Source organism: Mesorhizobium sp. WSM4850, from assembly GCF_055811735.1.
The window spans coordinates 118941-175238 of record NZ_JBVVPV010000007.1; the positions used below are offsets into that span (position 1 = coordinate 118941).

The 56298-nt window shown below is 62.8% G+C and carries 50 protein-coding genes and 1 pseudogene (1 of these 51 cut by a window edge); 24 read left to right on the forward strand and 27 right to left on the reverse strand.

What is annotated here, in order from left to right; all coding sequences use genetic code 11:
• Window positions 1-267: pseudogene (locus tag AC0L2Z_RS10515) on the reverse strand (hypothetical protein); the annotation flags it as partial.
• 1 nt (window position 268) lies between these two features.
• Complete coding sequence (locus AC0L2Z_RS10520; protein WP_027155114.1) at window positions 269-1456, reverse strand: ABC transporter permease; 1188 nt, start codon at window positions 1454-1456, stop codon at window positions 269-271.
• A gap of 100 nt (window positions 1457-1556) precedes the next feature.
• Between AC0L2Z_RS10520 and dgcA the strand changes: the two genes are divergently transcribed.
• Complete coding sequence (gene dgcA / locus AC0L2Z_RS10525; RefSeq protein WP_473627815.1) at window positions 1557-2540, forward strand: N-acetyl-D-Glu racemase DgcA; 984 nt, start codon at window positions 1557-1559, stop codon at window positions 2538-2540.
• Here the strand turns inward: dgcA and AC0L2Z_RS10530 are convergent.
• Window positions 2511-3728, reverse strand: a complete 1218-nt coding sequence (locus AC0L2Z_RS10530; protein WP_473627817.1) for an MFS transporter — start codon at window positions 3726-3728, stop codon at window positions 2511-2513. The genes dgcA and AC0L2Z_RS10530 overlap by 30 nt on opposite strands.
• 237 nt (window positions 3729-3965) lie before the next feature.
• A complete protein-coding gene (locus AC0L2Z_RS10535; protein ID WP_287175231.1) occupies window positions 3966-4796 on the reverse strand; it encodes a UDP-2,3-diacylglucosamine diphosphatase in 831 nt (276 codons plus the stop codon).
• A 119-nt stretch (window positions 4797-4915) separates the two neighbouring features.
• Between AC0L2Z_RS10535 and AC0L2Z_RS10540 the strand changes: the two genes are divergently transcribed.
• Window positions 4916-5695 carry an SDR family oxidoreductase gene (locus tag AC0L2Z_RS10540; RefSeq protein ID WP_473627819.1) on the forward strand — a complete coding sequence of 260 codons (780 nt, stop codon included), beginning with the start codon at window positions 4916-4918 and terminating at the stop codon, window positions 5693-5695.
• Window positions 5696-5850: 155 nt separating this feature from the next.
• Window positions 5851-6756, forward strand: a complete 906-nt coding sequence (locus AC0L2Z_RS10545; RefSeq protein WP_473627821.1) for an alpha/beta hydrolase — start codon at window positions 5851-5853, stop codon at window positions 6754-6756.
• A gap of 354 nt (window positions 6757-7110) precedes the next feature.
• On the opposite strand, the gene AC0L2Z_RS10550 is transcribed toward AC0L2Z_RS10545, so the two are convergent.
• Window positions 7111-8076, reverse strand: coding sequence for an MBL fold metallo-hydrolase (locus tag AC0L2Z_RS10550; protein ID WP_473627823.1), 966 nt, complete (start codon window positions 8074-8076; stop codon window positions 7111-7113).
• Between the two features lie 139 nt (window positions 8077-8215).
• On the opposite strand from AC0L2Z_RS10550, the gene AC0L2Z_RS10555 reads away from it, so the two are divergent.
• Window positions 8216-9163, forward strand: coding sequence for a LysR family transcriptional regulator (locus tag AC0L2Z_RS10555; protein WP_128169017.1), 948 nt, complete (start codon window positions 8216-8218; stop codon window positions 9161-9163).
• Window positions 9164-9356: 193 nt separating this feature from the next.
• Here the strand turns inward: AC0L2Z_RS10555 and AC0L2Z_RS10560 are convergent, their stop codons facing one another.
• Both AC0L2Z_RS10560 and AC0L2Z_RS10565 read right to left on the reverse strand, forming a co-directional pair.
• On the reverse strand, window positions 9357-9617 hold the full coding sequence (locus AC0L2Z_RS10560; RefSeq protein ID WP_473627825.1) for an alpha/beta fold hydrolase: 261 nt from the start codon (window positions 9615-9617) through the stop codon (window positions 9357-9359).
• A gap of 167 nt (window positions 9618-9784) precedes the next feature.
• A complete protein-coding gene (locus tag AC0L2Z_RS10565; RefSeq protein ID WP_473627827.1) occupies window positions 9785-10144 on the reverse strand; it encodes a hypothetical protein in 360 nt (119 codons plus the stop codon).
• Window positions 10145-10269: 125 nt separating this feature from the next.
• Here AC0L2Z_RS10565 and AC0L2Z_RS10570 point away from each other — a divergent pair, with 125 nt between their 5' ends.
• The 5 genes from AC0L2Z_RS10570 to AC0L2Z_RS10590 all read left to right on the forward strand — a co-directional run bounded on the left by AC0L2Z_RS10570 (window position 10270) and on the right by AC0L2Z_RS10590 (window position 15282).
• The gene (locus AC0L2Z_RS10570) at window positions 10270-10425 is read left to right on the forward strand and encodes a hypothetical protein (protein ID WP_473627862.1); all 156 of its coding nucleotides are present in this window, start codon (window positions 10270-10272) and stop codon (window positions 10423-10425) included.
• 70 nt (window positions 10426-10495) lie between these two features.
• Window positions 10496-10714 carry an AbrB/MazE/SpoVT family DNA-binding domain-containing protein gene (locus AC0L2Z_RS10575; protein WP_287138542.1) on the forward strand — a complete coding sequence of 73 codons (219 nt, stop codon included), beginning with the start codon at window positions 10496-10498 and terminating at the stop codon, window positions 10712-10714.
• The gene (locus AC0L2Z_RS10580; RefSeq protein WP_473627829.1) at window positions 10714-11088 is read left to right on the forward strand and encodes a PIN domain-containing protein; all 375 of its coding nucleotides are present in this window, start codon (window positions 10714-10716) and stop codon (window positions 11086-11088) included. The genes AC0L2Z_RS10575 and AC0L2Z_RS10580 overlap by 1 nt, the downstream gene beginning before the upstream one ends.
• A 364-nt stretch (window positions 11089-11452) precedes the next feature.
• A complete protein-coding gene (locus tag AC0L2Z_RS10585; RefSeq protein ID WP_473627831.1) occupies window positions 11453-13795 on the forward strand; it encodes an NADP-dependent malic enzyme in 2343 nt (780 codons plus the stop codon).
• A gap of 326 nt (window positions 13796-14121) precedes the next feature.
• The gene (locus AC0L2Z_RS10590; RefSeq protein WP_473627833.1) at window positions 14122-15282 is read left to right on the forward strand and encodes a DUF2865 domain-containing protein; all 1161 of its coding nucleotides are present in this window, start codon (window positions 14122-14124) and stop codon (window positions 15280-15282) included.
• On the opposite strand, the gene gltX is transcribed toward AC0L2Z_RS10590, so the two are convergent.
• The 4 genes from gltX to AC0L2Z_RS10610 form a co-directional block, all read right to left on the reverse strand.
• A complete protein-coding gene (gene gltX, locus AC0L2Z_RS10595; protein ID WP_473627835.1) occupies window positions 15200-16573 on the reverse strand; it encodes a glutamate--tRNA ligase in 1374 nt (457 codons plus the stop codon). The two genes, AC0L2Z_RS10590 and gltX, sit on opposite strands and share 83 nt — an antisense overlap.
• Before the next feature lie 197 nt (window positions 16574-16770).
• Window positions 16771-18576, reverse strand: coding sequence for an ABC transporter ATP-binding protein (locus AC0L2Z_RS10600; protein ID WP_473627837.1), 1806 nt, complete (start codon window positions 18574-18576; stop codon window positions 16771-16773).
• A 521-nt stretch (window positions 18577-19097) separates the two neighbouring features.
• Window positions 19098-20843: an NAD+ synthase gene (locus tag AC0L2Z_RS10605; protein ID WP_473627838.1), complete on the reverse strand. Its 1746-nt coding sequence runs from the start codon at window positions 20841-20843 to the stop codon at window positions 19098-19100.
• A 146-nt stretch (window positions 20844-20989) separates the two neighbouring features.
• Window positions 20990-21703 carry a DNA-3-methyladenine glycosylase I gene (locus AC0L2Z_RS10610; RefSeq protein ID WP_473627840.1) on the reverse strand — a complete coding sequence of 238 codons (714 nt, stop codon included), beginning with the start codon at window positions 21701-21703 and terminating at the stop codon, window positions 20990-20992.
• Window positions 21704-21792: 89 nt separating this feature from the next.
• Between AC0L2Z_RS10610 and AC0L2Z_RS10615 the strand changes: the two genes are divergently transcribed.
• Window positions 21793-22356 carry a DUF1003 domain-containing protein gene (locus tag AC0L2Z_RS10615; protein ID WP_287228568.1) on the forward strand — a complete coding sequence of 188 codons (564 nt, stop codon included), beginning with the start codon at window positions 21793-21795 and terminating at the stop codon, window positions 22354-22356.
• Window positions 22353-22940 (forward strand): DedA family protein, encoded by a 588-nt coding sequence (locus AC0L2Z_RS10620; RefSeq protein ID WP_287228566.1) that lies wholly within the window; start codon window positions 22353-22355, stop codon window positions 22938-22940. Before AC0L2Z_RS10615 ends, AC0L2Z_RS10620 begins: the two co-directional genes overlap by 4 nt.
• Window positions 22941-22943: 3 nt before the next feature.
• On the opposite strand, the gene AC0L2Z_RS10625 is transcribed toward AC0L2Z_RS10620, so the two are convergent.
• From AC0L2Z_RS10625 to AC0L2Z_RS10635, 3 genes are all read right to left on the reverse strand, one after another.
• A complete protein-coding gene (locus tag AC0L2Z_RS10625) occupies window positions 22944-23525 on the reverse strand; it encodes a hemerythrin domain-containing protein (RefSeq protein WP_287228564.1) in 582 nt (193 codons plus the stop codon).
• A 98-nt stretch (window positions 23526-23623) separates the two neighbouring features.
• Window positions 23624-23983: a diacylglycerol kinase gene (locus AC0L2Z_RS10630; RefSeq protein WP_091593617.1), complete on the reverse strand. Its 360-nt coding sequence runs from the start codon at window positions 23981-23983 to the stop codon at window positions 23624-23626.
• Window positions 23984-24077: 94 nt separating this feature from the next.
• Window positions 24078-24497, reverse strand: a complete 420-nt coding sequence (locus AC0L2Z_RS10635; RefSeq protein ID WP_128183154.1) for a GFA family protein — start codon at window positions 24495-24497, stop codon at window positions 24078-24080.
• A gap of 235 nt (window positions 24498-24732) precedes the next feature.
• On the opposite strand from AC0L2Z_RS10635, the gene AC0L2Z_RS10640 reads away from it, so the two are divergent.
• Together AC0L2Z_RS10640 and AC0L2Z_RS10645 are read left to right on the forward strand one after the other, a co-directional pair.
• On the forward strand, window positions 24733-25107 hold the full coding sequence (locus tag AC0L2Z_RS10640; RefSeq protein WP_091593990.1) for an MbcA/ParS/Xre antitoxin family protein: 375 nt from the start codon (window positions 24733-24735) through the stop codon (window positions 25105-25107).
• Window positions 25067-25873 carry an RES family NAD+ phosphorylase gene (locus tag AC0L2Z_RS10645; RefSeq protein WP_287258006.1) on the forward strand — a complete coding sequence of 269 codons (807 nt, stop codon included), beginning with the start codon at window positions 25067-25069 and terminating at the stop codon, window positions 25871-25873. The genes AC0L2Z_RS10640 and AC0L2Z_RS10645 overlap by 41 nt, the downstream gene beginning before the upstream one ends.
• A gap of 11 nt (window positions 25874-25884) precedes the next feature.
• Here the strand turns inward: AC0L2Z_RS10645 and AC0L2Z_RS10650 are convergent, their stop codons facing one another.
• The 5 genes from AC0L2Z_RS10650 to AC0L2Z_RS10670 form a co-directional block, all read right to left on the reverse strand.
• Window positions 25885-26190 (reverse strand): dihydrofolate reductase family protein, encoded by a 306-nt coding sequence (locus tag AC0L2Z_RS10650; RefSeq protein WP_473627842.1) that lies wholly within the window; start codon window positions 26188-26190, stop codon window positions 25885-25887.
• Window positions 26142-26441, reverse strand: a complete 300-nt coding sequence (locus tag AC0L2Z_RS10655) for a dihydrofolate reductase family protein (protein ID WP_473627843.1) — start codon at window positions 26439-26441, stop codon at window positions 26142-26144. Before AC0L2Z_RS10655 ends, AC0L2Z_RS10650 begins: the two co-directional genes overlap by 49 nt.
• 153 nt (window positions 26442-26594) lie before the next feature.
• Window positions 26595-27968 (reverse strand): class II 3-deoxy-7-phosphoheptulonate synthase, encoded by a 1374-nt coding sequence (locus tag AC0L2Z_RS10660; RefSeq protein WP_287228559.1) that lies wholly within the window; start codon window positions 27966-27968, stop codon window positions 26595-26597.
• Between the two features lie 189 nt (window positions 27969-28157).
• Entirely contained in the window at window positions 28158-31655 is a 3498-nt protein-coding gene (mfd, locus tag AC0L2Z_RS10665) for a transcription-repair coupling factor (protein ID WP_287228556.1), read from the reverse strand.
• A gap of 4 nt (window positions 31656-31659) precedes the next feature.
• Window positions 31660-31956 (reverse strand): FAD assembly factor SdhE, encoded by a 297-nt coding sequence (locus tag AC0L2Z_RS10670; protein WP_287258004.1) that lies wholly within the window; start codon window positions 31954-31956, stop codon window positions 31660-31662.
• A gap of 310 nt (window positions 31957-32266) precedes the next feature.
• Here AC0L2Z_RS10670 and recG point away from each other — a divergent pair, with 310 nt between their 5' ends.
• Window positions 32267-34378 carry an ATP-dependent DNA helicase RecG gene (gene recG, locus AC0L2Z_RS10675; RefSeq protein ID WP_287258003.1) on the forward strand — a complete coding sequence of 704 codons (2112 nt, stop codon included), beginning with the start codon at window positions 32267-32269 and terminating at the stop codon, window positions 34376-34378.
• On the opposite strand, the gene AC0L2Z_RS10680 is transcribed toward recG, so the two are convergent.
• The 3 genes from AC0L2Z_RS10680 to glmU all read right to left on the reverse strand — a co-directional run bounded on the left by AC0L2Z_RS10680 (window position 34330) and on the right by glmU (window position 38510).
• A complete protein-coding gene (locus tag AC0L2Z_RS10680; RefSeq protein ID WP_031255660.1) occupies window positions 34330-35088 on the reverse strand; it encodes a DUF502 domain-containing protein in 759 nt (252 codons plus the stop codon). The genes recG and AC0L2Z_RS10680 overlap by 49 nt on opposite strands.
• A gap of 79 nt (window positions 35089-35167) precedes the next feature.
• Window positions 35168-36991 carry a glutamine--fructose-6-phosphate transaminase (isomerizing) gene (glmS, locus tag AC0L2Z_RS10685; protein WP_027155143.1) on the reverse strand — a complete coding sequence of 608 codons (1824 nt, stop codon included), beginning with the start codon at window positions 36989-36991 and terminating at the stop codon, window positions 35168-35170.
• Window positions 36992-37148: 157 nt separating this feature from the next.
• Complete coding sequence (glmU, locus tag AC0L2Z_RS10690) at window positions 37149-38510, reverse strand: bifunctional UDP-N-acetylglucosamine diphosphorylase/glucosamine-1-phosphate N-acetyltransferase GlmU (protein WP_473476868.1); 1362 nt, start codon at window positions 38508-38510, stop codon at window positions 37149-37151.
• A gap of 383 nt (window positions 38511-38893) precedes the next feature.
• Here glmU and AC0L2Z_RS10695 point away from each other — a divergent pair, with 383 nt between their 5' ends.
• The gene (locus AC0L2Z_RS10695; protein ID WP_473627846.1) at window positions 38894-40576 is read left to right on the forward strand and encodes a caspase family protein; all 1683 of its coding nucleotides are present in this window, start codon (window positions 38894-38896) and stop codon (window positions 40574-40576) included.
• Between the two features lie 68 nt (window positions 40577-40644).
• Here the strand turns inward: AC0L2Z_RS10695 and AC0L2Z_RS10700 are convergent, their stop codons facing one another.
• A complete protein-coding gene (locus AC0L2Z_RS10700) occupies window positions 40645-41391 on the reverse strand; it encodes a cytochrome c biogenesis CcdA family protein (RefSeq protein ID WP_023801091.1) in 747 nt (248 codons plus the stop codon).
• Window positions 41392-41820: 429 nt separating this feature from the next.
• Here AC0L2Z_RS10700 and topA point away from each other — a divergent pair, with 429 nt between their 5' ends.
• The 7 genes from topA to rpmG all read left to right on the forward strand — a co-directional run bounded on the left by topA (window position 41821) and on the right by rpmG (window position 50201).
• Window positions 41821-44460: a type I DNA topoisomerase gene (gene topA, locus AC0L2Z_RS10705; protein WP_128168997.1), complete on the forward strand. Its 2640-nt coding sequence runs from the start codon at window positions 41821-41823 to the stop codon at window positions 44458-44460.
• A gap of 6 nt (window positions 44461-44466) precedes the next feature.
• Entirely contained in the window at window positions 44467-46773 is a 2307-nt protein-coding gene (gene rnr / locus AC0L2Z_RS10710) for a ribonuclease R (RefSeq protein ID WP_473627847.1), read from the forward strand.
• Entirely contained in the window at window positions 46773-47225 is a 453-nt protein-coding gene (locus tag AC0L2Z_RS10715; protein WP_023801088.1) for a DUF983 domain-containing protein, read from the forward strand. Before rnr ends, AC0L2Z_RS10715 begins: the two co-directional genes overlap by 1 nt.
• A gap of 73 nt (window positions 47226-47298) precedes the next feature.
• Complete coding sequence (locus tag AC0L2Z_RS10720) at window positions 47299-48033, forward strand: NUDIX hydrolase (RefSeq protein ID WP_287213208.1); 735 nt, start codon at window positions 47299-47301, stop codon at window positions 48031-48033.
• A gap of 21 nt (window positions 48034-48054) precedes the next feature.
• Window positions 48055-49230, forward strand: coding sequence for an MFS transporter (locus AC0L2Z_RS10725; RefSeq protein ID WP_023801086.1), 1176 nt, complete (start codon window positions 48055-48057; stop codon window positions 49228-49230).
• Window positions 49231-49335: 105 nt separating this feature from the next.
• Complete coding sequence (locus AC0L2Z_RS10730; protein ID WP_287228542.1) at window positions 49336-49791, forward strand: hypothetical protein; 456 nt, start codon at window positions 49336-49338, stop codon at window positions 49789-49791.
• Window positions 49792-50033: 242 nt separating this feature from the next.
• Window positions 50034-50201, forward strand: coding sequence for a 50S ribosomal protein L33 (rpmG, locus tag AC0L2Z_RS10735; protein WP_006201775.1), 168 nt, complete (start codon window positions 50034-50036; stop codon window positions 50199-50201).
• A 389-nt stretch (window positions 50202-50590) separates the two neighbouring features.
• On the opposite strand, the gene AC0L2Z_RS10740 is transcribed toward rpmG, so the two are convergent.
• Both AC0L2Z_RS10740 and AC0L2Z_RS10745 read right to left on the reverse strand, forming a co-directional pair.
• A complete protein-coding gene (locus AC0L2Z_RS10740) occupies window positions 50591-51964 on the reverse strand; it encodes a PleD family two-component system response regulator (RefSeq protein ID WP_023801084.1) in 1374 nt (457 codons plus the stop codon).
• 33 nt (window positions 51965-51997) lie between these two features.
• On the reverse strand, window positions 51998-52354 hold the full coding sequence (locus AC0L2Z_RS10745; RefSeq protein WP_287247952.1) for a response regulator: 357 nt from the start codon (window positions 52352-52354) through the stop codon (window positions 51998-52000).
• A gap of 249 nt (window positions 52355-52603) precedes the next feature.
• On the opposite strand from AC0L2Z_RS10745, the gene AC0L2Z_RS10750 reads away from it, so the two are divergent.
• A complete protein-coding gene (locus tag AC0L2Z_RS10750; protein ID WP_128168995.1) occupies window positions 52604-52903 on the forward strand; it encodes a DUF3572 domain-containing protein in 300 nt (99 codons plus the stop codon).
• Window positions 52904-52927: 24 nt separating this feature from the next.
• Here AC0L2Z_RS10750 and AC0L2Z_RS10755 read toward each other — a convergent pair whose 3' ends face one another.
• A complete protein-coding gene (locus AC0L2Z_RS10755; RefSeq protein ID WP_473627849.1) occupies window positions 52928-54421 on the reverse strand; it encodes a hypothetical protein in 1494 nt (497 codons plus the stop codon).
• 150 nt (window positions 54422-54571) lie between these two features.
• Entirely contained in the window at window positions 54572-55996 is a 1425-nt protein-coding gene (locus AC0L2Z_RS10760) for a S8 family serine peptidase (protein ID WP_473627850.1), read from the reverse strand.
• A gap of 125 nt (window positions 55997-56121) precedes the next feature.
• Between AC0L2Z_RS10760 and AC0L2Z_RS10765 the strand changes: the two genes are divergently transcribed.
• Window positions 56122-56298 carry the beginning of an RNA polymerase sigma factor gene (locus AC0L2Z_RS10765; RefSeq protein ID WP_473627852.1) on the forward strand. Its footprint extends 366 nt past the window's final position, so the window shows 177 of its 543 coding nt (coding positions 1-177); its start codon is at window positions 56122-56124; the stop codon falls past the right edge of the window.

Here is a 56298-nt window from a genome sequence, read left to right on the forward strand (position 1 = left end):
TTTATTTATTACCTTCTTCTTTTTTTTTTTTTCTTCTTCCTTTTTTTTCTTTCTCCCTCTTTTTTTTCTTTTCCCCCCCCCCCCCCCCCCCCGCGCCCCCCCCCCCCCCACGAAGCCGAGAATTTCGCCACGCCGGATATGGAGCGACAATTTATCGAGAATGACGTTGTCGCCGAAGGAGACGGTGACGTCGTGCGCAGAAAGCACGATCTCCTCCTCGTCGGCCCTTTGCGTAGTCGTGGTCGGCTTTGTGCCAAGCAGCGCCATGTCAGAACTCGATCGCTGCGTAGAACATGGCGAAAAGCCCGTCGAGGATGATCACCACGAAGATCGACTTCACCACCGAAGCAGTCACGTGCTGCCCGAGCGATTCGGCGCTGCCGCCGACCTTCATGCCTTCGACCGAGGCGATCGTGCCGATGATCATGGCCATGAACGGCGCCTTGATCAGCCCGGCAAAGATGGTGCTGAGATCGATGGCAACGCGCAGCCGGTCGATGAAGGCGGCCGGTGCGATGTCGGAGTAGAGCCATGCCGCCAGTATGCCGCCGCCGAGTGCGGCGAAATTGGCAATGATCGTCAGGCAAGGCAGTGCGATCACCAGCGCGACCAGCCGCGGAAACACCAGAACGCCGATCGGATTGAGCCCGATGACCTTCAGCGCGTCGACCTCCTCGCGCATTTTCATCGAGCCGATTTCAGCCGTGATGGCGCTGCCCGAACGGCCGGCGATCATGATCGCAGTCATCAGCACGCCGAGCTCGCGCAGGATCAGCACGCCGACAAGGTCGACGACGAAGATATCGGCGCCGAAATAGCTGAGCTGATAGGCGCCTTGCTGGGCGACGATCGCCCCGACGATGGCCGACATCAGCACAACCACCGGGATGGCGCCGACGCCCATGCGGTCCATCTGGTTGAAGATCGCCGCCGGATTGACCGCATGGCCGCGGCCAAGCTTCATCTGCGCGCCGCGTATCGTGGCGCCCAGTATGTTCATCGCGGCCAGGAAATCGTCACGCATCTCATAGACGCGGCGGCCAACCGCCTCGAGCGCGCGAATGACGATGTTCGGCGGCCCAACGATGCCGGAATCAGGTTCGCGTCGAACAGCGTCGCCGACGGCGCCGAGCAGGATCGAGGCAACCTCGCTTTGCCCCTGCATCGTGATTTTCACACCCTGCTTTTCGAAGGCGCTAACCAGACGGTCGATCACCCAGGCCCCGGCGGTGTCCATCTTCTCGATATGCGAGAGGTCGAGCGCCAATGTCTGAAAGCCGCTGCGTTGCTCGATCTTGCGCATCTCGGCATCGACGAGCGCCACGGTGCGTGTCGTCCAGGTGCCGGAGAAAGCGCAGCCGAGGACGCCGCCGTCCTCGCCGACCACAACGCGCGGCTGGTGGTCGGCCTCCTTGGCGGTCGTGCCGCTTGCGTCGCGTTTGCGGATCGTCAACATGGCGTCCTGTTTAGCCTGACGGGCCGATCTGTTTAACCTGACAGAACCCACCTGTCGATTTGCCGACAAGCTTGTTGTCGCACAGCCGGAGCAGAAAAATATGGCGCGTGTCATTTCGGTCGAGTCCGAGCGCTTTGCCATCGCCGGGACCTTCACCATCTCGCGCGGTTCGAAAACCGAAGCCGAGGTCGTCACAGTGACGATCAGCGAGGACGGCCAGAGCGGGCGCGGCGAATGCGTCCCCTACAAACGCTATGGCGAAACCATCGAGGGTGTGCGCGATGCGATCGAGGCGATGCGGGAGCAGGTTCAAGACGGCATCAGCCGGGCCGCGCTCCTCGACGCCATGCCGGCGGGCGCGGCGCGCAACGCCGTCGACTGCGCGCTATGGGACCTGGAGGCGAAGATCGCAGGCAAGCCGGTGGCTTCCAGCATCTGCACGGCGCCGCCGAGGGCGCTCGAAACGGCTTACACGCTGTCGCTCGGCGAGCCCGAAGCCATGGCAGCCCAGGCCCGCGCCAATGCCCTGCGCCCGCTTCTCAAGGTCAAGATCGGCGGCGACAACGACATGGCCCGCATCCGCGCGGTCAGGGAGGCGGCACCGGCGAGCCGCATCATCCTGGACGCCAATGAGGGCTGGAGCGACGACAACATCGTTGCAAACCTGGCCTTTGCCGCCGAGCACGGCATCGCGCTGATCGAACAGCCGCTGCCGGCGGGCCGTGATGGCATCCTTCGCAACATCGCCCATCCGGTGCCGATCTGCGCCGATGAAAGCCTGCATGAGGCTAAAGACCTTGCCTCGCTTGTCGGCCTTTACGATGGCGTCAACATCAAGCTCGACAAGTCAGGCGGCTTGACCGCTGCCCTCGTCCTTCGCGATCGCGCCCGCGAACTGGGTTTTGGCGTCATGGTCGGCTGCATGGTCGGCACGTCATTGGCCATGGCGCCGGCGGTGCTGTTGGCCCAGGATGCCGATTTCGTCGATCTCGACGGTCCACTGCTGCTGGCCCGCGACCGTGCGCCTGGCCTTGTCTACCAAGGTTCGCTGGTGTCACCGCCCGATCCGGTGCTGTGGGGCTGAACGCGCCGCAAGCCCGATCAGCACAAGGCCGACCAGGGCGATCGGGATCATGGCAAAAAAGCCGTTGACGCCGAAGCGGTCGTAAAGCGGGCCGCACAGGAGCGTCACCACAGCGGTGAAAAAGCCGTTGGAGAAATAGGCGATGCCTTGCGCGGCCCCGGTGCGTTCCTCCGCGACGGTCTCACCGATCATTTTCTGCAGGCCGATCAGCACCAGCGCCACCGAGACCGCGTGCAGCGTCTGGACTGCGAAAAACCCACCTACGCCAAGGCCAAGCGGCCAGATCAAGGGAAAGGCAATCCAGCGCACGATCGCGCCTATTCCCGCCATCACCATGATCGATACGACCGAGAAGGAACCGAAAACCCGAGTAAAGATCATAAACATGCCGATCTCGGCCAGGACACCCCAACCCCAAAGCAGCCCGACCACAGAGTCGCCGATGCCGATCGATTTCCAGTAGATCGAGACGAAGCCGTAGAAAAACGCGTGGCTGGCGGTGATGACGCCGACGCCGACGGAGAAATACAGGAAATAGCCGTTGAGGAGTTTTGGCGCCGACTGCTGGATGTCGGCCGCCGAAAGCGGCGAGGCACGGCGGGGACGGCCGAGCCGCGGCGCGATCAGTGCGACGACAAGTGCGGCGCCAAACGCCACGAAGATGATCACCGGAACTGCCGGGGCGCCGGTCGCCGACAGGATAAAACCGCCGGCAAGATTTGCGCACAGATAGGAGATCGATCCCCATTTGCGCATGTTGGCATAATTCGAGCCGAAGCGGCGCACCCCCGACAGCGCCAGCGAATCGGCGATCGGCGAATGCGGCGTCCAGGCGACGGTGAGCGCCAGCGAAACGGCCAGCACCAGGGCATAGGTCGGCGTCAGGAAATAACCGGCGGACAGCGCCAGCGATGCGGCCGTCAGCGCGACATAGACATGGGCGCGGTCGCTCGCCCTGTCGGCCAGTGCCGTAAGCCATGGCGTCGTCACCACGCGCAGGAACATCGGTGCCGCGAGAATGATCGCTATCTGCTCGGCATCAAAACCGTTTGCCTGCAGCCACAGCGGAAAGTACGGCAAATGTATCCCGAGCGGCACGAAAAGCGTGAAGAAGATCAGGCCCATGCGCAGCTCGAACTGACGCGGCTTGACGAGTTGTTCGAGTAAAGGCGGCGGCAGGGAGGACATCAGCAGGCAATCCGTCGGCGCAGCATTCGACCGGCCGGCCAGCCAACGCACGCCGATCCCATAACATGGCAAAAAAAGCGATGAAACCGCTGCGCTAAAGCGCGTCGCGTTTGACCGCCTCATGCGACGCGCTTTAGGTTCTTGTTTTATGTATGTCGTTATCGCAAAACCGCTGCACACCCTCGTGTCAGGCCCGAGGGCATGCTTTTGCGCGACATGCATGAACACATCATCGCGTCAGGCAGCCTGGACTGCCCTGCCCTTGATGGCGACGATGTCGATCGGCACCAGCACTTCGCTGCCGACCGGAGCCTCCGGCAGGACGTGCGCCCAGTGCAGGATCTCCATCTGGCCGTCGAAATGCTCGACCACTGCGGTGCAGCTCTCCACCCAGTCACCGGTGTTGATGTATTGCACGTCCTCATAATTTTCGATCGCGGCATGGTGGATGTGGCCGCAGATCACGCCGTCGACATGCGAGCGGCGCGCTTCCTCGGTCAGCATGGTCTGGAACGAGCCGATGAAATTCACCGCCTTCTTGACGTTGACCTTGGCCCAGGACGAAAACGACCAGTAAGGCAGGCCAAGCAGCTGGCGAAGCCGCGTCACCACGCGGTTGACCAGCATCGCCGCATCATAGGCGTAGTCGCCGAGATAGGCCAGCCAGCGCGCATTATGGACCACGGTGTCGAACTGGTCGCCATGGATGACGAGAAAGCGTTTGCCGTTGGCAGTCTCGTGGACGACGCGGTCGGCGACGACGATGCCGCCGAAATGCACGCCCTGGAACTGGCGCGCGAATTCGTCGTGATTGCCGGCGATGTAGGTGATGCTGGCGCCCTTGCGCGCCTTGCGCAGCAATTTCTGGACGACGTCGTTGTGGCTTTGCGGCCAGTGCCAGTTCCGTCTCAGCCGCCAGCCGTCGACGATGTCGCCGACGAGATAGATGATATCGGCGTCGTGATGGCGCAGGAAATCGATCAGGAACTCGGCCTTCGCCGCCTTCGATCCGAGATGGACGTCGGAGATGAACATGCTGCGGAAAGTGCGGGGCTCTGCGCCAGGCATTGGATTCTCACCGTTGCTTCCGAACAGGCTATGCCCCGATTCATGCAACAACCGTATGACGGTTGCGATTGGTCCAGCCCCAAGAGTAGGTTGCGACCCAAATCAGAGGAGAAATCGCCATGGATCTCGGTATTCGCGGAAAAAAGGCCATCGTCTGTGCTTCGAGCAAGGGCCTTGGGCGCGGTTGCGCCATGGCGCTCGCCGAAGCCGGCTGTGACCTGGTCGTCAACGGGCGCAACGCCGACCAACTGGCCAAGACCGCCGCCGAACTGCGCGAAAGATTTGGCATTGAGGTGACCGAGATCGTCGGCGACGTATCGAAGCCCGAGGTGCAGAAGGCGCTGCTTGCCGCCTGTCCCGATCCCGATATCCTCGTCAACAACAATGGCGGACCGCCGCTTCGCGATTTCCGCGAACTCGACCGCGAAAAGATCCTCGAAGGCGTCACCCAGAACATGGTGACCCCGGTCGAACTGGTTCAGGCTGTCATCGACGGCATGGCCGAGCGCGGCTTCGGCCGCATCGTCAACATCACCTCGCTGTCGGTCTATGTTCCCATTCCAGGCCTCGATCTGTCGTCCGGCGCGCGCGCCGGCCTGACTTCGTTCCTTGCCGGCGTCGCGCGGACGGTGATCGACCGCAATGTGACGATCAACAACATGCTGCCGGGCAAGCTCGACACCGACCGGCTGCGTCCCCCGCATGAAGCCGGCACACCGGAAGATCCGGCTGCCGCCGCCGCACGCAAGACCCAGGCAGCAGTCAACGTTCCGGCCAAGCGGCTCGGCACGCCGGAGGAATTCGGCCAGATTTGCGCCTTCCTGTGCTCGGTTCACGCCGGCTACCTGACCGGGCAGAACATCCCGGTCGATGGCGGCCTCTACGTCAGCGCGTTTTAGCGCCTAACGCTTGGTCCCGCTGGCAACTGCGAGAAAAAGGGTGTTTTTCTGATTCTACGAAAAATTCCAAGCGCTGGCATTGGCACTTTATGGATGACGTGTGGCTGTTGCTGTCCGCCGGTTTTCTAGGCTTGATGAGAGGCTAGGTAAGCAAAATGAGCGATGTGGACGAACACCTCGATCTGACGGAGATCAACGCCGTCCGCAGGTTGTTGACGTCAAAGCCACGACCGGTGGGCTGGGGCGAACGCCGGGCGCGGCTCGACGAGGTTGGTTCGGTGTGGCCGATTGCGGACGACATCCGATGCGAGGATGCGGTTCTCGACGGCCTTGGGGGAGAGTGGTCGCTAGCGCCTGAGAGTGACAGGGATAAGGTTCTGCTCTTCTTCCACGGTGGTGGCTACTGCTCCGGCTCTCTCCAAAGTCATCGTCGAATGGTGACCGAGGCAGGTCGAGCCATGGGAATGCGCACCCTCGCGATCGACTATCGACGCGCACCGGAACATCCTTTCCCTGCGCAACATGAAGATGCACTCACCGCATGGCGCTTTCTGAGCCGGCAAGGGATCACGCCGGACCGCATCGTGGTTGGCGGAGACAGTGCGGGCGGCAACCTCACCCTGTGCTTGGTCAATATATTGTGCGCGGCAGGGGAGCGGTTGCCGCGATGTCTTTGGCTGGTCTCGCCCTGGACGGACCTTTCGATGGCCGGCGCGACACTATCAACTAAGGACGCAATCGACCCTATCATCCACCGGGCGTATTTGGAGGAACTGGCCACCGCCTATGTTCCCCATGGCGTTGGTCGGCGCGATCCCCTGATCTCGCCGTTGTTCGCCGATCTGAGCGGATTTCCCCCAATGCTGATACAAGTCGGTTCGGCCGAGGCGCTGTTGTCGGACGCAACTCGGCTCGCGGAAGCCGCTGGCGCGGCTGACGTCAAAGTACGTCTCGAAATTTGGCCGTATATGATTCACGCTTGGCCGGTTTGGAATGCAGGATTGAGTGCCGGTCGCCGCACTCTTCACAGCGCGGGTGTGTTTGTCCGCGAATATTTATAACCCTGGGTGAGGCATCTGCTGGCGCCACTTTCTCGTTCCCAATCGACGAGACGAATGACAGCATTCCGCAGGCTGCACCCGTTGTAGACATCACACTGGGCGGTGGCGGCCTCTACGTCAGCGCGTTTTGGTACCTAACGCTTGGTACCCGCTGGGAACGCCGGGAGGCGATCCATCTCGGCCGTTCTTGTCAGGAAGTGACGGCTCTGAACGCAGGCGTTGCAGGTGCCGTGCCAGACCATAAGGAGCCGATTTATCGTCCGAAGTCTCAAAGACATCGGCTGCGCTGGCGAGGGGGGCGGGTGTGGTGTTGAGTAGCGGGGCTATGATGGCCCCTTCCCGCGCCGGCCGCCGCTACAGTGCATAGGGCCATTCGTCCGGCACGAAGCGATAGGCGTCGCCATCGCGCGCCACATGGCCGATGCCGGGGAACGGCAAATGCATGCCGGCGATCAGCATCCGGTCGGCAGCGACCCGGTCGAGGGTCCGCTTGCGCGTTTCGGCAGCCAGCTTGGAATCGACATCGAAGGCGATGCTCCAATCCGGGCGCGCGAACTGGTAGGTCGCCATGTGCACGACATCGCCCCAGATGAACAGCGCCTCACCGTCCGATTCCACGATGAAGCCGGCATGGCCCGGAGTGTGGCCGGGCAGCGGCACGGTGCGGATCGAGCCGAGCGCCTCGCGCTCGCCGTCCACTTGCCGCAGGCGATCCGCATAAGCGGCGGCAGCCTTGCGTGCCCCGATGAAGAACGGCTTCGCTTCGTCCGGCGCCTGGTTCATGTTCGCATCGTCGTGCCAGAAGGCGTAGTCGGTGGCGGTGACGACGAGTTCGGCATTGGGAAACAGCGCCTGGCCGGCGGGAGTCAGCACGCCGTTGATATGGTCGGGATGCATGTGGGTAATCAGCAATGTATCGATCTGGTCCGGAGAGACGCCGGCTGCCTCGATAGCGGCCGGGAGTCGGCCGAGTGACGGGCCCATGCTGTCCGACGTACCGGCGTCGACGAGCACCAGACGGTCGCCCAGATTGATGAGATAGGCATTGACCGGTGCGCGGCGCGGTCCGGGCTTCTGGAAGCTGGCCTCAGCCAGCCGCTCCGCGGCCTCAGCGAGCCCGATGACCAGCTCGGAACCAATGTCGATATAGCCATCTAGTAGCGCCGTAACCTGGACCGATCCCACGTTGCGGCGCAGCGCGCCAAGCGTTGCGGCGTCGACCAGCGGCGCTCGGGCCACCGCCGGAACGGATACATTGGCTAGGAGAGTGCCGCCGGTTAGGCCGGCACCGGCGAGAAAATGACGGCGGGAAAGCGGCATTGCATCGTCTCCAGTTTGGGGATCTAGAGCTCCAGGCGGAGCAAGGCGGGTCTATGTCATAGGCTCAGCTTTTTGAACTTGCCGATTCCTTATATGTCTTATTACTCTTGTTTATTAATCACGACGGAGAGTTGCCATCATGGACCGCTTGACCGAGCTGACCAGCTTCGTACGCGCCTGCGATACCGCCAGCTTCTCGGCGGCAGCGCGCGAGTTGGGCTTGAGCCAGCCGGCCGTCAGCCAGCAGATCCGCGCACTGGAAAAGCGTCTAGGGGTCCGGCTCTTTGACCGTACGACTCGCCATGTTTCGCCGACGGAAGCCGGCCGGCGTTATCTGGAGCGCGCCCGCGACATCATCGAGCGCCTCGAGGAGGCGGACCGCAGCGTCGGCTGCCTCGAATCGAAGATGTGCGGACGTCTTGCCGTCGGCGCGCCGGCCAGCTTCGGCGCAGGTGTGCTTGGCAGCTACCTAATCGAGTTCAAGCGCGCCTATCCGGAACTGTTGCTCGACGTGGCGCTGACCGACAGTTTCGTCGATGTGATCGCAGAGGGGCTCGACGTGGCGATCCGTATGGGGACCATCGATGACGACCGGCTGATCGTGCGCAAGCTCGGCGTGATCGGGCGCTGCCTTGCGGCGACGCCAGAGTATCTCGACCGCAGGGGCCGGCCGCGACGCCCGGAAGATCTCGCCGACCATGATTATCTGCTTTACGCCCACATCAGGAAGCGCGATGTCGTGCCGCTCACCGGCCCGGGCGGCGAAAAGGCCGAGGTGCGAATCCGGCCGGCCATGCGCTCCGACAATTCGCTGCTCAATCATCAGGCGTTGCTGTCCGGCGTCGGCATCGGCCTCGGGCACAGGGTGATACTCGATCCGCTCATTGCCGAAGGCTTGCTCGAACATGTGCTGCCGGACTGGCACTATGCGCCGCACCATGTGCATGCGGTCTATCCATCGAACCGCTTCATTCCGTTGAAGGTCAGGCGGTTCGTTGCCGGCTTCGCCGATCACCTCGCCGCGATGGGTGCGTTCATCGATGACAAAAAAACATGTACATCCAAGGAAACGGCGCCGGCCCAGTGAAGTCTGACGTTTGTACGTGCAGGGAGTTGGCGGAGACGGGGGAGTCGAGATGTGGCGCGGCGGAGATAGGCGTAGCCCCGCAACCGCGCAGTGAGTAGCTGTCGGGTGGACGGTAGCCGCAAAGCCTGGAGGCGGTCGACCTAACACCGTTGCGGCTGCTGCTCCCGCAGGACACATGAACTGCCCTTCATGGTCATTCCTCCTGCCGATCGAGAAACCGCTTCACGGCGCCGAGGAACACACCGCGCCCTGCGGCCTCGCGGTCGAGATGCACGAAGTGGGTAGCGTCCGGGATGTTCAGGCGTTCCACTTTTGGTGCTTCGTCCACAATTGCCTTCGCATCCTCCGGTCGGCTCCAGAAATCCCGTCCGGAACGGATGACGAGCACCGGCATGGTGAGCGCCGCCGCCGACCATTGCCGGCGATCGAACGCGAGTTCGAAGCTGTCGGCCATGGCGCCGCTCGGTGACCGGAAACTCGGCGGCTGGCGCGTCGACGCCGTCTCGTCGGAGGCGAGTGCCGCATCACCATAGGCCGCGGCCACCGCGGGATCGCGCCACTGAGCCTTGTCCGCGACCGGGATGCTGTCGTCCCAGGCGGTGAACAGGCTCGGACGTGTATTCAGCCGATAACCGCCGAACGCATGGACATTGAACGTCCCGGGCCGATCCGGATTTTCGAGCAGCGAGCCGGTGCCAAGAGTGGGATGCTGGTTGAGCCTCCATACAGGGTGTTGTAGAGGATGAGCCGATCGACCGTCTGCGGAAACCGGCTGGCATAGGCGCCGGCAAAATGCCCGCCGGTGGCCCAGCCGACGAGGCTGATCCTCGAAACGTCGCTCCATTTCGCGATGCCGTCGACCGCTGCGGAAATACCCGCCACGATTGTCGATAGCGTCTGGAAACTGCTTGAGGCTCGTTCAGACGTGAGTTGACCGCCCGCGACTGGACACGCCCGGCCGCGCGACGCGCTCGATGACATCCGCGCCGGCCGCGACGAGGCAGGTGAGGATTTCAGCGCAACAATCTGACATGGTATGGTTTTCCACGATCCATCCCCCCAAACTGGCGGTTGCGTCATTTGGCATCGTGAAAAACCAGCGCTGCATGCTAAACCTCGACGCAGCCGCCCTTTATTTCCACAAGCATCCACGCCCTGGAAAGCTTGAAATCCAGGCGACAAAGCCGCTCGGCAACCAGCGCGACCTGGCGCTCGCCTATTCGCCAAGCGTGGCGCTGCCCTGTCTCGAAATCCGAGACTAGACGGCTGCCGTAAGCTCCTTGCATTGGCCCTCATTGCGTCTTACGTTTGGCGCATCGATCAAGTGAGGGTATGATAATGCCGGAGACTGCAACCCTGTCCTCGAAGTTCCAGATATCGATCCCCAAGGCGATCCGGACCGCCCAGCATTGGGAAGCGGGTTTGACCTTTGCCTTCATCCCGAAGGGAACGGGCGTGCTACTCGTCCCTGTGCCGAAGCGGGAAGCGCTGAAGGGGCTGGCGAAGGGCGCTTCGGCGACGGAATATCGCGACCGGTCGGACCGTTTCTGATGGTGCTCGTCGATACCTCCGCTTGGATCGAATGGCTGATAGGCTCTCCGACTGGAGAGCAGGTGGCAGTGCATCTGCCCGAGCAAGCCGACTGGCTCGTTCCGACCATTGTGCAGTTGGAACTCGCAAAATGGCTCACTCGCGAAGTAGGCGAAGACAAAGCCGATCAGACCATCGCCTTTACGCAGGTCTGTACGGTGGTCCCGCTTGACACGGAAATCGCCCTAGCGGCCGCCGAAGCCTGCCGGAAGCACAAATTGGCGACCGCAGATGCGATCATTTTCGCGACCGCTCGGGCGCATGACGCGACGCTCCTGACTTGCGACAAGCATTTCGAGAGCCTGCCAGTCGTCACCCTCATCGAAATGATCTAGCGCTGACATTGTTGGACCGCGGGGTGATGTCGGCTCCGGCTCTCGACCGAGGGCGTGAGAAAACTCGGCACGTCGGTCAAGACGTAGAATTTTCTCCTTTGCCCAAGCGAACAGAAGCGCGCTCGTATTCGATGCGGCTCGCGCGTGAAGGTCGTTTTCCACCCATTGCAGACATTCAAACTGGATGTCGGCGTAGCTCGCCGCAGCGCGCCGCCCCGCGTCCAGCATTTCAATGGGACCACGCAGCGGGACGCTATGCGAACCCAAAGGCCGCACTTTGCGACATATCACCTCTCGAAAAGCCTCGGCTGCATGCTAAGAGACTCAAAACTCAAAACAGCAAACGGACTGAGGAGCGGCCGGCATGCAAGGCGAAAACAAAAAAGCAGCCCGGTCAGACCTCGACGAAGCCGCCCTCTATTTCCACAAGCACCCACGCCCTGGAAAGCTTGAAATCCAGGCGACAAAGCCGCTCGGCAACCAGCGCGATCTGGCGCTTGCCTATTCGCCGGGCGTCGCGGCGCCCTGTCTGGAAATCCGCGACAATCCGGCAGCCGCCGCCGACTACACGGCGCGCGCCAATCTGGTTGGTGTCGTCTCCAATGGTACGGCGGTGCTCGGCCTCGGCAATATCGGCCCGCTGGCCTCCAAGCCGGTGATGGAAGGCAAGGCGGTGCTGTTCAAGAAATTCGCCGGCATCGACGTCTTCGACATCGAGATCGACGCGCCTGACATCGAGCGGATGGTCGAGACGATCTCGGCGCTGGAGCCGACCTTCGGCGGCATCAACCTCGAGGACATCAAGGCGCCCGAATGTTTTGAGGTCGAGGAACGGCTGAAGGCCCGCATGGCCATACCGGTCTTCCACGACGACCAGCACGGCACCGCGATCATCGTCGCCGCCGCCGTGCTCAACGGGCTGGAATTTGCCGGCAAGACGATCTCCGACATCAAGATCGTCACCTCTGGCGCCGGGGCAGCGGCCCTCGCCTGCCTCAACTTGCTGGTTTTGCTCGGCGCGCCCATCGAAAACATCTGGGTCACCGACCGTTTCGGCGTCGCCTACAAGGGCCGCGTCGACGAAATGGACCGCTGGAAGGACCCCTATGTGAAGGACACCGAGGCGCGCACGCTGGCCGATGTGCTACCGGGCGCCGACGTGTTCCTGGGCCTTTCGGCCGCCGGCGTGCTGAAACCGGAATTGCTCCAGCACATGGCGCCAAAACCGCTGATCCTGGCCTTGGCCAACCCCAACCCCGAGATCATGCCGGAAGCGGCGCGGGCGGCGCGACCCGATGCGATGATCTGCACCGGCCGTTCTGATTTTCCCAACCAGGTCAACAACGTACTCTGCTTTCCTTACATTTTCCGTGGCGCCCTGGACTGCGGCGCCAGCGCCATCAACGAAGAGATGAAGATGGCTGCGGTGCGGGCGATCGCAGCCCTTGCCCGCGAGGAACCGTCTGACGTCGCCGCCCGCGCCTATTCCGGCGAAACGCCGATCTTCGGGCCCGATTTCCTGATCCCCTCGCCGTTCGATCCCAGGCTGATCCTGCGCATCGCGCCGGCGGTGGCCAGGGCCGCCTGCGACACCGGCGTCGCGACACGGCCGATCACCGACTTTGCCGCTTATATCGACACGCTCAACCGCTTCGTCTTCCGCTCCGGCCTGGTCATGAAGCCGGTGTTCACGATGGCCAAGACGTCGAGCGCCAAGCGCGTCATCTATGCCGACGGCGAGGACGAGCGCGTGCTGCGCGCCGCCCAGGTGGTGCTGGAGGAAGGCATCGCCGAGCCGATCCTGATTGGCCGCCCGCATGTCATCGAAGTCAGGCTGAAACGCTACGGGCTGCGGATCAAGCCGGGGGTCGATTTCGGCCTGATCAATCCCGAGGACGATCCGCGTTATCGCCACTATGTCGACCTTTTGATCGAGCTCGCCGGCCGGCGTGGCGTCACGACGGAGGCCGCGCGCACCATGGTGCGCACCGACAACACGGTGATCGCCGCACTTGCCCTCAAGCGTGGTGACGCCGACGCCATGGTCTGCGGCCTGGAAGGACGGTTTGAGCGGCATTTGCGCAATGTCACCCTGATCATCGGCCCGCGCGCCGGCATCAAGGATCACGACCTGTCGACGCTTTCGATGCTGATCTCGCAGCGCGGCATCATTTTCCTCACCGACACCCATGTCACCGTCGATCCGACCGCCGAGGAGATCGCCGAGATGACGGTGCTGGCGGCCGAGGAAATCCAGCGCTTCGGCATCGAGCCCAAGGCCGCCCTGCTGTCGCATTCGGATTTCGGCTCGCGCGATTCGCCAAGCGCGCTCAAGATGCGGCAGGCAGCGGCGATCCTGGCGCGCATCGCGCCGGACCTGCAATGCGACGGCGAGATGCATGCCGACTCGGCTCTGTCGGAGCCGCTGCGCCAGCGCGTCTATCCGCATTCGCGGCTGAAGGGCGAAGCCAATCTGCTGGTCTTCCCCAATCTCGATTCGGCCAATATCACGCTCACTGCGCTGCGCGCGATGATGGACGCGCTGCATGTCGGCCCGATCCTGCTCGGCACCGACAGGCCGGCGCATATATTGACGCCGTCGGTGACGTCACGCGGCGTCGTCAACATGACGGCGCTCGCGGTGGTCGAAGCGGCCCACAAGGCGCAGGCGGTCGTAACTCTGGGCGAAGCCGGCCTTTCGCAGTAAGCTAAATGAACAGTTAACCGCAGACGCGGTAACCTTCGCAACCGACGAGGCAAGCGGAGTTCCGGATGGGCGCGAGGTGGAAGCTGACGCATGCCGCCGCATCAACTGTCAAAGGCGGCGCCGCCCTTCATCGCCCTGCCCGTCCTCCGCAGCAGCTGCGCTGCAGCTGCGGAGGGTGGACCGGGTACTTCTCCCCGTATGGTAACGGGGAGAAGGGGGCTGGCCGCAGTCTCGGCTCCCTTACTGCGACCCTGGTGATTGGCGAAACCGGTGACAAAAGCGCCCCTCTCCCCGTCCCTATACGGGGAGAGGATGCCGGCAGGCAGGTGAGGGGCAGCACCAACGCCCGGGGCGAGAAACCGCTAAAACTGACGCGTGCCGCAGCGCTGCTCGGTGCCCTGGCGCTATCAGCCTTTGCCGCCACCGAACTGCAGGCCGCCTCCGGTGTTTGCCGGCAGCTGGAAGCCGATCTCGCGGCCGCTTCGCGCGGTGGCGGCACCAAGCCAGCCCTGCTCAGGAAATATGACGATGCAATCGTGCGGCAGCGCCAGCAGATTTCAAAGGCCGTCAGCCAATCCAGCCGCGCCGGCTGCGGCTTTTCGCTGTCGCGCCGCAACGCCAACGCATGCGCCACACTCGACGCCACCATCGATCGCATGGCAGCCAATCTCGACGGCTTGCAAGCCACGCGCGCTGAACTCGCCGGCGACGGCTCGCACCGCAATCGCGCACGCATATTGGCTTCGCTCGACGCCAATGGCTGCCGCGATGATGCGGCGCTGCCAAAGCCGGCACCGAGCCGCGACGCCAGCCGTGGAACCGGCGAGAAAAACTTGCTCGACCAGCTTTTGGGCAGCGACGCAATTGAACCCGGCGCGCCCGACCGGCCTGAAGAGCCCGATCAAGCTGTGGGCCCGCGCGACATCCGCAACATGCTCGATAATGCCGATGACATGGGCCAGCCGCACGGCGAATTCCGCACCATGTGCGTGCGCACCTGCGACGGCTATTTCTTCCCGATGTCGAACGCCGCCTCGCTGGGCGATTTCGAGCGCGACCAGAAGAACTGCGATTCGAGTTGCCCCGGCACCGAGATGCAGGTGTTTTATGCGCGCGGCTTTGGCGACGACTCGGGCGGCATGACGTCTTCGGTAACCGGCAGGCCCTACAGCGAGCTGCCGACCGCCTATCTCTACAAGCAGCCCGCGCATCCGCCGGCCTGCGGCTGCAACGCCGCGCGAAATTTCGAGATCATTGCCGGCAACCCGCCAGGCCCGGAACAGCCTGACCCCGCCGACCCCGCGAGTTTGGCCAATGGCGAAGGCCGGCTCGATCGCGAAGCCATCGAGCCCCGTGCCGCAAAACCCTCGCCGACGACCTTGCCGCCGCCGGAACAGCGCAAGGTCAGGGTCGTCGGGCCAACGTTCCTTCCCGACCCAGCAGCGGCAACAGATCTGCAAGCTCGGGTCCCGAGGGCTGGCCCGTAAGCGCCAGCCTGAGCGGCGTGAACAGCGCTTTGCCCTTGCGGCCGGTTGCTTCCCTGATCCTGCCGGTCCACTCGTTCCAGACCGACCCGTTCCAGGGGTCTTCCGGCAAAAGGTCGAACGCCTGGCGAAGGAACTCGCGGTCGGGGTCGGAAAAGTCCGGCTGCTCCTGCGGGCCGTCGCGAAGTGTGCGCCACCAGATTGCTGCATCGGCCAGCCTGTCGAGATTGCCGCGCACCGCCAGCCAGAAGGGCTCCGCCTGTTCGCCGGAAATGCCGAGCACGATCAGCCGGTCGCGCGCCTCGTAAAACGGCATATGGTGCAGCAGCGTGCGATTGAGCACGAAGAGCTCGTCCGGATCGAATTTGGCCGGGGATTTCGATGTCGCCGCCGGATCGAAGCGCTCGGCAAGCTCAGCCATCGTCTGCACGGCGGCGACGTTTTCCGAGGTGCCGACGAGTACCGCCAGCGAGGCGACGGCCATCGGCTCGATGCCGGTCTCGCGCAGGCTTTCGATGGACAGCCCGCCGCTCCGCTTCGACAGGCCCTCGCCCGACGCGGTGGTCAACAGATTGTGGTGGCCGAACACCGGCGGCTCGGCACCCAGCGCCTGGAACAAGGCCAACTGCACGCCGGTATTGGTGACGTGGTCGTCGCCGCGGATGACATGGCTGACCCCCATCTCGATGTCGTCGACCACCGAAGGCAGAGTATAGAGATAGGTGCCGTCCTCGCGCATCAGAACCGGGTCGGAAAGCGAGGCTAGGTCGACGGTTTCCTCGCCGCGCACCAGATCGTTCCAGTGGATTTCGGTGCGCTCCGGCTGTAACCGGTCGCTGGTGAAGTTGGGCAGGAGAAAGCGCCAATGCGGCCGGCGGCCATCCCCCTGGTATTCGGCGACCTGCTCAGCCGTCAGCGTCAGCGCCTCGCGGCCGTAGACCGGCGGCAGGCCGCGCGTGCGGCGCACCTTTCGCCTGAGATCGAGCTCTTCCGGTGTTTCGTAGCAAGCATAGAGAAGGCGCGCCGCCTTCAATTTCTCCACCGCCGCATCGTAGATCTCGAAGCGCCGTGACTGGTATTCCGTAGCGTCGGGAAAGATGCCCAGCCAATGCAGGTCGTAGAGGATGGCGTCGGAGAATTCCTGCGTCGAGCGCGCGACGTCGGTGTCGTCGAAGCGCTGGATGAAGCGGCCCTTGTTGTTCATGGCGAACAGCCAGTTGAACAGCGCAGTGCGCGCATTGCCGATATGAATGCGGCCGGTGGGTGATGGGGCGAAACGGACGGTAACTGTCATGAATGGGGCGTACCGGATGGTTTTGCTGTTGACAAGACACGCCCCCGCCCTTGGCCGCAGACATAAGACATGACGAAGGCGATGAAAAGGCGGCAGCGCCGCGCGTTTTAGCGCATCGGCCCGAAAATCGGAACCGATTTGCGGAAAGCACGATGCGCAGATTCAAAGTTGTTGGACGCTCGCGGCGCTGCAAGTCGTCAGATCGCCAGCCCCTTGGTCAATTCGAGCGCCTGGCGCTCGAACAGCCGGCGGTAGATGCCGCCTTGCAGCCGGATCAGCTGATCATGCGAGCCCTCCTCGACGATGCGGCCGCGATCGAACACCAGAAGCCTGTCCAGCGCTCGCACCGTCGAAAGCCGGTGCGCGATGACCAGCGTCGTGCGGCCGACCATCAACCGCTCCATCGCCTGCTGGATCAGCACCTCCGATTCCGAATCGAGGCTCGACGTCGCCTCGTCCAGAATGAGGATCCGCGCGTCGGCAAGGAAAGCCCGCGCGATCGCCACCCGCTGGCGCTCGCCGCCCGACAATTTCACGCCGCGCTCGCCGACCAGCGTGCCATAGCCTTTCGGCAGATCGACGATGAAGTCGTGCGCGCTTGCCAACCGTGCGGCATGCTCGATCTCGGCCTGCGTCGCGCTCGGCCGGGCATAAGCGATGTTTTCGGCCAGCGACCGGTGGAACAGGATCGGCTCCTGCTGGACGATAGCGATCTGCCCGCGCAGCGACGCCTGCGCCACCCCGGAAATATCCTGGCCGTCGATCAGGATCGTTCCCGCGTTCACGTCGTAAAGCCGCTGAATCAGCTTGACGAAGGTCGTCTTGCCCGAACCCGAATGGCCGACCAGCCCGACGCGCTCGCCCGGCGCGATGTCCACCGAAAAGTCGCGATACAGCGGCAGTCGGTGGCTGCCATAATGGAAGGTGACGTTGTCGAAGCTGATGCGTCCGTCGGTGATGCGGATCGGCCTGGCGCCGGGCACATCCTCGATGCCGAGCGGCTCGAACTGGAAGTCGACCAGTTCCTCCATGTCGTTGATCGAGCGCTGCAAATTGCGGATGTGCGTGCCGATATCGCGCAGATAGCCTTGCAGCACGAAGAACGAGGTCAGCACGAAGGTGACATCGCCGGCGCTCGCCTGCCCCCACGACCACAAAAGCAGCGAAAATCCGATCACCGCTGTTCGCAGAAGCAGCAGCATCGATCCTTGCGTGGTGCCGTTGATGGTGCCGCGCACCCAGGTGCGGCGCGTGCGGGCGCGCCATCTGGCGACGACCTTGGCGAGGCGTGTTTCCTCGCGTTCCTCGGCGCCAAAGCCGTTGACCACGGCGTTGCAGCTCACCGCATCGGCCAGAGAGCCGCCAAGGCGCGTGTCCCATGCATTGGCAAGCCTTGCCGCGGGCGCGACATAGCCAAGCGACAGCAGCGCCGTCACCGCGATGAACAGCACCGAGCCTGCGGCGACGACAGCACCCATCAGCGGCCAGAACCAGCCGAGCAGCAGCGTCGAGCCGACGAGCATGACGACGGACGGCAGCAACGCGATCAGGATCGTGTCGTTGAGCAGGTCGAGCGCCCACATGCCACGGGTTATCTTGCGCACGGTCGATCCGGCGAAGCTGTTGGCGTGCCAGTCGGTGGAGAAACGCTGGACCCGGTGGAAGGCGTCGGCGGCGATATCCGCCATCATCTTCAGGGTCAGTTCGACGATGGCCATGAAGGCGAGGTTGCGCAGCACGACACCGGTGAGCGCCAGCGCCACCAGCATCGAAAAGGCCGCCATCGCCGCGTCCCAGGCGACATCGTCGGCCGCAGCACTGCTGGCGACGGCGTCGACCAGCCGGCCGGAATAGAGCGGCGTCAGCACGTCGGCCAAGGTCGACAGCAGGAATGTGCCCATGATGAGCGAAAGCCGCCACGGCTGGCGCCGCCAATGACTGAGCGTGAAGCCAAGGACGCTGCGAAAGGCGCCGGCGCGCAAATCGATCTGAAAACGAGCCATGATGTCATTCGGGCGCAAACGAGCCCGGTCCCGGTAAGGTCGAAATTGAGAAAACCGCGTTGGGCGCGTGAGTACCCGGGAATGCGGAAGGTTCGGCATATTGGCGGCTCGCCCGAATTCGGGCGGCGACCGGCATCGACGAATGCCTGTTGTCAGATTGCCTGGCCGTGAAGCTGAAAACCTTCCGGCGCGCCCTCTGAAACCTAGGCTTCGCGGCCTCGCATAACGATGTCAAATCCTGGCATTCGGTCCTCCCATTAGAGCGACGTGCGTCCATTCGGACGCACAAAGTACGCTCTAACTTCTTGAATCTGCGCATCGTGCTTTCTGAAAATCGATTCCGATTTTCAGGCCGATGCGTAGGGATCGCGGAAAGGCGTTTATAGAGTCGCGTCAACGCCGCGCCAAGTCAGTGGAAGGCCAAAAGTGCATCTGGTCCAACTGGTGAGGCGATTTTGCAACAATCGCGGGTTGTGCACTTCCTCGCGGCAGCCATTTTCACAGCAGCAAAAAACGGCGATCTATCCGCCGTCCCTGAACCGGTTGGTGATGGGATAACGGCGGTCGCGGCCGAAATTCTTTTTGGTGATCTTCACGCCCGGCGCCGCCTGCCGGCGCTTGTATTCGGCAATGTAGAGCAGGTGCTCGATGCGCGTCACCGTTGCCCGGTCGTGGCCGCGGGCGACGATCTCGTCGACACCCATCTCGTTCTCGACCAGACACTCCAATATGTCGTCCAGCACCGGATAGGGCGGCAGCGAATCCTGATCCGTCTGGTTCTCGCGCAGTTCCGCCGACGGCGCCTTGTCGATGATGTTGTTCGGGATCACCTCGCCGGAAGGGCCCAGCGCACCCGGCGGCACATGCGTATTGCGCCAGCGCGCCAGCGCATAGACCTGCATCTTGTAGAGGTCTTTTATCGGGTTGAAGCCGCCATTCATGTCGCCGTAGAGCGTGGCGTAGCCGACCGACATCTCGCTCTTGTTGCCGGTGGTGACCACCATCGAGCCGAACTTGTTGGAGATCGCCATCAAAATGGTGCCGCGCGCGCGGCTCTGCAGGTTTTCCTCGGTGATGCCTTCCTTGGTGCCCTCGAAAAGCTGCGTCAGCGTATGCAGGAATCCGTCGACCGGCTCGAAGATCGGCACGATGTCGTAACGGCAGCCGAGCGCGCGGGCGCAATCCTCGGCGTCTTTGAGCGAGTCCTTAGAAGTGTAGCGGTAGGGCATCATCACGGCGCGCAGCCGCTCCTCGCCGAGCGCATCGACGGCAAGTGCGGCGCAGATCGCCGAATCGATGCCGCCGGAAAGCCCGAGCACGACATTCCTGAAACCGTTCTTGTTGACGTAGTCGCGCAGGCCGAGCATGCAGGCGCGGTAATCGGCCTCCTCCTTTTCCGGGATTTTTGACATCGGTCCTTCGGAGCAGACCCAGCCATCAGGACCATTTCCAACTTGCGCGCCTGCCGCGGCGTTATTTCTATTTTGCGCGCCTGCGGCGGCGCGGTTGCGCTTCCAGGTGGTGACGTTGACCGTTTCCTCGAACTGGCTCATCTGGAAGGCCAGCGTCTTGTCGGAACCTATGGCAAACGACGCGCCGTCGAAGATCAGCTCGTCCTGGCCGCCAAGCTGGTTGGCATAGATGATCGGCAATCCGCATTCGATGACCTGGCGGATGACAATCTGGTGGCGAACATCGACCTTGCCGCGATAATAGGGCGAGCCGTTCGGCACCAGCAGGATTTCAGCACCACTTTCGGCCAGCGTCTCGCAGACGCCGACATCGCCCCAAATATCTTCGCAGATCGGAATCCCCAGGCGCACGCCGCGGAAATTGACCGGCCCTTGGATTTCAGGGCCGGCCTGGAAGACGCGCTTCTCGTCGAATTCGCCGTAGTTCGGCAGATCGAGCTTGTAGCGCTCGGCAAGGATCTTGCCGCCATCGGCAAAGATGATCGAATTGTGCGTGCCGCTCTTGCGCTTCAGCGGCGTGCCGATGATGACGCCCGGCCCGCCATCGGCAGTGTCGCCAGCGAAATCCTGCGCCGCCCGCTCGCAGGCCTTCAGGAACGCCGGCTTCAGCACCAGGTCTTCGGGCGGATACCCAGCAAGGAAAAGCTCGGTGAGCAGCACGATGTCGGCGCCCTGGCGAGCGGCATCCGCCCTCGCCTCGCGCGCCTTGGCGAGATTGCCGGCGACATCGCCAACCGTTGGATTGAGCTGGGCGACGGCGATGCGCAATATGTCGGAAGCGGTCTTGTCGGTCATGCCTGCTGACTTAGCGCGACAGAATTGGCCGGGCAATGGCGTTTGCTTGGACCACCCCAGACCGAATGACCTAGGTCATTCGTGTCAGACCGTGATGACACATGTCATTCGTAAGACCGATCGGACCGCCGGATACCGATCGCGTCCTATTCGCCCATATATTCGCGCAGTGCCTGCGGCGAGTGGTTTTCGCCGATCGACATCGCCAGGATGCGCGAAATATGCCGGCGCGGCAGGCCGGTTTGTGCCGCCCAGGCATTGATCTGGTTCTGGATCTTGTCGAGATCCCTTTTGGAGGTCGGGATTTGGGCGATGTCCAGGCCGGCGTCGCGCAGTGCGGCGGCCATGTCGCCTGAGACGATGAAGGCGTCCCACTCCAGCCACCTCAAAAAATACTGGCCGGTATTGCCGCCGAGCCGGCTGCCATGCTTGCCGAGATAGACCATCAGTCCAACCTGGTCGTCTTCTGGCCAGTCGGCGAGGAACCTGCCAAAGCCGCCGTGCTCCTTCGAGACACGCTCGACGAAAGCCGCGTTGTCGCGAACCGACTTGATCTTCTGCGGATTGCGCACGATGCGCTCGTCGTTCGTCAGTTCGTGCCAGAAATCGTCAGGCTGGAACAACAGCCGCTTCGGCTCGAAGCCGAGGAACGCTTGTTCGAAACCCGGCCATTTCTGCTCAATGACGCGCCAGACGAAACCGGCGGCAAAAACACGCTCGGCCATCGTCGACAGGATGCGGTCGTCGCTAATGTCAGCCACCGCGGCATTGTCGGGCATCGGCCCCAGCAGCGATGCCAGCACCGCTTCCCCGCCCTTGCGTTTGGCCGCGCGGGCGCGGATTTTCTGAAAATCCATCATTGTTTCCTCACCCTGTCGCGTCAATCTACCACTTCCCGCGCGAACCGGCAGCCTCTAGGTCTATGCGGACGCTGACGACGGAGGCGACAATGAACAAGACGATCGAAGATCTGGCAAACCGCTGGCTGCGGCGAAGGCCGGATGGCCTAAGCCAGGTCGAGAGCCAGGTGCTGCAAAGCACGCTCGAACGCACCACGATCGCGAAGGACACCAACAAGGCCGTCGCTTTTCACCAGACGTTTGGCGACCGCCTCGCCGATACCATCGCCCGGATCGGCGGTTCGTGGTCCTTCATCCTGGTCTTCATCGCCTTCCTGATCCTGTGGACGTCAGGCAATGCTTGGCTTCTGTCGCGCGACGCCTTCGATCCCTATCCCTTCATCTTCCTCAACCTTATCCTGTCGATGGTCGCTGCGCTGCAGGCGCCGGTGATCATGATGGCGCAGAACCGCCAGGCCGAGCGCGACCGCATCGACGCCGCCCACGACTACCAGGTCAATCTCAAGGCCGAGATCGAGATCATGGCGCTGCATGAGAAGCTGGACGAACTGCGCCACAGCCAGATCGTTGGCATGCGCGACGAGATCGCGCAGCTGGCCGAACAGGTGAAGCGGATCGACGAGATACTGTCGAAGCAGCGGACGCCTTCATGACGGATGCCATCCACAACCTCATCGAGCAATATGGGCTGATTGCCGTCTTCCTGGGCTGTGTCGCCGAGGGCGAAAGTGCCGCCCTCCTCGGCGGTTTTTTCGCGCATCAGCATGTTTTCGTCCTGTGGCAGGCGTTCCTGGCGGCCGCCATCGGCGCCTTTGCCGGCGACAGCTGTTTCTTTATCCTCGGACGAAGCTTCGCCGACCATCCGTTCGTGGTCAAACTGAAGGGCCGGCCGGGTTTCAGCCACGCCTATCGTCTTGTCTCCACCCATCCCGACATTTTCGTGCTGACGAACCGCTTTATCTATGGCCTGCGCCTTGTCGGCGGCATCGCGGCCGGATTGTCCGGCATTGCCGTGACGCGCTTTGTCATTCTCAACGCCATTTCATCGATGGTCTGGGCCGGATTGTTCACCACCGTCGGCTATGTGTTCGGGCTTGGCGCGGAGCGCATCGTCGGCCAGGCGTTGGTCCGTCACGAGCGATTGTTGATCGCCCTGGCGATTGGCCTGGCAGCAGCGATCCTCGCCTGGTTCATCGCTCACACCATTGCCAAGAAGGAGCGCAGCAAGGAGAAGTGAGGATCAGTCGATGCCGAGCGCCCGGTCGCCGCGATCAAGGATCAGCGGGATGATCAGGTCTTCCTCGTCGGCAAGATGCCGGGTCAGCATGGCAATCAGCCGGCTGTTCTCGTCGGCATAGGCATCGGCGGCAAAGCGCTGCTTGTCCTCGCTCTCGCTTAGCGTGCGGATGAAAGCGTTTGCGGCCTCGGCATTGCGCTCCAGCCCTTCATGGATCGTATGATGATCGGCATCGAGAATCTCGAAGCCGCGCTTCAGCCGGGTCTCGGCCTTGGCGAAGACCGGAAAGTAATGGATATCCTCGACATTATGGTGGCCGTCGAGATGACCGAGAAAATGGTTGAGGCGCGGCGCGAACCAGCCCGCGAACTCCGGCGCCGTCAGCCTGCCCTCGCGATAGTCGCCGATGCCGTTGGTCAGCATGCCGCCGAGCTCGCGGAACATGTCGTGCCGCTGCAGCCACATGTTGGCGATGCCACGGATATTGGCGTGGCCCTGCCAGACCTCGCGCGGATATTTCTCAGCGAGCCAGCGCAAATCGTCCGGCAGGCCTGCCCGTTCGAGCAGCAGGGAAACGGCGGTCATGTCGGTCTCCTCAGACCATGATCCCGGAAAGTGGATACCGGTTTTCGGAACAGATCATGGGATCAGGTTGTGGTGACCGGCATGTAGGGGTTTGATGGCTAGATCGGTAGCCCCATGATTCGCTCGATGATGGCGATGCCCCAGACGCCGGCAACGATCACCACCGAAATCAGCACCGCCAGCGAACCGCAGTCCTTGGCGAGCTGGATATCGACGTTGAATTCCCGGCTGAACGCATCGCATGCGGCCTCGATGCCGGTGTTCAGCACTTCGACCATGATCAGCAGCAGCACCGCGCCGATCAGCAGCGCATAGCCGCGCCACGACACCGAAACAAACCAGCCGAGCGGCAGCGCCAGCACGAGCAGCATCAGTTCCTGCTGGAAGGCTTTTTCGCTGGAAGCCAATTTGCGAAATGCCCGCACTGAATTGTAGAAAGCATCGATCAGCCGCTGCATGCCAAACCTTTCCGAATCACCGGCAGGGGATAGCGCAATGGCCGGATCAAGGGAATAAGGCGATCGCTGCAAAAATCATTTGCCGGCGAGCTTGTCACTCATCGGCGACCTTGGTCGACGGCGTCGATTTTTCGAACTGCGGCAGCCCATCGTCGATCGTGTAGTAGTCGCCCTTGTCGCCGACGAAGATGTGGCATTGGCCCTGAAGTCCGGTGGGCTTGTCGAACAGTCCGGCCAGAACCGAGACATATTCATCATCCTGCGGCTTCCAGAACAGCAACGAGCCGCATGTCTTGCAGAAACCGCGCCTGGCAAACGAAGATGCTTCGTACCAGGTGATGCTTTCCGCGCCCATAATCGTGATGTCTGCGTTGGCAACATTGGTTGCAGCGTAGAAATGCCCGCTCTGCTTCCGGCATTGCGAGCAGTGGCAGTAGATGACGCCGCGCAAGGCCCCTCGCGTCTTGAACCGCACAGCCCCGCACAGGCAAGAGCCGCTATGTGTGTTGTCCATCTCGGGCCTCCCGACGCAGCCGTGATCCTCGGCGTCCCTTGCCAGGATTCCAGTTTTGCAGCGGCCGTGCTCAAGCGAATGCGACATTCGACAGGCGTGTTCCGCACAGCACGGTTTGGGCAAAGCGGCAGGCCGCGCCAGCAGCCTCTCGACGGTCCGCCCATTGTTAAAGCAATATCTTTCCATATGAATTTTTGTGCGCTATATTTTCATCAGAAAGGAGACGCTGCCGACAATGCAACCCAATCTCGCCGCCAACACGGCCGAAAATGCAGTGCTGACCAAGGCGACGCTGCGCGCCGCCGACCTGCTGGACATTACCGCCAGGATGCTGGCCTCCATCATCGGGGTTTCGGAAGCCACGGTTTCGCGCATGCGCAGGCAGGAATTCCTGCTGGAGCGTGGAACCAAGCCGTTCGAGCTTGCCGTGCTGTTCGTCCGCCTGTTCCGCTCGCTCGACGCCATTGTCGGCGGCGACGAGACCGTTGCCCGGGCATGGCTGAAGAATGCCAACACGGCCTTCGATGGCACCCCGCTCGAAAAAATCGTGACGATATCAGGGCTTGTCGATGTCATCGCCTATCTGGACTCCCGACGCGCTCTCGTCTGAAGCCGCCAAACGAGGTGGCAAGTATGGGCTCGATGGCAAGTATGGGCTCGACGGCAAATACTGGCGCATGGTCGAGGCGCAGCACCGCGTCTCGACATTGAAAGTCGTTGACACGCTCGACGAGCAGGCCCTCCTCGAAGACCTGATCGAGGAAACCAAGCCGCAAATCCCCTTGGAATGCCGGCATCTGCATTATCTCCTGGCAACGCCCTTCCGCTACGGCTCGATCTACCCGCACGGTTCGCGCTTCCGCCGCGCCGGCAGGACCAAGGGCGTCTACTATGCGGCGGAAACCATTATGACCGCCGTCTCTGAGATGGCTTTTTACCGCCTGCTGTTCTTCGCCGAATCACCGGCTACGCCGTGGCCGCGCGACGCCGCCGAATACACCGCCTTCGCCGCAGCGATACGCAGCACAAAGGTGATCGACCTGACGCGGCCGCCGCTCGACCGCGACGCGGCGGCGTGGACGCACCCGACCGACTATGCGGCCTGCCAGAATATTGCCGATGTCGCGCGCGAAGCCGGGCTGGAGGCGATCCGCTATCGCTCCGTGCGCGACCCGAAAGGCGCTAACGTGGCGCTGCTGGCATGCAGCGGCTTTGCCAAGCCGAAACCGCTGGAACCCCACACCTGGCGCATCAGGCTGGGCGCCTTCGGCGTGCAGGCGATCTGCGAGTTCCCGCAAAACCGGATCGAGTTTTCCAGGACGGCGTTTGCCGCCGATCCCCGGCTCGACGGACTGCGCTGGGAGCGCGGCCGCTAGCCGGATCCTGGCTAAAAACCGGCGGGCGCGTAGCGCAGCAGCGTCACGCCATGGGTTAGGCTTTCCTCACCAAGCGGCTTCAAGGTCAGCGACAGGCCGGACTGGAAATACGGCTTGCCGCCGCCAAGCACGACCGGGTGGATGTAGAGCCGATACTCGTCGATCAGATCGGAGCGTGCAAGATGCGCGGCAAGATCGGCGCCGGCAACGGTAATCTGGCCATCCGCTTCCGACTTGAGGGATCTCACCACGTTCTCGACATCGCCGTTCAGCAGACGGGCATTGGGTCCGACTTCCCGAAGCGTCGTCGAAAACACGATCTTTGGGTCTCGCGCCAGGCGCGGGCAAAATCACGCTCGATCTCGGCACCGGTCTCTCGGTCCGGACTGTCCCAGAAGCGCATCACCTCGTACATCCGGCGTCCACAGAGCGCGATCGAGGTCTGCCCCATCATGTCGTTGAAATGCCGGTGCAACTCCCCTTCGGGTATCGGCAAGGCAATGTCTCCGTTCGGCCCGGCGATGTAGCCGTCCAGGGACATCAGCATGGCATAGACGATCCTGGCCATCGGTGCCTCCGTTTATGTCCTCGCGCGAAGATACATAACCGATTGCCTATCGCAATCAGTCTATCGGCAAAGATGCGTGGAATTCAATGCGGAATCAAGAAGCACCGGATTTCTCCGGCGCTTCTTTATCATGAATTCCGATGGCGACTGAAATCAGCCGTTGACGGCCTGCTTGTGCTGAACCGGGTGGCTCTTCTTGAGCAGGTCCGAGACCAGGAACGCCAGTTCGATCGCCTGGTCGGCGTTGAGGCGCGGGTCGCAATGGGTGTGGTAGCGGTCCTGCAATTCCTCGGCGGTGATGGCGCGGGCGCCACCGGTGCATTCGGTGACGTTCTTGCCGGTCATCTCGATATGGATGCCGCCCGGATGCGTGCCTTCGGCGCGATGCACCTCGAAGAAGCTCTGCACCTCCTTCAGGATGCGGTCGAACGGCCGTGTCTTGTAGCCGGCGGCCTCGATCGTGTTGCCATGCATCGGGTCCGACGACCACACCACGCTGCGGCCTTCCTTCTGCACTGCGCGCACCAGCTTCGGCAGATGCTCGGCGACCTTGTCGGAGCCGAAGCGCGCGATCAGCGTCAGCCGGCCGGGCTCGTTTTCCGGATTGAGCAGGTCGATGAGCTGCAGCAAGCCGTCCGGCGTCAGCGACGGGCCGCATTTCAGGCCCAGCGGGTTCCTGATGCCACGGCAGTATTCGACATGGGCATGGTCGGGCTGGCGGGTGCGATCGCCGATCCAGATCATGTGGCCGGAGGTTGCATACCAGTCGCCCGAGGTCGAATCGACGCGGGTCAGCGCCTCCTCGTAGCCGAGCAGCAGCGCCTCGTGGCTGGTGTAGAAGTCGGTCTCGCGCAGCGCGTAATTGGTCTCCGAGGTGATGCCGACAGCCTTCATGAAGTCCATCGTCTCGGTGATGCGGTTGGCGAGCGACTCGTATTTCTCGCCCTGCGGGCTGTCGGACACGAAGCCGAGCATCCATTGATGCACGTTCTCCAGGCTGGCGTAGCCGCCCTGCGCAAAAGCGCGCAACAGGTTGAGCGTCGCCGCCGACTGGCGGTAGGCCATCTCCTGGCGTGCGGGATCGGGAATGCGCGACTTGGCGTCGAACTCGATGCCGTTGATGATGTCGCCGCGATAGCTGGGCAGGGTCACGCCGCCCTTGGTCTCGGCGTCCGACGAGCGCGGCTTGGCGAACTGGCCGGCAACACGGCCGACCTTCACCACCGGCTGCGCGCCGGCGAAGGTCAACACCACGGACATCTGCAGGAAGACGCGGAAGAAGTCGCGGATGTTGTCCGCGCCATGTTCGGCGAAACTCTCGGCGCAATCGCCGCCCTGCAGAAGGAATGCGTCACCGGCAGCGACGGTCGCAAGCTGCTTCTTCAGCTTGCGTGCCTCACCTGCAAAAACCAGCGGCGGAAAGGTGGCGAGCTGGGCTTCCGTGTTCTTCAGCGCGGCAAGATCCGGATAGGCAGGAACCTGCTGGATCGGCTTTGCTCTCCACGAATTCGGCGACCATTTCGTCATCGTTGCACCCAAAATTCTTTCCAGCGGGTGCTGTCGCCCGCCATTTCGCCCCAATACGGGGATCGCGGCTCCATACACGAAGCCGATTTCCTATTCTAGACCGGAATTTCGGTGGTGGCGAATGGCGCAAGCTTGCCGCCTGTCTTTCCTTCTCCCCTTGTGGAAGAAGGGGGAGCCGGCTGAGCCGCGCTAAGCCGCCTTCTCCACCAGCCTTGCCAGCTGCGTCATGACGACCGCTGAACCGGCCAGCCGCTTTTCAGGTGTCGGCCAGTCGCGGACGAAAACGACGCTGTGGTCCGGCCGGATCTTGGCCATCGAACCCTGCTCGCCGATGAAGGTGACCAGCCCGACGGGGTTGGAGAACTCGCGCTTGCGGAAATGGATGACGACGCCCTTTGGTCCGGCATCGAGCTTTTCCACATTGGCCTTGCGGCACAGCGCCTTGATGAAGACGATCTTCAAGAGGTGCTTCACTTCCTCCGGCAGCGGTCCGAAGCGATCGATCAGCTCGGCGCCGAAAGCGTCGATCTCCTCGGTGTTTTCGAGATCGCCGAGGCGGCGGTAGAGCGCCAGCCGCAGCTGCAGGTCCGGAACATAGCTTTCGGGGATCATCACCGCCGTGCCGACGGCGATCTGCGGCGACCAGCCGCCATCCTGCACCTCGCCGGAATCCTTGACCTCGGCAACGGCCTCCTCCAGCATTTGCTGGTAGAGCTCGAAGCCGACCTCCTTGATGTGGCCGGACTGCTCTTCGCCGAGAAGATTGCCGGCACCTCGGATGTCGAGATCGTGGCTGGCGAGCTGGAAACCGGCGCCGAGCGTGTCGAGCGACTGCAGCACTTTCAGCCGGCGCTCGGCGGTATCGGTCAGCTTGCGGTTGGCCGGCAGCGTGAACAGCGCATAGGCGCGCACCTTCGAGCGGCCGACGCGGCCGCGCAGCTGGTAGAGCTGCGACAGGCCGAACATGTCGGCGCGATGCACGATCAGCGTGTTGGCGGTCGGGATATCGAGGCCGGATTCGACGATGGTGGTCGACAACAGCACATCGTACTGGCCGTCGTAGAAGGCGTTCATGATGTCGTCGAGCTCGCCGGGCGGCATCTGGCCGTGAGCGACAGCCACCTTTAGCTCGGGTACGGATTCACGAAGGAAATCATGAATTTCCGCCAGATCGCTGATGCGCGGCACGACATAGAAGGAATGACCGCCGCGGTAGCGTTCCCGCAGCAGGGTCTCGCGGATGACCAGCGGGTCGAAGGGCGAGATGAAGGTGCGCACCGCCAGGCGGTCGACCGGCGGCGTGGCGATCAGCGACAGTTCGCGCACCCCGGTCAACGCCAGTTGCAGCGTGCGCGGGATCGGCGTCGCCGACAGCGTCAGCACATGCACGTCGCTCTTCAGGTCCTTCAGCCGCTCCTTGTGCTTGACGCCAAAATGCTGTTCCTCGTCGATGATCAACAGGCCAAGATTCTTGAACGAGATCGACGAGCCGAGCAGCGCGTGAGTGCCGATGACGATGTCGACGGTGCCGTCGGCGATGCCTTTCTTGGCCTCTGCCAGTTCCTTGGCGCCGACCAGCCGCGAGGCCTGGGCGACGCAGATCGGCAGGCCGGAGAAGCGCTGCGAGAAGGTCTTGAAATGCTGGCGCGACAGCAGCGTTGTCGGCACCACCACCGCGACCTGAAAGCCTTCCATCGCCGCAATGAAGGCGGCGCGAAGTGCGACCTCGGTCTTGCCGAAGCCGACATCGCCGCAGATCAGCCGATCCATCGGCTTGCCGGCGCCCAGGTCGCCCATCACCGAATCGATCGCCGTCTGCTGGTCGTCGGTCTCCTCATAGGGAAACCGCGCGGCGAATTCGTCATAGAGACCGTCTGCCGGCACCAGCGAAGGGGCAGCGCGCATCTGCCGCTCGGCGGCGATGCGGATCAACTGCCCGGCCATGTCGAGCAGCCGCCGCTTCAGCCGCGCTTTTCTGGACTGCCAGGCGCCGCCGCCAAGCTTGTCCAATGTCGCTTCGGCCGAATCCGAGCCATAGCGCGACAAAAGCTCGATGTTCTCCACCGGCAGGAACAGCCGGTCGTCGCCGGCGTAATGGATTTCGAGGCAATCATGCGGTGCGCCGATCGCCTCGATGGTGCGCAGCCCGATGAAGCGGCCAATACCGTGGTCGCTATGGACGACGATGTCGCCGGAGGACAAAGCCGAGGCCTCGGCGATGAAATCGGAAGGGCGCTTCTTGCGCTTCGAGCGACGGATGAGCCGGTCGCCCAGAATGTCCTGCTCGGCGACGACGACCAGTTTCTCGGTCTCGAAGCCGGATTCGAGCGGCAGCACGGCAAGTCCCGCCTGCCCCGGTTCGAGCTTTTCCGCCTCGGCCAGCGTAGCCACCGGCTCGAGGTTGCCGAGATTATGCTCGGCCAGGATCTGGCCGAGCCGGTCGAGCGAACCTTCGGTCCAGCCGGCGACGACGACGCGGCGGCGGGCGGCGCGCTCGTCGGCAATGTGTTTTACGACGACGTCGAAGACGTTGACGTTGGGGTCGGCGCGTTCCTCGACGAAGCTGCGGCCATGCCGCGAGCCGGCATGGTAGATTTTCCTGGCGCCGGCATCGGGCGCGTCGAACGGCGTGAAGTCGATCGCCTCGCGCGGGCCAAGCGAGGCGATGAGGTTTTCCGGCGACAGATAAAGCAGGTCGGGCGGCACCGGCTTGTAGGGGACGGCGTCCTTCAGCGCGCCGTCGGCCTGCTTCCTGCGCGCCTCGTAATGGTCGAGGATCAGCGCATGGCGCTCCGCCAGCGCCTCATGCGCCAGATGATCGAACACGACAGGCGTGTCCGGCAGATAGTCGAACACCGTCTCCAGCCGCTCGTAGAAGAACGGCAGCCAGTGCTCCATGCCGGCGAAACGCCGTCCCTCGCTGACCGCCGCATAGAGCCCATCGTCACGCGAGGGCGCGCCAAAAGCGTCGATGTAGGAGCGGCGGAAGCGGCTGATGGTCTCCGGCGTCAGCGCCACTTCGCTCATCGCCTGCAGCGCCATCGACTTGCGCTGGCCGGTGGTGCGCTGCGTGGCGGCGTCGAAGACGCGGATCGATTCCAGCGTATCGCCGAAGAAATCGAGCCTGAGCGCTTCCGTCCAGCCCGGCGCCAACAGGTCCAGAATGCCGCCGCGCACGGCGAACTCGCCGACGCCGCGCACGGTCGGCACCCGCTCGAAGCCTGATATCTCCAGCCGCGACGCCAGTGCGTTCATGTCGATCTGGTTGCCGGGTTTGGCGTGAAATGTCTGCGCCTCGACAAGGCTTGCCGGCGGAATGCGCTGCAGCAGCGCGTTGGCGGTGGTCAGGATGACGGCGCGGTGCGGGTTTTTTGCCAACGCGATCATCGCGGTGAGCGCGTCCAGCCGCCGCGCGGCTGCATCCGAGCCGGGCGAAACGCGGTCATAGGGCAGACAATCCCAGGCCGGCAGTCCGAGCACCGGCAGGCCAGGCGCGGCGAAGGAAAGCGCCTCGACGATCGCTGGCAGGCGCTGGCCGTCACGTGCCACGAACAGCACCGGCTTGTCGGGCGCGATCTCGTGCGCGGCCTGCACCAGCGCGAAGGCTTCGTAACCATCGGCGACGCCGTCGACGATGAACTGGCCGGCGCGGCCTTTCGGCAGGCCGATTGTGGGGATCAGGCTCATGGAATCACGTAATTCGGAATGTCATCGCCTGGCGCGACGCCAGGATTTTTTGCAGGACGGCACAGTCGATGTCAGCCGGAATCGGCCGCTCGCCGGTGATCACGGGCAGGAATTCGGTGTCGGCAATTTCGAGGAGCCTCTCATATTGGTCGAGTTCGCCGCCGGTCAAGCCGCCGATCTCGGCGTCAGCGAAACTGCCGAGAATAAGGTCCATTTCGCGCATGCCGCGATGCCAGGATCGAAACAGAAGCTTGCGGCGGCGGGCATCAAGCCCCTCGCTTGATCGTCTTGTTCCGGTCATTGTCCAGCATCCTTGCCTGAAGCGGCGCATATAGCGTGGATAGAGCGCGGTGTCAGCCTTGCAACGGTCCGGCGGGTGTCTAACATCCCGGTGTGGCATACACTCCTGACAACATCGGCGCTAAGACCCCCCTCTGTCCTGCCGGACATCTCCCCCTCAAGGGGGGAGATTGGATGTTGTTTCTGCTTTCGCAAATCTCCAATGCTGTAGAAGGAACGCTGTCGGCAAAGCTGCCGATCTCCCCCCTTGAGGGGGAGATGGCCGGCAGGCCAGAGGGGGGTGAGCGCCGACATGACGTGGTCTCTCACCCATGAGACCTTCCCTCCTCGATCCGCTGTTTGTCCCGATCACCTCGCTTGCCGGCGTCGGGCCGAAGGTCGGCGCGCTGATCGAGAAAATCGTGCCGGCCGAACTCGGCGACCGCCGCCCCGCACGTGCCGGCGATCTTCTGTTCGTGCTGCCGCATTCGGTGATCGACCGCCGCAACCGGCCGGGCATCGCCGGTTCGGCTGAAGGCGCGATCGTCACCCTGGAAGTGCGCATCGATCGCCACCAGCCGCCGCCGCGCGGCAACCGATCGGTGCCGTACCGGGTTTACGCCCATGACGACACCGGCGAGATCGCGCTGACCTTCTTCCATGCGCATGCCGCCTATCTCGAAAAGGCGATGCCGGAGGGCGAGCATGTCGTGGTCTCCGGCCGCATGGAATGGTTCAACGGCCGCCCGACCATGGTTCATCCCGACCACATCGCGCTGGCCAGCGAAGTGGAAAACCTGCCGCTGGTCGAGCCGGTCTATCCGCTCACCGCCGGCCTCTCGGGAAAAGTGCTGCGCCGGGCAATCGGCCAGGCGCTCGCTCGCTTGCCGGTGCTGCCGGAATGGCAGGAGGGTGAGTTTCTGCGCCGCCGCAGCTTTCCCGCCTTCGGTGATGCTCTCTCCCGCATCCACAATCCCGCCGACCCGATCGACGTGTCCGTCGACGGCGCGGCCTGGCGGCGTCTCGCCTATGACGAGTTTCTGGCAGGCCAGGTGTCGCTGGCGCTGGTGCGCGCAAAAGTCCGCCGCCTGTCCGGCCGGCCGCTGGTCGGGGACGGCCGCTTCGTCGAAAAGCTGCGCGCCGCCCTTCCCTATTCGCTGACCAATTCGCAGGAAATGGCACTTGCCGAAATCAATGCCGATCTCGGTGACCCCGAACGCATGCTGCGCCTTCTGCAGGGTGATGTCGGGTCAGGCAAGACGGTCGTCGCGCTGCTCGCCATGGCGCGCGCTGTCGAGGCCGGCGGCCAGGCGGCATTGATGGCGCCGACCGAAATTTTGGCGCGCCAGCATCTTGCGACGATTGCGCCGTCGGCGGAACAAGCCGGCCTGCGCATCGCCATCCTCACCGGCCGCGAAAAGGGCCGCGAGCGCGCCGAGACGCTGACCGGCCTGGCCAGTGGCGAGATCGACATCGTCGTCGGCACCCATGCGCTGTTCCAGCAAACGGTGACATTCCACGACCTGGTCCTCGCCGTCATCGACGAACAGCACCGGTTTGGCGTCCACCAGCGGCTGGCCATCACCGCCAAGGGCGACGCGCCCGACATGCTGGTGATGACGGCGACGCCGATCCCGCGCACGCTGGTGCTGACTGCTTTCGGCGACATGGATGTGTCGAAGCTGACGGAAAAACCGGCCGGGCGCCAACCGATCCGCACCGCGACCCTGCCGCTCGAGCGGCTCGACGAACTTGTCGGCCGCATGCGCGACGCAGTCGCCGACGGCCAGAAGATTTATTGGATCTGTCCGCTGGTCGAGGAGTCCGAAGAGATCAAGCTGATGTCGGCGGAGGACCGTTTTGCCTCCTTGAAGCCGCTGTTCGGCGACCGGATCGGCCTGGTGCACGGCCGCATGAAGGGCGCCGAAAAAGACGAGGCGATGCGCGCCTTCAAGGCCGGCGAGACACGCATCCTGATCGCCACCACGGTCATCGAGGTCGGCGTCGATGTGCCGGATGCGACGATCATGGTCATCGAGCATGCCGAGCGCTTCGGCCTCGCTCAGTTGCACCAGTTGCGCGGCCGGGTCGGTCGCGGCGAAAAACCGTCGTCCTGCGTGCTGCTCTACAAGGATCCGCTCGGCGAGACGGCAACGCGCCGGCTGTCGGTGATGCGCGAAACCGAGGATGGGTTTCGCATCGCCGAGGAGGATCTGAAGCTGCGCGGCGAAGGCGAGTTGCTCGGCACCCGCCAGTCCGGCACCCCTGGCTTCCAGGTGGCGCGCATCGAGACGCATGCCGACCTGCTCGAAGCCGCTCGCGACGACGCGCGGCTGATCCTGTCGCGCGATCCGGAACTGCAATCCGAACGCGGCGCCGCCCTTCGCATGCTGCTCTATTTGTTCGGACGCGACGAGGCGGTGCGGCTCTTGCGCGCCGGCTGAGGCTCGGCATCCACCGGCGGATTGCCGATCTGGCCGCCGATCGGCTTGCCGTTCAACGTCACCATGTTCGTCTTGACCGCCGGCGCCACCAGCCCTGCCGAAACGATCAGCTTGGCGCCGTCCTCGATCGTCATGTCGAGCAGCACGATATCGGATTTCGGCACATACATCAGGAAGCCGGTGGTCGGGTTGGGCGTGCACGGCATGAACACCGCGATCAGCGGATCACCCTCCTGGTCGAGCTTCTGGTTGATCTCGGTTTCCTTCTCGCTGGCAACGAAGACCAGCGACCAGACGCCCTTGCGCGGGTATTCGACCAGCCCGACCTGGCGGAACATGTCGCCCTTGTTCGACAGCACGGTCTCGAAGATCTGCTTCAGCGACCCATAGATGCCGCGCACCAGCGGCATGCGGCCGAGCAGCCGCTCGCCGAACAAGACGATAGCCCGGCCGACGATATTGGCGGTCAGGAAACCGATCAGGGTGATCAGGATCAAGGCGACGATCAGCCCGAATCCCGGAACCGGCGCCGGCAGATAGCTATCGGGGTTGTAACGCGCCGGAATATAGGGTTTCACCCAGGAATCGACCCAGCCGATGAACGACCAGGCGATGTAGGCGGTGATCGCCAGCGGCGCGCAGACGACAAAGCCTGTCAGAAAGTAATTCCGCAGCCGGGTCATGCCTGAGGTCTTGGAAGCATCGGACATGGTTCACCGCAGCGCTGATTGCGGCGCGACATTAATGAACCGCATCCGGCTTTGGAACTGCGAATTTTTCAAACCACGCCTATTCCACCGTCACCGATTTCGCCAGGTTGCGCGGCTGGTCGACGTCGGTGCCCATGAACACCGCGGTGAAATAGGCCAGCATCTGGATCGGCAGCGCGTAGATGATCGGCGAGATGATTTCCGGCACGTCCGGCAGCACGATCGTCTCCATCGTCTTCACCGTGGCGTGCGCGGCACCCTTGCTGTCGGTGATCAGGATGATCTTGCCGCCGCGCGCCGCCACTTCCTGCATGTTCGACACGGTTTTTTCAAAAATCCGGTCATGCGGGGCAATGACGATCACCGGCATGTTCTCGTCGATCAGCGCGATCGGCCCGTGCTTCAGCTCGCCGGCAGCATAGCCCTCGGCATGGATATAGGAGATTTCCTTGAGCTTCAGCGCGCCTTCCATGGCCAGCGGGAAATTGGTATCGCGGCCAAGATAAAGCACGTTCTTGTAGTGCGAGAGGTCGCGCGCGACCTTTTCGATCTGGCCGTCGAGCTTCAGGACCTGGTTGGCATAGCGCGGCGCTTCCGACAGTTGGCGGACCAGCGTCGTTTCCTGTTCCTGCGAAATCGTTCCGCGCGCCACGCCGGCCCGCACGGCAAGCGAGGCCAGCACCGACAATTGACAGGTGAAGGCCTTGGTCGAGGCGACGCCGATCTCCGGTCCGGCCAGCGTCGGCAGGATGACGTCGGATTCGCGCGCCATCGTCGATTCGCGGACATTGACGACCGCGCCGATCTTCATGCCCGCCTTGCGGCAATAGCGCAGCGAGGCCAGCGTGTCGGCGGTCTCGCCCGATTGCGAGATGAAGAAGGCGGCGTCTGTCTTCGACAGCGGCATTTCACGGTAACGGAATTCCGAAGCGACATCGATGTCGACCGGCAGACGCGCATAGCGCTCGAACCAGTATTTGCTGATCAGGCCGGCCAGATAGGCAGTGCCGCAGGCCGAAATCGCCAGCCGGTCGATTTTGGCGAAATCGAACGGCAGGTCGAGCGGCTTCGAGACGCCGCCAACGAAATCCACATAATGCGCCAGCGTGTGCGAGATCACCTCGGGCTGTTCATGGATTTCCTTCTCCATGAAATGGCGCCGGTTGCCCTTGTCGACCATGAAGCTGGTGCTGAGCGACTGCTGGCGCTTGCGGTCGACCTTGTTGCCGTCCATGTCGAAGATGGCGACGTCGTTGCGGCGCACCACCGCCCAGTCGCCATCCTCCAGATAGGTGATCGAATTGGTGAAGGGGGCAAGCGCGATGGCGTCGGAGCCCAAAAACATCTCGCCATCGCCATGGCCTACGGCCAGCGGCGGGCCGTTGCGCGCGCCAACGATGAGATCCTCGTCGCCCCTGAACATGATGGCCAGCGCAAAGGCGCCTTCCAGCCGCTTCAGCGCCTGGTGCGCGGCCTCGACCGGCTGCAGGCCCCTGGCCAGTTCGCGCCCGACCAGATGTGCGACGACCTCGGTATCGGTCTGCGATGAAAATGTGTAGCCGTCGCGCATCAGTTCGTCGCGCAGTTCGGCGAAATTCTCGATGATGCCGTTGTGGACGATGGCGACGCCGTCGGAAAAATGCGGATGCGCATTGGTCTCGTTGGGCACGCCGTGCGTCGCCCAGCGCGTGTGGCCGATGCCGATCATGCCGTCGAGCGGTTCGTCCTTCAGCCGGCGTTCGAGATTGATCAGCTTGCCCTCGGCGCGGCGACGCGCCAGCTGGCCGTGCTCGACGGTGGCGACGCCGGCCGAATCATAACCGCGATATTCGAGCCTTTTCAGCGCATCGACGATGAGCGGCGCGACCGGCGAGTGGCTGACAATTCCGACGATACCGCACATAGACGTTGCCCCGATTCCGGCATGAAAACCCGGCGCCATTTAGGGTTGGCCGGGCTGCCGCGAAAATCACATTGCGTTTCGTTCCGTATCAGCCGGAACGGTTCTGCACAGATGCACCATGACAGGGCGCTCTTGCAATCCGGTTACCGCAGCCAGGCTAGCCTTTTTTCCGGGCAGCCGCAGCCGCAGCAAAACGCTCGCGCAATTCCTTGCCCTTGCCGGGCAGCGTCCTCTGGCGGGCGCGGCCGAAGGCGAGCGCATCGTCGGGCACGCTTTCGGTGATCACGCTGCCCGAAGCGATGTAGCCGCCCTTGCCGATTGCAACAGGCGCCACCAGCGACGAATTCGAGCCGACGAAAGCGCCCTCGCCGATATCGGTGAAGAACTTCGAGTAGCCGTCATAATTGCAGGTGATGGTTCCAGCGCCGATATTGGCGCCGGCGCCGACGCGGGCATCGCCGATATAGGTCAGGTGATTGACCTTGGCGCCCTCCTCGACCGTCGCCTGCTTGACCTCGCAGAAATTGCCGACCTTGGCTTTTTGCCGGAGATCGGCGCCCGGCCGCAGCCGCGCAAACGGACCAACATCGCAATTCGAAGCGATCGTGGCGCCTTCAATATGACTGAAGGCATGGATCTTGGCGCCAGTGGCGATTGTCACGCCCGGCCCAAACCAGACATTGGGCTCGACGATCGTATCGGCACCGATCTCGGTATCGTGCGAAAAGAAGACGGTTTCCGGCGCGATCAATGTGACGCCGGAGAGCATGGCTTCGCGCCGCCGGCGCGTCTGCCAGATGCCTTCCGCCGCAGCCAGTTCGGCACGGTTGTTGATGCCGAGCACATTCTCGAAGCCGGCTTCTGCAGCAACGACGTCAAAACCCTGCCCGCCGGCGATCTCGACGATGTCGGTGAGATAGTATTCGCCCTTGGCGTTGTTGTTGCCGACTTGATCGAGCAGCGTCAGCGCGTGCTTGCCGGCAACCGCCATCAGACCGCCATTGCAGAAGGTGATTTTCTTCTCCTCGTCGGTGCAGTCCTTTTCCTCGCGGATGGCGATGAGCTTGCCGCCTTTTTCGATCAGCCGGCCATAGCCGGACGGATTTGACGTGCGGAAGCCGACCACAACGACGGCAGCGCCTTCGGCCAGTTTCAGACGCGCAGCACTCAGCACCTCCGGGTCGATCAGCGGCGTGTCGCCGAACATCACGAGGATGTCGTCGTAACCTTTTGAGATCGCGTCGCGGGCCGCCAGAACGGCATGCGCCGTGCCGAGCCGCTTGTCCTGGACGAAGGTCTCCGCCCTCGGCGCGAATTTTTGCGTGGCCTTGCGCATCTCGTCCGCGCCATGGCCGATCACCAGCGCCAGATCGCCGCTACCTGCGGCTTCAGCAGCCCTCACGACATGGGCGACCATCGGCAGGCCGGCGATTGGGTGCAGCACTTTTGGCACGGCGCTTTTCATGCGCGTGCCCTCGCCGGCGGCGAGGATGACGGACAGGCAGGTTCTCTGGCTCATGGAATGCGACCGTATGAAGAGGGTTTGGAATCAAGGCATGTCTAGCCCAGAATTTCACTAGCATTTGGCGCCATGCTGCACCAATGCGGTTAAATTCCGGTGAGGTGGTCGAGCAACTGACTTTTGATCAGTAGGTCTAGGCGGGCGATCAGGTGGTTACCCTACATCTCCGGTTTCAGCTTTTGCAGCGGCTGCAGCCGCCAAGCCTTGGCGTTTGCGCGGAAATTGGCATCGGAGATGGAATGAATTCAAACAGCCACCCTGCACGACTTACGCTCCTTACGTGGAAGCATGGGCAATGATCTGGCCATTTCCTGCCAGTGATAGGTCTTTTCCGTTATATTAGCATCTGATACGTTCGCTCGGGGGGAGTTGTTCCTGCCATGCGCAGCGTTCGTTTTATCCTCATCTTATTGTTTACAGCTGTTTCGGCGGATGCGCTCGCAGATAGGCGCGTTGCGCTGGTGATGGGTAATTCGGCGTACCAAAACGTACACGGACTTCCTAACCCCACGAACGATGCCAGCGACATGACCGCCAAATTGAAAGATTTGGGCTTCGAGGTAGTGACCGGTCTGGATCTCGATTTGGCCAGGATGCGTGTCACGATACGGAACTTTATCAAGAAGCTCGATAGGGCGGACATTGCGCTGTTCTATTATTCCGGGCATGGCCTGCAGGTTAACGGCAACAATTATATGGCGCCTGTGGATGCTCACCTGTCGTCCTATGACGACCTCGATTTCGAGACACTGCCGGTGGACCTTGTTCTTGCGGCGATGGAGCGCGCTTCTAAGGTCAATCTTGTCTTCCTCGATGCCTGCCGGGACAACCCGCTCGCCGAGAATCTTGCCCGGTCGATGGGAACACGATCCGGTTCTGTGGGTCGGGGTCTAGCCAAGCTTGGCAGCGGTGTCGGTTCTCTCATCGCATTCGCAACGCAGCCGGGCAACGTGGCATTCGACGGGTCAGGTAGAAACTCCCCCTTCACAACTGCATTGCTCAGGCACCTCGGCACGCCGGGGCAGGATATCACCCGCGACCTCGTTCATGTGCGACGAGATGTGCTCGAAGCGACGTATGGAAAGCAAGTTCCATGGGACAATTCCTCGCTCACGGGCGATGTGGTGTTGAATCCTCTCCCGATTCAGGAGCCGAAGGCGGAATCCGCCCGCACGCCGGTACCAGTCGGGCCTGACAATGCGGTTGAGATCGCTTATTGGGAAACGATCAAGGACTCGGCGGACAAGAGTTTCTTTCAAGCGTACCTACAGCAATATCCGAATGGCGCGTTTGTAGCCCTAGCCAAGTTAAAGATCGACGCAATAAACAGTCGGGTCGATTTGCAACGGCAGGCGACTGAACGACAAAAGGCAGAACAAGATCGCGTGCAAGGGAGGCCTGTCGCAAAGGCTTCAGACGACGTCAAGACCGTCGCCAGGCTTGAACATCCCAATCCGGAAGTCCAACCGGAGAGGTCTTCAGTAGATTCTGATGGCTCCGGCGAACTTGCTCTTTCCACCCAGAGGGAGTTGGCCCGAATCGGATGCCTTACTGGCCAGGTCGACGGAAAATGGGGTTCCGCCAGCCAGAAAGCTTTGAACGACTATGCGAAGCGGCAAGGGATTAAGCTCGCGTCGGTCGAGCCGACGGGCTACCTTCTAAAAGGGCTGAAAGCAATTCGGGCTAGGGTCTGCCCCCTTCTTTGTGCTGACGGAATGGAGGCACGAGAGGGTCGTTGCACGGGTGCAGGGTCTGCCGGTTTAAGTGCTTTCGACGGAAGATGGGCTTTGACGAGACGTGCCACCAATTCGTTGTGCGGGTGGCGGGAGATTACAGCAAATGTTTCGATCAAAAGCGGTAAGATTTCTGCCCCAAAGTGGGAAGGAAAAATCGCGAGCGATGGCACCTTAAGAATAATACATCGCTTTGTTCACGAGGGGAAAAAAGAAAGCAATATTTTAAACGGAAAGATAAACGGTAACAGAGGTAAAGGTAAATTCTACCATGTAGGCGGAGAGTGTGCAGGCGTTGTTGAAATAGACAAAATGGCACCAATTCAGTAGCAGTATCTTTGTCGCAGATTGAGTATAGGTCAAATTCTGTGGGCCAGCATGGGTTTGCGGGTACAGACCTACCCCAACTGCCCCAGCACCGGGAAATTCTCCAGCAGCCAGTAGGATGCAGCCTGCACGCCGCCGGTCAGAAAAAGCACGCCCGCGACGACCAGCAGCGCGCCCATTGCCTTTTCGACGCGGCCGAGATGGACGCGGAATTTTGCGAGAAAGCGCATGAAGGCGCCGGAAAACAGCGCCGCGACCAGGAACGGTATGCCGAGGCCAAGCGAATAGGCGGCAAGCAGAGCCGCGCCCTCGCCGACCGTCTCGCGGCCGCCGGCCAGCGTCAGGATCGGCCCCAGCACCGGTCCGATGCAGGGTGTCCAGCCGAAGGCGAAGGCCAGTCCCATGACATAGGCGGCAACGATACTGGCCGGCTTGCCCTGCGACTGGAAGCGCGCCTCGCGCGACAGCATCGGGATGCGCAATATGCCGAGAAAGTTCAGACCCATCAGGATGATCAGCACGCCAGCCGCCATCCCCAGCGGCTCCTGCCAGACGCGCAGCAGCCGGCCAATGGTCGAGGCGCCGGCGCCCAGCGCCACGAAGACGGTCGAGAAGCCGAGAACAAAGGCGATCGAGGCAAAAAGCAGCGCGCCGCGTGCGTCGGCCTTGGCGGTGACGCCGGCATTGCCGCGGAAATCATCGACCGACACGCCGGCCATATAGCAGAGATAGGGCGGCACCAGCGGCAGCACGCAAGGCGACAGGAACGAGATCGCCCCCGCCCCGACCGCGCTGACATAGCCGATATCCAACGCCATTCCCGAACTCCTGATGGTTTGCGCTGCCATATAGCCGCGACCGCGCCGATCCGCCAATCACCATCGCGTGGCAAGTCGCAGACGGCCGCTTGCCACGCCTGTCTCGCCCGTCAACGTCGCATCATGCCGCCCGTCTCTTCAAACCAGGGCTGGCGCGTGATCGATGTTTCTCTTATATCGGCGGAAGTATTTGTCCCGTTCTCCCGGATTCATTGCCGGTTTGTCCAACGATCAGGGCAGCCGCTCTCCCTATCCAGGATAGCGGATATCACATGACGCATCCCTAGGTTGCGCGCTCAAAGCAGGACTGCATTTTGGGCGCTTCCCCTTGACCGGATGCAAAAGCACGGCCATGTGAGCGACAATTATACGAGATTTCGTCGCGCGCAGCGGAATTCTTCTGCCGCACCACAGCTGATATGAGACCTCATGGACGTCGTCGTCGTCGAATCGCCGGCCAAAGCGAAGACAATCAACAAGTACCTCGGAAAGAACTACAAGGTCCTGGCCTCGTTCGGCCACGTCCGCGATCTGCCGGCCAAGGATGGCTCGGTGCGTCCGGACGAGGATTTTGCCATGTCCTGGGCTGTCGACACCGCCTCGAGCAAACGTCTTGCCGACATCGCCAAGGCGGTCAAGGACGCCGACGGCCTGATCCTCGCCACCGACCCGGATCGCGAGGGCGAAGCCATTTCCTGGCATGTTCTGGAAGTGCTGAAGCAGAAGCGCGCGCTGAAGGACAAGCCGGTCAGCCGCGTCGTCTTCAACGCCATCACCAAATCGTCGGTGCTGGAAGCGATGGCCAATCCGCGCCAGATCGATGCGCCGCTGGTCGACGCCTATCTCGCCCGCCGCGCGCTCGACTATCTCGTCGGCTTCACGCTGTCGCCCGTGCTGTGGCGCAAGCTGCCGGGCGCCCGCTCCGCCGGCCGCGTCCAGTCGGTGGCACTGCGCCTCGTCTGCGACCGCGAATTGGAAATCGAGCGCTTCATCCGCGAGGAATACTGGCAGATCGCCGCCATTCTCGGCACGCCGCGCAAGGATAATTTCGAGGCGCGGCTGACCGCCTTCGATCGCAAAAAACTGCAAAAGCTCGACATTTCGAACAAGGCGCAGGCCGACGACATCAAGGCGATGCTGGATGGCGCGACCTTCAAGGCGCTGTCGGTCGAAGCCAAGCCGACCAGGCGCAATCCAGGCCCGCCCTTCACCACCTCGACGCTGCAGCAGGCCGCCTCCTCGCGCCTCGGTTTTTCGGCAAGCCGCACCATGCAGGTGGCGCAGCGGCTCTATGAAGGCATGGACATCGGCGGCGAGACCACCGGCCTGATCACCTATATGCGAACCGACGGCGTGCAGATGGCGCCCGAGGCGATATCAGCCGCGCGCGATGCGATCGCAAAAGAGTTCGGCCCAAAATACCTGCCCGAAAAGCCGCGCAACTACACCACCAAGGCCAAGAACGCCCAGGAAGCGCACGAAGCCATCCGCCCGACCGACTTCATGCGCACGCCGGCTTCGGTCAGGCAATATCTCGATGCCGACCAGGCGCGGCTTTACGAGATTGTCTGGAAACGCGCCATCGCCAGCCAGATGCAGCCAGCCGAGATCGAGCGCACCACGGTCGAAATCGAGGCGGTCAACGGCGCCCGCAGCGCGGAGCTTCGCGCCGTCGGTTCGGTCGTTCGCTTCGATGGCTTCATTGCCGCCTATACCGACCAGAAGGACGAGGATGCGGAAGACGAGGAAGACCGCCGTCTGCCCGAGATCCGTGCCGGCGAACAGCTCGACCGCGAGGCCATCAACGCCACCCAGCACACCACCGAACCGCCGCCGCGCTATTCGGAAGCCTCGCTGATCAAGAAGCTGGAAGAGCTCGGCATCGGCCGGCCGTCGACCTACACGGCGATCCTGAAGACGCTGGAGGACCGCGACTACGTCAGCATGGACAAGCGCAAGCTGTTGCCGCAGGCCAAGGGCCGACTGTTGTCGGCCTTCCTCGAGAGCTTCTTCGAGCGCTATGTCGAATATGACTTCACCGCCTCGCTGGAGGAAAAACTCGACGAGATTTCCGACGGCAAGCTCGCCTGGAAGGATGTGCTGCGCGATTTCTGGAAGGATTTTTCAGGCGCCGTCGCCGACATCAAGGAATTGCGCGTCACCGACGTGCTCGACGCCCTCAACGAGGAACTGGCGCCTCTGGTGTTTCCCGCACGGGAAGACGGTTCAAATCCGCGGATCTGCCCGAAATGCGGCACCGGCAACCTGTCGCTGAAGCTCGGCAAATTCGGCGCCTTTGTCGGCTGCTCGAACTATCCCGAATGCTCCTTCACCCGCCAGCTCGGCGACGCCGCCAACCCCAATGCCGAAAACGGCAATGGCGAGGATGGCACCAAGGTGCTGGGCAAGGACCCCTACACAGCGGAGGAAATCACGCTGCGCAGTGGTCGTTTCGGGCCCTATGTCCAGCGCGGCGACGGCAAGGAAGCCAAGCGCTCCAGCCTGCCCAAGGGCTGGACCGTCGATTCGATCGACCACGAAAAAGCCCTCGCCCTGCTGTCGCTGCCGCGCGACGTCGGCAAGCATCCGGAATCCGGCAAGATGATCTCGGCCGGGCTGGGGCGCTACGGTCCGTTCGTGCTGCATGACGGCACCTACGCCAATCTCGACAACATCGAGGACGTGTTCTCGATCGGTCTCAACCGCGCCGTGTCGGTGATCGCCGAGAAGCAGTTGAAAGGCCCCGGCGGTCGCAATGGCGGCACGCCCGCCGCCTTGAAGGAACTTGGCGAGCATCCGGCGGGCGGCGGCAAGATCGTCGTGCGTGACGGCAAATACGGGCCTTATGTTAATTTCGGCAAGGTCAATGCGACGCTGCCGAAGGGCAAGGACCCGCAGTCGGTGACGATCGAAGACGCGGTGGCGCTGATTGCCGAAAAGGAAGCCAAGGGCGGCAATGGCGGCAGAAAGCCCTTCCGCAAAGCGGCCGCACCTGCCAAAAAGCCTGCGGCCAAAAAACCGGCGGCCCAAAAAATGGCGGCCAAGAAAGTGGCCAACAAAAAGGGATAGTGCATCGTGGCGCGCAGGGTATCCGGAAGAAGTCATGGCGATCTGCGCACCGCCGACACCCGGGCCAAGGTCAAGGATGATTACCGGCCGTCCCGCGACGAAATCCTACGCTATATCGCCGAAAATCCGGATCGCTCAGGCAAACGCGACATCGCCAAGGCGTTCGCACTGCGCGGCGAGGACCGTATCTGGCTGAAGGACGTTTTGCGCGACTTGCAGGATGAAGGCCTGCTGACCAAGGAGCGCAAGCGGCTCGCCCGCGTCGGCTCCCTCGCCCATGTCGCCGTGCTCGACATCTTTGGCCGCGATGCCGACGGCGTGCTTTTGGCGCACCCAACCGAAGCGGTGGGCAACGGCGAGCCTCCTGTCATAGCGATACGCGTGTCGCGCGGCGGCGGCGGCCCGACACCGGGCATTGGCGACCGCGTGCTGGCCAAGACCTTTCCAACCGATGATGCGACCGGCCCTGCCTATACCGGGCGGGTGATGAAGATCTTCGAGAAGCGCACCGATGCTGTTCTCGGCGTTTTTCGCGTGCTGCAGGACGGTACCTTCCGCATCGAGCCTGTCGAAAGGCGCCAGCCGGAGCTGGTCGTCGACAAGGAATTCCAGAACGGCGCCAAGAACGGCGATCTGGTCGAGGTCGAGCCGGCGCGGGCCTCCCGCTACGGGCTGCCCAGGGCCAAGGTGCTGGCGGTGCTGGGTTCGCTGACCAGCGAAAAGGCGGTCTCGATGATCGCCATCCACGCGCACGACATTCCGCATATTTTCCCGGCAGACGTCATCGCCGAGGCGGAGGCGGTCAAACCGGCGACGCTGGCCGGCCGTGAAGACTGGCGCGACCTGCCGCTGATCACCATCGATCCGGCCGACGCCAAGGACCATGACGACGCCGTGTTCGCGACAGCAGATCCAGACGAGAAGAACCCCGGCGGCGTGGTCGTTACCGTGGCGATTGCCGATGTCGCCGCTTACGTGCGCTATGGCACCGCGCTCGACCGCGAGGCGCTGAAGCGCGGCAATTCGGTCTATTTCCCGGATCGCGTCGTGCCGATGCTGCCGGAGCGCATCTCCAACGACCTTTGTTCGCTGCGCGAAGGCCAGGACCGCCCGGCGCTGGCGGTCCGCATGACCTTTTCGGCCGATGGCCGCAAGCTCAGGCATTCGTTCCACCGCATCATGATGAAATCGGCGGCAAAACTCGCCTATCGCCAGGCGCAGGCCGCGATCGACGGCGCGCCGGACGACAAGACCGGCCCGATCCTCGACACCGTGATGAAGCCGCTGTGGGACGCTTATGCCGTGGTGAAGCGCGGTCGTGAGACGCGCCAGCCGCTCGAACTCGAACTGCCGGAGCGGAAAATCCTGCTCAAGGAGGACGGCACCGTCGACCGCGTCGTCGTGCCGGAGCGGCTCGACGCGCACAAGCTGATCGAAGAATTCATGATCCAGGCCAATGTCGCGGCGGCCGAGACGCTGGAGGCGAAACGACAGGCGCTGGTCTACCGCATCCATGACGCACCTTCGCTGGCCAAGCAGGAATCGCTGCGTGAATTCCTGCAGACGCTTGGCCTTTCGCTGGCGCGCGGCGCCCAGATGCGGCCAAACCAGTTCAACGGCATCCTGGATCGCGTCCGCGGCGCCGACCATGAGGGGCTGGTCAACGAGGTGGTGCTGCGCACGCAGATGCAGGCCGAATATTCGCCAAGCAATATCGGTCATTTCGGCCTTAACCTGAAACGCTATGCGCACTTCACCTCGCCGATCCGCAGATATGCCGACCTGATCGTGCATCGCGGGCTGATTGCCGCGCTCGGCTTCGGTGCAGGCGGACTGACGCAGGATGAAGCGGAGCGGCTGGAAGAAGTTTCTGCGCTGATCTCAGCCACCGAGCGCCGCGCCATGGCCGCCGAGCGCGACACGGTCGACCGGCTGATCGCCGCCTATCTGGCAGAGCGTGTCGACGATCGCTTCGATGCACGCATTTCGGGCGTCACCAAATCGGGACTATTTGTCCAATTGCCGCAGTATGGCGCAGATGGTTTCATTCCGGTGTCAAGTCTGGGCGGCAATTACTATATATACGACGAAACTGCCCGATCGCTTTTCGGAGAACGCACCGGCAAGGGCTATCAGCTTGCCGACCGCGTCGAGGTTCGCCTGATCGAGGTGGCGCCTATGGCCGGCGCGATGCGTTTCGAGATGCTGACCGACCCAAAGCCGCTGCCCGGCTCCAAACGGTCGTTTCACAAGGCCAAGGGCCGCGCCCGTGCGTCGCAATCGCGTCCAGGCTCGCGCGGCAGGAGACGGTAATGCCAAGCGATCTGAAAAAGAACGAACAGGTTTTCGGCGGCCAACAGCACTCGGGCCGGATCGCCCGCCCGCTGTGGACGGCGATGAAGCGTGGCGCGCTTGGCCGTTGCCCGCATTGCGGCGAGGGAAAGCTGTTTCGTGCCTTCGTCAAGACCGTCGACAAATGCGATCATTGCGGTGAGGCGCTTCATCACCACCGCGCCGACGACCTGCCGGCCTACCTGGTGGTGGCCATCGTCGGCCACATCGTGCTCGGCGCCTTCATGGGTGTCGAAGCGGCCTCCACTCTGTCCACATGGCAGCACGTCGCCATCTGGGTGCCGCTGACCATCCTCATGGCGATCGTCTTGCTGCAGCCGGTCAAGGGCGCCGTCATCGGCCTGCAATGGGCGTTCTATATGCACGGCTTCGGCGGGGAAGAAGATCAGATCGAGTCGCATCCCGAGGCTTGAAACCGAGGCTGGCGCAAATCGGCATGGCTGGACGCCACTTTCGCATCGAAGAAGATTCCGCTAGGTCGTGCGCATGGACGTTATGACCAAGGCGGAAGTCGACAAGGTTGAGCCGATCGCGCTCGACGCCAGGCCTATACGCCCGCGCGACGCCGCGACGCTGATCCTGCTCGACCGCAAGGGCGCCGAGTTCCTGGTGCTGATGGGCAGGCGCCACGCCCGTCACGCCTTCATGCCGGGGAAATTCGTCTTTCCCGGTGGCCGCACCGATCCGGCCGACAGCCGAATTCCCGTTGCTACAGCGCTGCACCCTGAGGAACAGGCGAGGCTGACCGCCGGCGTCGGCCGCACCAGCCCGGCCCGTGCCCGCGCCATCGCCCTGTCGGCGATTCGCGAGACCTATGAAGAAGCCGGCCTGCTGATCGGCCAGAAGGGCGCCTTCGCCACGACCAGGCGCGATTGGCAGGGTTTTGCCGAGCACGGCGTAAGGCCGTCGCTGGAAGCGCTACGCTTCATTGCGCGCGCCATCACCCCGCCGAACCGGGTGCGGCGCTTCGACACGCGCTTCTTCAGCGCCTGGCGCGAAGACGTCGCCGTGGAGCTGCCGGACGGCGGTCCGACCAACGAGCTGGAGGAACTGGTCTGGCTGCCGCTCGCCAAGGCCAGAGAAGCTGATGTGCCCGACATCACCAAGGCTATCCTGGGGGAGCTGGAAAAGCGACTCGTCGACGATCCGCTGCTGCGCCCCGGTGGTTCCGTGCCGTTCTACCGGCTTGTCGGCAATCGCTTCGTTCGCGAAATTCTGTAGAACATAGAGCATTCACATCCCATGACAGTCGATACCCAGCAAGAGGTCGAAGAACGCGTCCATTGGCTGCCAATGATCGCGGCGATCTCGTCGATCAGCGTCGTCGGCATCGCCATCGGCCTCGGCATGCCGCTGCTCAGCGTCATTCTCGAAACGCGTGGCCATTCGGCGTCGATGATCGGCTTCAACACCGCTGTCGCCGGCCTGGCCTCGATCGCCGGCGCACCGCTCGCCACCCCGCTGGCGATGCGGTTCGGCGTCGCCAGGACGATGCTCGCCATGATCGCCACCGGAGTGCTGGCCTTTGTCGGCTTCCATTTCGCACCGGACTTCTGGATGTGGTTTCCGCTGCGCGTCCTGCTGCACATCGCGCTGACGGTGCTTTTCATCCTGTCGGAATTCTGGATCAGCACGTCGGCGCCGCCGCACCGGCGCGGTCTCGTCCTCGGCATCTACGCCACCGTGCTGTCGCTCGGCTTTGCCGCCGGGCCGTGGCTGTTCGCCCAACTCGGCAGCGCCGGCTTCCTGCCCTTCGGCGTCATCATGGCGCTGGTGACGCTGGCCGCCATTCCAGTTCTGGCGGCACGCAACGAGAGCCCGACGATCGTCTCCAACGGCGAAACCAGCAACTTCCTGCGCTACATCTGGCTGGTGCCGACGGCGACCGCTGCGGTGCTGGTGTTCGGCGCGGTCGAGACCGGTGGCTTTGCGCTGTTTCCCGTCTATGGCAACCGCATCGGCTACTCAGAGGCCGATGCCGCCCTCCTGCTCACCATGATCGGCCTCGGCAACGTGCTGTTGCAGATCCCGCTCGGCATGATCAGCGACCGTGTCAGCGACCGCCGTTATCTGCTTCTGGCCTGTGCAACCATCGGGCTTGCCGGCACCATCTTCATGCCGCACTTCGCGCAGAACTGGCATCTGATGGCGGCGCTTCTGTTCGTCTGGGGCGGCGTCGTCGCGGCCATGTACACGATCGGCCTGGCCCATCTCGGCTCGCAGCTTTCCGGCCACGACCTGGCCTCGGCCAACGCTGCCTTCGTGCTCTGCTACGGTGTCGGCATGGTGCTCGGCCCGCAGGCGATCGGCATCGGCATGGACCTTTTCGGCCCCTCCGGTTTCGGCTGGGCGCTCGGCTTGTTCTTCGCCTTCTATATCGCGCTGGTCGGCGCCAGGCTTATCCGAAAAATCCTGTAGAAAGACCCGATCGATGCCTCAGGTGGCGCAAGGCTGCTGACATAACCGTGTCAGCAGCACCTGGGTAGATTGTCAGCAACACGCCACGAATTTGAGGATGCCGCCATGATCGACTCCGGGTTTGAAACGAAATCGCTGCGGATGGAATTGCTGCTGCTTGTGACCTTCCAGGCGCCGGCTTCCGATGTCGACCGTATCATGGAAGCGGTGGTCGCGATCGCCCCGCTCACCATGGGCAAATACGACAGCAATGCCTACCAGTCGGCGCACGGCATCGAGCGCTACCGGGCGCTCGAAGGTGCTGCTGCCGGCGCCGAGACCGAATTGCGCCGACGGCATGGCACGGTGGAAGTGTCGTTCGAACTGCCCGACGACCAGGCGTTGGCCGCCCGCATCGTCGAGGCGATCTTCCAGGTCCACACCTATCAGGAGCCGGTGATCCGCATCCAGCCGATCCTCGCCAGCCGCTCCAAGGGATTGGACGACCGCTCGAACCCGAACCGCTGGTGGAACACCACGGGAGACTGGAAGAAGGCCGCCCCAGTTAAAGAAGATGCGTAGAATCGCAAGCGGCCGGATGAGGGGTGCTCCAGCTTGGCACTGGCGGCACTCTGTCCAACACCTCTCTTCCGTCTCGGCGCTACGCGCCGATCCACCTTCTCCAACAAGGGGAGAAGGAAGAGGTCGCCTCACAGGGTTGACTTTCCGGGCGCGTTGTTTATGTGTCGCGCCAAGTTTCCCGCGTCCGGGTGTTTTCCCGTGCTCCAGCGGCCAAGACTCCACGAACATAATGGACTGATACAATGGCCAAAGCCGCAAACATCAAGATCAAGCTTCTGTCGACCGCCGACACCGGTTTCTTCTACGTCACCAGCAAGAACAGCCGCACCAAGACCGACAAGCTGTCGTTCCGCAAATACGATCCGGTCGCCAAGAAGCACGTCGAGTTCAAGGAAACCAAGATCAAGTAATCTGCTTTCCTGCCTAGACAAAAACGCCGCCCCGTGGGCGGCTTTTTTGTTTTCAACGCTCGAAAAGTCCAGCATTTCCAATGCTTGGCGCAGAGACTTGATGTCATTTTGAGGTTTGGGGGCCGGCCGGCGTTTGGCAGCGGTACGAGGAGGCCACTATGTGCCAGCGCCGGCCGGCCGACCCCACGGACCCAGGAGATGCGGCGGACCTGAATCATGGGGTATTCTTCGGATCGATCCGGCGATCTACCCCGGCGCCGATCCCGTCATTGGCCTGCACATTTGCGCAACAGCCTGTGAAAATCAACAATTTCTTAACCAAGCCCCGGCGAATCGCTTGCGTTAAGGTAAATTCCTAACCCTGTCACATTGACAGGATAATCAGACTTTTACGCCGCCTTGGCGACGACCCGGTTGCGGCCGGCGCTCTTGGCTTCGTAGAGCGCGAGGTCGGCCCGCTTCATCAGCCCGGCAACCGAGTCGACACCCTTCAGCACCGACGACACGCCGACGCTGACGGTAACCTCGATCGTCTTGCCGTCCTGACCGACGGCAAACGGCATCTGGGCGATTTCGGCGCGAATCCGCTCCGCCACCTTTTCGGCGACGGCGCCGTCCGTGTCCGGCATCACCACGACGAACTCCTCGCCACCGAAGCGGCAGGCGAGATCGATGCCGCGCACATTCTTGCGCAGCCGCCGCGCGAATTCGCGCAGCACCTCGTCGCCGCCGTCATGGCCATGCGTGTCGTTGACGGTCTTGAAGCGGTCGAGATCGGTGATCATAACCGACAGCGGCCGCCGCCGCGCCACGGCGCGGTCGAACAGTGTCTGCAGATGGCTGTCGAGGTAACGGCGATTGTGCAATCCCGTCAGCGGGTCGGTCACCGCCATCTCGATGGTCTGGGTGACGCTGGCGCGCAACTGGTCGTTGTAGCGCTTGCGGCGCACCTGCGTGCGCAGCCGCGCGGTCAATTCATGCTGGTCGATCGGACGCATCAGATAATCGTTGATGCCAAGCTCGAGGCCGCGGACGATGCGTCCCTCCTCACCCTGCTCCGCCAGAAGGATGATCGGCACGAAACGGGTGCGATCGAGCGAACGCAGTTGCGAGCAGAGCCTGAGCGGATCGAAATCGGCAAAACCCGTCGAGATCATCACGCATTCATAGGGCGTCTCGGCGGCCTGGAAGAAGCCCGCATGCGGATCGGTGGCGATGTCGAGGTCGGCGCTGCTGCGCAGCATCTTCTGGACGCGCTCAATGGAGGATTTGCGCTCGTCGATCAGCAGAACCTTCGGCGTGGTGTCCGCGGACGCGAAGTTGCGGCTCAACAGCTCCTCAATGCCGATATTGCGCGTGGTCGAGGCGCGCAGGCGCAGCTCATCGGTCAAAGTCTTCAGCCGGACCAGGCTTTTGACGCGGGTCATCAATTGCAGATCGTTGACCGGCTTGGTCAGAAAATCGTCCGCACCGGCCTCGAGGCCGCGCACCCGGTCCGAAACCTGGTCGAGCGCGGTGATCATGACAACCGGGATGTGCGACGTCGCCGGATCGCTCTTCAGCCGGCGGCAGACTTCGAACCCGTCCATGTCAGGCATCATCACGTCGAGCAATACGACATCGACCTTGCCGTTTTCACAGGTCTCGATCGCGTCCGGCCCGTTGGTGGCGGTCAGCACCTCGAAATATTCGGCAAGCAGCCGGACCTCGAGCAGCCTGACATTGGCAGGGATGTCGTCGACGACGAGGATCCGTGCAGTCATCTCATAAAGCTCCGGCTCGGCTGGAAGGGCGCATCAGGCGTCGCCCAGGTAGGATTTGATGGTTTCGATGAAACGCGGCACCGAGATCGGCTTGGAAATATAGGCTTCGCAGCCACCCTGGCGGATACGCTCCTCATCGCCTTTCATCGCGAATGCGGTGACGGCAATGACCGGGATAACATGGAGGTCGTCGTCCTCCTTCAGCCATTTGGTCACTTCCAGCCCCGACACTTCGGGCAGCTGGATGTCCATCAAAATGAGGTCCGGCTTGTGCAGTCGCGCCAGATCCAGCGCTTCCAGACCGTTGCGCGTGCGTACCGTCTCGTAACCGCTCGCTTCAATGAGGTCGCGAAAGAGCTTCATGTTGAGCTCGTTGTCCTCGACGATCATGACCTTCTTAGGCATCAAATTCCCGTCCCGGCCTGCCTTCCGCTCGAAGGATGCCGCCATGCGCCCTCGCCGGTACGCACCAAACCCTGCTCAACTCTACCGCGAGATAATTGACGAAACGGAAACCGGCTGCCGGAAAAGCTTCGGATTTCACCGCGAACTCCGCATTGCAGAGACAGATGGCTTGCCGCAGGCGACGCTTGCGATTACTGCCAAAAACAGACTCATTCAACCCACAAGAAGGTAGTGATGGCAAACCCAGGGTCAATGCGCGAGGAAGCGGAAACCATTGCCGTGAAGGCATTGGGCTTCGTCGCCGCCGATCCGGAACTTCTGCCCCGCTTCCTGGCGATCACCGGCATCGAGGCGCATTCGATCCGCCAGGCCGCCGGCGAGCCGGGATTCCTGGCCGGCGTGCTGCAGTTCATCCTCGCCCACGAGCCGACGCTCATGCGGTTCGCGGCGGAAACCGGCACGCCGCCGGCTTCCGTCGGCAGGGCGCTGCGGGCGCTGCCGCTTGGCGACGACGATCATGAGCATTCGATATAAGCAACGACCGGATCGCGAAAACGCCTACGGCGTCGTTTCTTCTTCGCCGTCGTCGCCGTCAGCATCCGCAACCGGATCGGCCGGTTTCACCATGACACCATTGACGGTGACCGAACCGTCCGGCTTGCCGTTGACGACCCATTCGATGCGGCCGTCCGGCAGCGTCTTGCCGAATCCCTTGATCGCAAGCGCCACCGGCACATATTGCGCGGCTTCCGGCTCCGACTTCGCTGCCGCCTGCAGGCTTTCCACGATCTTGTCATAGCCTGCGACATCGATGGTCACATTGGCCTCCGGCTTCATGCCGGCGAAGGTCATCTCGCCTTCCATCGCGATTTCCATATCGCCGTTTTTCACCGTGCTGTGGCCGATGACAAATTTCGGCATCCTGGCCATGAAATCAGCGGTCAAGGTATCGCCGAAGTCGGCCGGCAGCGGTGGATTCTTGTTCAGATCAAAGGCTTCGATCGCCTTCTTCGCCATGCTGTCGAGATCGATATTGGCGCCGCCGAAACTCAGATTGACATCGGTGGGCAGCAGCGCCGTGCTCCAGGCGGGCGCGAGATTGTCAGGGATCTTCAGTCCCGCGGCCCTGATCGAGTAGTTGATTGCTCCGTTCTGGGCGATGCCGTCGGTCCCGAAGCCTGTGTCCAGCTCAGTCGCCCCGAAAAGCCCGACCGGGCTTTCGACGGTGAGATCCTTGAACCCGTAGGTTCCGTCGAGCCGCTCCCACAGCGGCAGCGCGGCGAGCAGCAGCGATTTGAGCTGCGCCTGGTTGGCCTTCAGTCTGGCCTCGTCTTCATTGGCGACGGCAAATGCCAGCAGATCGAGAAGCGGCTTGGTCCGCACGCCTTTGCCGGTCGCGTTCACCGACAGCTTTGGCGATTTGATCGTGAGCGGGAATTTCAGCCCGCTCTTGGGATCGTCAAAGTCGAGCGCTTCGGCGAAATCGGCGAGCGACTGCGTCGCGGTAAAATCCACGCCGCCATTCGCAGCTTTGCTTGCGTTCATGGTGGCCGTACCGGCGCCGGTGCTCACCTTGGCGCGCTGCACGGCGTCCCGGGAATTCATCGTCATCCCGGCTATCGACTGTGTGGCGCTGGTGAAAGCCGCCAGTTCGGGATCGTAGACGCCGGAAAACTTGCCGTCTGTAATCGAGAACTGCATGCTTTGCGGGCCCTCTGGCCCCTTGAACTCGAAGGACCCGCTTTGCGACACGTCCGCCGAGACGCTCCATGTCCCGTTCCTGCCTGGCTTGACGAGCAATGCGTAGGGGCTGAAGTCGAACTTGAAGGAATTCTGCGCCGCCAGCAGGTCGACGACAGGTTTGAAGTCGACGGCGAGTTTATAGGCGTCGCCTTCCACCGAAACCTTCAGGAAGCCGCTGTCGATCGCCTTGCTGCCGAAATAGCGGGACAGATTTTCGGAGAGCTGCTTGGCACCCTCGCCGTCGACGGTCTGGCCGAAGGCAGGCGCGCTGAGCGCGAGGACAAAGACGGCCGGCAGAACACGATTCACGCAGAATCTCCGTTGCTGTTTCTGTGGTAAAAACTCCAGCCGCAACCGTAATCGGAAACCGTCGGGGTGCAATCCCCTCGTTGGGGCTGGAAGCCGGTCTATAACCAGCCTTCGCCCTCCGCGCTATCCTCCGGCATCGACAGTGGAGCTTCAGGTCGCCTTCTTCGACGTGACGAGGCAAGCGGCGCTGGCATTGAGCAGGCCCCAGCCGAAGACGTCGTCCTTGCCCGGCGCGCCGAGATCTTCCGCCGACTTGCCGAGCGCGTCTTGAATGTCGGCTGCGGTGGCGTTGCCGTTTGCAGATTTCATCAAGGCAGCGGCTGCGGTGACGAAGGGCGCCGCGAAGGAGGTGCCGGTCTTCGGCCGTGCGCCTCTGACCGACGCGGCCGTCCACACTTGGACGCCGGGAGCGGCCAGGTCGATATGCTCGCCGCGGCCGGCGCGCCTGTAGGGGCGTTTCATGCGGTCGACCGCCGTCACCGCGATCACTTCAGCATAGGCCGCCGGATAGGCAGGCCCGGCTTTTGGGCCGCCATTGCCGGCGGCGGCGACGATCACCATGCCGCGTTCGGCGAGTCTTCGGACAACCTGCTCGAGAAGCGCATTCGCAGGACCCGACAGGCTCATATTCGTCACCTGCACGCCGCGCGCCGAAAGAAGGTCGAGCGCGCGAAGCAGATCGTAGGCGTCCGAGCGGTCATCCTGGCGATCGCCCCGATGAAACGCATCGACCGCGATGAGCCTGGCGTGCGGCAGCAGGCCGGGAGTACGGCTGTCGGCGCCGCCGACAAGCAGGGCCGCGACGGCGGTGCCGTGCTGGCGGCCGGACTCGGGAACGCCGTCGTCCGACAGGCGAAGAACTTCGACCCGGCCTTTCGAGAAGGCGTCATGCGCAGGATTGATCGCGGTGTCGATAAGGCCGATCGTGACATTGCCACCGCAGCCGGCTGGCAGTCCGCTACCGGCCGGCCAGCCGATCAGGCCCGCGGCGGCGCAGTGCGGCCCGGCACATTCAGCTTCCTGTCCGGGCCGGTAGTAATGCACGAAATCTGCCGTCGACTGCGGAGCGGCATCGATGACAAGATCGCGCGCAGCCTCCAGCGGCATGTTGGGTGGAATGCGCAGCCGAATCAGCTCCGATCCAAGAAGCTGAATGTCGGCACGGTCCAGTACGGTGAAGCCGGTTGCCTGAAGCCGACCGATCTCAGCCGAATTCAGCCCGGTCGCCACGATCTGGTCCGGTACCCGAGACGGCAAAGGGGCGGCTGGCCGTTGCGCGCGCCTGCCGCTGCGCCTTGGCGGGCGCGGAAGAAACCGATCCGTCAGCGCGCGAAACAGGTTCGGGCCGGTCGATCGGCTGGACGTCGTTCGCGACCCACCGGGCGAAGCGCCGGACCGACCGCCGTCATCACCACCGCCATCGTCACCGCCACCGTCGTCATCGGCCAACGCCGATCTTGGCCCGAACTCGCCGAGCGCCAGCTGGCCGCCCGGCGCCTGAGGATCGACGAGCAATGCGACGGCGACCCAGAAAAGCAGCAGGGCTTTTGGTCTCAACCAGGAGGTGGTGCGCATGGTCTCCCTCACATTTCCGGCCGTCGCCGATTTTCAACGTCACGAGGCTAGCGGAGCTGTCCGGCAATAAGCGAGCCTTGCGAGGAACGGGCGCGGGGCCGCTTTATTCCAGAACCTGGAGCAACATGCCGGAACAAGCCGACCGCGTCCAAGATCAGCTTGTCGCTTTTCTGCCGAATCTGCGCCGGTTCGCGATTGCGCTGTGCCGGTCCCGCGACATCGCGGACGATCTTGTCCAGCGCGCCTGCGAACGGGCGCTCGCCAACGAGCAGCGTTTCGAGCCAGGGACGCGCTTCGACGCG

Coding starts and splice junctions, on each gene's coding strand:
- AC0L2Z_RS10520 (WP_027155114.1), bottom strand. CDS start 1,456: ATGTTGACGATCCGCAAACGCGACGCAAGCGGCACGACCGCCAAGGAG.
- dgcA (WP_473627815.1), top strand. CDS start 1,557: ATGGCGCGTGTCATTTCGGTCGAGTCCGAGCGCTTTGCCATCGCCGGG.
- AC0L2Z_RS10530 (WP_473627817.1), bottom strand. CDS start 3,728: ATGTCCTCCCTGCCGCCGCCTTTACTCGAACAACTCGTCAAGCCGCGT.
- AC0L2Z_RS10535 (WP_287175231.1), bottom strand. CDS start 4,796: ATGCCTGGCGCAGAGCCCCGCACTTTCCGCAGCATGTTCATCTCCGAC.
- AC0L2Z_RS10540 (WP_473627819.1), top strand. CDS start 4,916: ATGGATCTCGGTATTCGCGGAAAAAAGGCCATCGTCTGTGCTTCGAGC.
- AC0L2Z_RS10545 (WP_473627821.1), top strand. CDS start 5,851: ATGAGCGATGTGGACGAACACCTCGATCTGACGGAGATCAACGCCGTC.
- AC0L2Z_RS10550 (WP_473627823.1), bottom strand. CDS start 8,076: ATGCCGCTTTCCCGCCGTCATTTTCTCGCCGGTGCCGGCCTAACCGGC.
- AC0L2Z_RS10555 (WP_128169017.1), top strand. CDS start 8,216: ATGGACCGCTTGACCGAGCTGACCAGCTTCGTACGCGCCTGCGATACC.
- AC0L2Z_RS10560 (WP_473627825.1), bottom strand. CDS start 9,617: ATGGCCGACAGCTTCGAACTCGCGTTCGATCGCCGGCAATGGTCGGCG.
- AC0L2Z_RS10565 (WP_473627827.1), bottom strand. CDS start 10,144: ATGTCATCGAGCGCGTCGCGCGGCCGGGCGTGTCCAGTCGCGGGCGGT.
- AC0L2Z_RS10570 (WP_473627862.1), top strand. CDS start 10,270: ATGCTAAACCTCGACGCAGCCGCCCTTTATTTCCACAAGCATCCACGC.
- AC0L2Z_RS10575 (WP_287138542.1), top strand. CDS start 10,496: ATGATAATGCCGGAGACTGCAACCCTGTCCTCGAAGTTCCAGATATCG.
- AC0L2Z_RS10580 (WP_473627829.1), top strand. CDS start 10,714: ATGGTGCTCGTCGATACCTCCGCTTGGATCGAATGGCTGATAGGCTCT.
- AC0L2Z_RS10585 (WP_473627831.1), top strand. CDS start 11,453: ATGCAAGGCGAAAACAAAAAAGCAGCCCGGTCAGACCTCGACGAAGCC.
- gltX (WP_473627835.1), bottom strand. CDS start 16,573: ATGACAGTTACCGTCCGTTTCGCCCCATCACCCACCGGCCGCATTCAT.
- AC0L2Z_RS10600 (WP_473627837.1), bottom strand. CDS start 18,576: ATGGCTCGTTTTCAGATCGATTTGCGCGCCGGCGCCTTTCGCAGCGTC.
- AC0L2Z_RS10605 (WP_473627838.1), bottom strand. CDS start 20,843: ATGACCGACAAGACCGCTTCCGACATATTGCGCATCGCCGTCGCCCAG.
- AC0L2Z_RS10610 (WP_473627840.1), bottom strand. CDS start 21,703: ATGATGGATTTTCAGAAAATCCGCGCCCGCGCGGCCAAACGCAAGGGC.
- AC0L2Z_RS10615 (WP_287228568.1), top strand. CDS start 21,793: ATGAACAAGACGATCGAAGATCTGGCAAACCGCTGGCTGCGGCGAAGG.
- AC0L2Z_RS10620 (WP_287228566.1), top strand. CDS start 22,353: ATGACGGATGCCATCCACAACCTCATCGAGCAATATGGGCTGATTGCC.
- AC0L2Z_RS10625 (WP_287228564.1), bottom strand. CDS start 23,525: ATGACCGCCGTTTCCCTGCTGCTCGAACGGGCAGGCCTGCCGGACGAT.
- AC0L2Z_RS10630 (WP_091593617.1), bottom strand. CDS start 23,983: ATGCAGCGGCTGATCGATGCTTTCTACAATTCAGTGCGGGCATTTCGC.
- AC0L2Z_RS10635 (WP_128183154.1), bottom strand. CDS start 24,497: ATGGACAACACACATAGCGGCTCTTGCCTGTGCGGGGCTGTGCGGTTC.
- AC0L2Z_RS10640 (WP_091593990.1), top strand. CDS start 24,733: ATGCAACCCAATCTCGCCGCCAACACGGCCGAAAATGCAGTGCTGACC.
- AC0L2Z_RS10645 (WP_287258006.1), top strand. CDS start 25,067: ATGTCATCGCCTATCTGGACTCCCGACGCGCTCTCGTCTGAAGCCGCC.
- AC0L2Z_RS10655 (WP_473627843.1), bottom strand. CDS start 26,441: ATGGCCAGGATCGTCTATGCCATGCTGATGTCCCTGGACGGCTACATC.
- AC0L2Z_RS10660 (WP_287228559.1), bottom strand. CDS start 27,968: ATGACGAAATGGTCGCCGAATTCGTGGAGAGCAAAGCCGATCCAGCAG.
- mfd (WP_287228556.1), bottom strand. CDS start 31,655: ATGAGCCTGATCCCCACAATCGGCCTGCCGAAAGGCCGCGCCGGCCAG.
- AC0L2Z_RS10670 (WP_287258004.1), bottom strand. CDS start 31,956: ATGACCGGAACAAGACGATCAAGCGAGGGGCTTGATGCCCGCCGCCGC.
- recG (WP_287258003.1), top strand. CDS start 32,267: ATGAGACCTTCCCTCCTCGATCCGCTGTTTGTCCCGATCACCTCGCTT.
- AC0L2Z_RS10680 (WP_031255660.1), bottom strand. CDS start 35,088: ATGTCCGATGCTTCCAAGACCTCAGGCATGACCCGGCTGCGGAATTAC.
- glmS (WP_027155143.1), bottom strand. CDS start 36,991: ATGTGCGGTATCGTCGGAATTGTCAGCCACTCGCCGGTCGCGCCGCTC.
- glmU (WP_473476868.1), bottom strand. CDS start 38,510: ATGAGCCAGAGAACCTGCCTGTCCGTCATCCTCGCCGCCGGCGAGGGC.
- AC0L2Z_RS10695 (WP_473627846.1), top strand. CDS start 38,894: ATGCGCAGCGTTCGTTTTATCCTCATCTTATTGTTTACAGCTGTTTCG.
- AC0L2Z_RS10700 (WP_023801091.1), bottom strand. CDS start 41,391: ATGGCGTTGGATATCGGCTATGTCAGCGCGGTCGGGGCGGGGGCGATC.
- topA (WP_128168997.1), top strand. CDS start 41,821: ATGGACGTCGTCGTCGTCGAATCGCCGGCCAAAGCGAAGACAATCAAC.
- AC0L2Z_RS10715 (WP_023801088.1), top strand. CDS start 46,773: ATGCCAAGCGATCTGAAAAAGAACGAACAGGTTTTCGGCGGCCAACAG.
- AC0L2Z_RS10720 (WP_287213208.1), top strand. CDS start 47,299: ATGGACGTTATGACCAAGGCGGAAGTCGACAAGGTTGAGCCGATCGCG.
- AC0L2Z_RS10725 (WP_023801086.1), top strand. CDS start 48,055: ATGACAGTCGATACCCAGCAAGAGGTCGAAGAACGCGTCCATTGGCTG.
- AC0L2Z_RS10730 (WP_287228542.1), top strand. CDS start 49,336: ATGATCGACTCCGGGTTTGAAACGAAATCGCTGCGGATGGAATTGCTG.
- rpmG (WP_006201775.1), top strand. CDS start 50,034: ATGGCCAAAGCCGCAAACATCAAGATCAAGCTTCTGTCGACCGCCGAC.
- AC0L2Z_RS10740 (WP_023801084.1), bottom strand. CDS start 51,964: ATGACTGCACGGATCCTCGTCGTCGACGACATCCCTGCCAATGTCAGG.
- AC0L2Z_RS10745 (WP_287247952.1), bottom strand. CDS start 52,354: ATGATCGTCGAGGACAACGAGCTCAACATGAAGCTCTTTCGCGACCTC.
- AC0L2Z_RS10750 (WP_128168995.1), top strand. CDS start 52,604: ATGGCAAACCCAGGGTCAATGCGCGAGGAAGCGGAAACCATTGCCGTG.
- AC0L2Z_RS10760 (WP_473627850.1), bottom strand. CDS start 55,996: ATGCGCACCACCTCCTGGTTGAGACCAAAAGCCCTGCTGCTTTTCTGG.